Consider the following 56,296-nt stretch of genomic DNA (forward strand, 5'->3'; position numbering starts at 1 on the left):
TCTTCCAGTTATGTTTGTCAATAATAGTTATATTGCTAAAATATCATTGTTCGTTATTTTGTTATACAAAATAGTTTTAACCATCCTATTGGAAATAGACGGCTTGTAAGTATATAATAAAAAGGGTAAACGTAAAAAACCAAAGGATGTGATGTCATGCAGTCGCGCAAATCATTGCAAGATAAAGCTTATGAATATTTAAAAAACCAGATTATGGACGGAGCCTTTGAAAAGGGGAAAATCTATTCTCTGGCAGCCATCACAGCCTCATTGAATATGTCGCGAACTCCGGTCCGCGACGCACTTTTGAGCCTCAGCCAGGAAAACCTCGTCGATGTCCTTCCCAGCCGGGGATTCCAACTCCACGAAGTGACCCGCCGGGAAATCATCGAACTCTACCAGCTGCGCTGCGCCATCGAGGGGTATTGTGCAGCCTTCCTGGCATCCTGCTATGCCTCGGATCCATCCCGCAGTGAAATGGCCATGCTCGAGAAAAATCTGAAACTCCAGGAAAAAGCCGTGTACGGTCATCAGTCAGCTGATGAATATTGTATCCTTGATATAGAGTTTCATAACATCATCATTTCTTCGACAAAAAACAAACATTTTTATCATATCATCAAAAACAACCGCGTCCGCAGTAATGATTTTTCTCTCGTCTCCCTGCGCAAGGAAGGCGTCATAGAGCGGACCCTGAAAGAACACAAGGCCATCTATGAAGCCTTGTGTACCGGTGATCCCGTCCAAAGTCAGGAAAAAATGATACTTCATCTGGATACGCCTCTTCAAAACAACCTGTCCAGCAAGTTGCTATCTGATTGAAATCAAAAAAGCGCTGTCTTCATGCGACAGCGCTTTTTTGTTCCTATCTTCCCAGACGATACCGGAAATCATCATATCCGAAGTGGCACAGTTCTTCTATAATGCCCGTTTCATGGCGGACGTAGAGGTCCGGCAACGGCATTCCATTGAATGTATTGGTTTTACAGGTCGTATAAATAGCCATATCACCAAAGAGAAGCAGATCACCTGCTTCGAGAGGCCGGTCAAAACTATACTCCCCGATGACATCGCCGGACAGGCAGGTCGGCCCTCCCAGACGGTACGTATAGGGCAGTTCCCCTGCCTCTTTACTGCCATACAGGGGTGGCCGGTATGGCATTTCCAGTACATCCGGCATATGGCAGGCCGCACTGGTATCGACAATAGCAATCTTTGTATTGCCATTGGTCAGCACATCGAGAACACGCGTCGCCAGGTATCCTGCGTGGAGAGCACAGGCTTCACCCGGTTCAAGGTAGACCTGGACGCCCCATTTCTGCTGTGCTGTCCCGATGCAGTCTTCCAATATATCCATGTGGTATCCCGGGCGGGTGATATGATGGCCGCCACCCATATTCAGCCATTTCATCTGCGGCAGGATATCGCCGAATGTCGTTTCTACGGCCTGAAGCGTCGTAGCCAGATCATCAGCATCCTGTTCACACAAGGTATGGAAATGGAGACCATCGATGAGCGACTTCCACTCCTCTGTCATCAGGGCATTCCACTGCTCCCGTGTCGTTCCCAGGCGGCTGCCGGGAGCACAGGGATCATAGATGTCGTGCCCATCCTGCGTAGACCACTCAGGATTGATCCGAAGTCCGATGCTCCGGCCAGCTACTTTTGCCTGCCGACCGAACCGCATGAGCTGTCCCGGCGAATTAAACACGATGTGGTCAGCATAGTGCAGCAGTTCGACAAACTGGTCATCCCGGTAGGCCGCCGAAAACACATGCACTTCCTTTCCGGGCATCTTCTCTGCTCCCAGCCGCGCTTCATACAGCCCGCTCGCCTCTGTCCCGGCCAGATAGGGCTCTAAGACCGGGTACAGGTCGTAATTGGAAAATGCCTTCTGGGCCAGCAGGATCCGGCACCCCGTACGTTTTGCCAGTCCTGCCAATATTTCCCCATTATGCCGCAGAGCCTTTTCCTCCAGGATATAGCACGGCGTCGGCAGCCGGCCAAACAATTCTTCCGGCGTACTTTCAGATAGGAAGCGGAACGGCGGCGTATATACCATGTCTTCCATCACGGTACCAGTACCGGTTTTTCATCAATGCTGCGGGGAAGGCCATATTTGTCCAATGCATCGAGGAACGGATCCGGATCCAGTTCATCGACCGTATATACACCGGGCTTCTGCCATTTACCCGTAAGCATCATGAGCGCACCGCACATGGCCGGAACCCCCGTCGTATAGCTGACGCCCTGGCTGCCTACTTCGCGGTAGCATTCCTGATGATCGCAGACGTTATAGATATACCAGGTCTTATCTTTGCCGTCTTTCATTCCTGTAAAGATACAGCCAATATTGGTCTTGCCCTTGGTCCTCGGTCCCAGGCTGGCCGGATCCGGGAGCAGCGCTTTCAGGAACTTGATTGGCACAATCTGATGTCCTTCAAATTCAACCGGCGTAGTAGATAACATCCCTACATCTTCGAGACATCTCATATGGTCGAGATAGCTCTGCCCAAAGGTCATAAAGAACCGGATCCGCTTCGCTTCGGGAATGGTCTGTGCCAGACTTTCGATTTCTTCATGATGCAGGAGATACATGTCCTTTTCTCCCACCTGGTCAAAATGGTATTCCCGTTTGATGCTCATAGCCGGGATTTCAATCCAGCGGCCATCTTCCCAGTAACTGCCCGGTGCCGATACTTCCCGCAAGTTGACTTCGGGATTAAAGTTCGTGGCAAAGGCATAGCCATGGTCACCGCCGTTGCAGTCGAGAATGTCAATCGTATCAATGCGGTCGAATTCATTTTTTTTCGCATAGGCACAATATGCCTGGGTCACGCCCGGGTCGAATCCACAGCCAAGAAGTGCCATGAGGCCGGCGTCTTCAAATTTTTTACGGTATGCCCACTGCCAGCTATAGTCAAAATAAGCAGAGAATCCCGCTTCCTTACAGCGCTTTTCATAGATAGCCCGCCACTCAGGGTCATCGGTATTTTCCGGTTCGTAATTGGCTGTGTCCATGTAATTGACGCCGCAGGCCAGACAGGCATCCATGATGGTCAGATCCTGATAGGGCAGAGCCACATTCATGACCAGATCTGGTTTTTCTTTCTCGATGAGGGCGATAAGCTGGTTTACGTCATCGGCATCTACCTGGGCCGTCGTAATCTTTGTATCCGTATGCCCTTTCAGTTTGGCAGCCAGTGCATCGCATTTGGATTTCGTACGGCTGGCAAGGCATAATTCCGTAAACACAGTACTTACCTGGCAGCATTTCTGAATCGCGACAGAGGCAACACCGCCACAACCAATGACAAGAACTTTACTCATAGTAGTCTCCTTTCAGTATACACAAAGAAATCTATCCTATGCTCTGCAAGAGCAGGTTACACATTCATATCAAGCCTGATACAATGCCAGCAGCAGTTCCCGCACGACTTTGCAGGCCAGTGCTGTAGATGCCCCGCTGGCATCCAGCATGGGCGCCAGTTCGGTCACATCGGCACCTATGACATGGGTCCGGGAAACGAGCTGCATGGCCCGGAGTAAGGCCGGGAACCAGACGCCACCTGCTTCCGGTGTCCCCGTTCCGGGAAACGCCGCCGGGTCCAGGCAGTCGAGGTCAATCGTCACATAGACCGGCAGATTTTGTTCACACAGTTCGTTTACCACCGCATCCAGACCTTCGAAGCCGAAGGGATGCATATCCGTATGCTCCCGGGCAAAGCGGAATTCACTCCGTTCCCCGCTGCGGATACAGAACTGATGGATCCGGCCATCGCCCAGCAGGTCATGACAGCGCCGCAATACGCAGGCATGGCTGAGTGTTGCTCCCAGGTAATCATCGCGCAGATCCGCATGGGCATCGAAATGGATGATGTGCAGATCCGGCCATTTCTTCACAGCAGCCCGAACGGCACCGAGGGTTACCAGATGCTCCCCGCCGAGGAGGAACGGCAGTTTCCCATCGCCGATAATGACCGATGCCCTTTTTTCTATATCAGACAGGGCCATTTCAGAGCTGCCGAAACATAATTCCATATCGCCACTGTCAAAAATCCGGCAGTCTTCCAGGTCTTTGTCCTGATAAGGGCTGTACGTCTCCAGTCCGAAACTTTCATGGCGTATAGCTGCCGGGCCGAAACGGGCTCCCGGCCGGAAACTCGTCGTCGAGTCAAAGGGAGCTCCGTATAGGACGATACGGGCTTCTTCGTAGGGAGCATCACAGGCCAGAAATGTCTCCACATTGGGTCCCAGCATCACCGTTCCACCTCCTGGAGCATGTCTTCCAGAAACGCCGGCAGCCAGAATGATCCCACATGGAGCCGCGTCGTGTAGTACCGCGTATGGAGATGAAGCTTTTCCCATGCCGCTGCGTCAAGGTCATTGACGGGATGGTATTTTTTGCTGGCAAAGCCGAACAGCCAGTATCCTGCCGCATACGTCGGGATATGCGCCTGATAGACCTTACTGATAGGGAAGGTACTGACGATGCGCTGGTGACTGCGCTGCATAGCCAGGGCGTCTTCTTTATAAAAAGGGCTCCCCTGCTGATTGACCATGATGCCGTCATCGCGCAGGGCATGATAACAGCTGCCATAAAACTCTTTCGTAAACAATCCTTCCGATGGTCCGAACGGATCTGTCGAATCGACGATGATCAAATCGTATTCGGCTTCACAACTGCGGATGAATTTCAGGGCATTTTCAAAATGGATATGGACACGGCTGTCATCGAGGCGGCAGGCATTACCCGGCAGATAATTGCGGCAGGCCTCGACAACGGCCGGATCCATTTCTACCAGATCAACAGACCTCACCCGGTCGTAGCGCGTCAATTCCCGCACGACGCCGCCATCTCCGGCGCCGATGACCAGTATGTCCTGGCACTGCTGATGGACCGCCATGGGCACATGGGTAATCATTTCGTCATAAATGAACTCATCCCGTTCGGTGAGCATGACGTTGCCATCGAGGGTCAGGACACGGCCAAATTCCGGTGTTTCAAAAATATCGATGCGCTGGTATTCGCTCTGCCGGGAATACAGATGGCGGTTGACCCGGATGCTGTGTTTGACATCCGGCGTGTGAAATTCACTAAACCAAAACTCCATGCTATTTCTCCTTTCATGCCAGGACGTTGATATACTGCAATTCCGGATCCTCCGACCCGGTCATGCTGCATCCTTTTTCCTTCGCATAACAGATATGTTCCAGAATCTCTGCTGTAATCCGTTCTCCCGGTGCCAGTATGGGAATCCCCGGCGGATAGCACATGACGAACTCACTGCATACGCGGCCTTCGCTCTGCCCGAGAGGCAGGCTGACCTTATCCGCATAAAACGCGTCCTGGGGACTCATGACAACTTCCGGTTCTACATATTCCTGGGTCAGCATCCCCGCCGGATCTTTCTGGTAATGGCGGCGGATTTCTGAAAGGGCGCTGACCAGCCGTTCCAGTTCCTGCAGGCGGTCGCCCATGGACAAATAGGCCAGAATATTGCCGATGTCGCCAAACTCGATCTGAATATCGTATTCATCGCGCAGGATATCGTACACTTCAATTCCTGCCAGCCCGATATCCCGGGTATGGACGCTCAGTTTCGTACTGTCAAAATCAAACACGGAATCGCCATTCATCAATTCCCTGCCAAAAGCATAATATCCGCCGACAGCATTGATTTCCTGCCGTGCATAGTCGGCCATATCGACAACCTTGTGAAAAATTTCCTGTCCATGAAGTGCCAGGTGCCGGCGGCTGATGTCGAGACTGGACATGAGGAGATAACTGCCCGACGTCGTCTGCGTCAGGTTGATGATCTGCCGCACGTAGCCTGCATGCACGCCGGGGCCGGTCAAAAGGAAACTGGACTGGGTCAGGCTGCCACCGCTCTTATGCATTGATACGGCTGCCATATCAGCACCAGCTGCCATGGCCGATACAGGAAGACCGTTGCCAAAATAAAAATGAGTCCCGTGGGCTTCATCGGCCAGACATCGCATCCCCGCATCATGAGCCATGCGCACAATGGCCCGCAGGTCACTGCAGATGCCATAGTAGGTCGGATTATTTACCAGTACAGCGACGGCATCGGGATGTTCCGCAATAGCCCGTGCCACCTGCTGGCGCTGCATGCCCAGAGAAATCCCCAGCCGCGCATCGACTTCCGGATTGACATAAACAGGAATGGCACCGCAGAGTACCAGGGCATTGATGACACTTTTATGGACATTGCGTGGCAGGATAATCTTATCCCCCCGTTTGCAGACGGTCAGTACCATGCTCTGCACGGCACTGGTCGTACCGCCGACCATGAGGAACGCATGATTGGCACCAAATGCTTCGGCTGCCAGTTCTTCCGCCTCGCGGATGACAGAAACAGGATGGCAGAGATTATCCAGCGGCTTCATGCTGTTGACATCGACGCCGACGCACTGTTTTCCTAGAAACGCTGTCAATTCCGGATTTCCCCTTCCCCTCTTATGACCCGGTACATCAAAAGGGACAACGCGCATATCACGGAAGCGCTGCAATGCATCATAAATCGGTGCCCTCTGTTGTGATATGACCGTTTGTTTTGACTTCACTATATTCCACCCCCATTGCCTGCATAAAAAAAGCGCAAGCTGCGCTGCTGCACAACTTGCGTTCTTATCATTCCAATGCCCGTATGAGACGGCGGAAACTATCCCGGCCGTCTGGTCTGGATGGAAATTGCGTGATCAGAGTCTATATAGCAATTCTACTTTTACTACTCCTATTGATCGGTTCACAAGTGTGCCTGCGCACGTTTCGGTTATGAAGTAACCAACTCTTGAAAACTGAGCATACCGCTCAATCAATAAGGCAGCAACCATGCCGCCAATCGGCAGTGGACCCGGCTGTCCGTATGGCCTGAACTTAAAAAAAAAGTGGTCCCGTACAATTGCTTTGAAAAGACTCTGTGTATCATCTTTTCAAAATCATTCAAATAATATCATAAAGAAAAACACCTGTCAACTGTATATGATCATTCTTCCGTTCTACAGTTCCAGGAGGTCTCTGGCCAGTTTCTGATAGATGGCACTGACCGGAAGATCCGGATTTCCTTCTACGACAGTCATCCCCTGATTTTCATAATACTGTATTTCTTTGCTGCGGGGAATATCTGCCAGTATGGGAAGCCCATGCTCCCGGGCAAAATCCTGTACAATCTCATACTCATTCTCTACATTGCGCCGGTTCAGGATGATACCCCGGACCTGTGCATAGCCCCGGTCTTTGAAATTTTCTACGGCTTTGATGATGTTGCCTGCCGCATAAAGTGACATCTTTTCACCGGATGTGACGATACATATTTCATCGGCATACCCGTCCCGTATAGGCGCCGAAAAACCACCGCACACGACATCGCCCAGCACGTCGTACAACACGACATCAGGCTGCAGCTTGTCAAATACTTCCAGTTCGTCAATGAGGTCAAAGGTAGCGATGATGCCCCGTCCGGCACAGCCCAGTCCCGGCGTGGGGCCGCCCGTTTCGATGCAGAAGACGCCACCATACCCGGTTTTTCCGATATGCTCAAAATCCGGTTCTTCCGTATACGTCCGGTAATAATCCATGACCGGCATGACAGGCTCTCCATGAAGGAGATTCCACGTCGAATCGGCTTTGGGATCACAGCCTATCTGTATGACCTTCTTCCCCATCCGGGCCAGAGAAGCCGAAACGTTGGCAGCTGTCGTCGATTTGCCGATGCCGCCTTTTCCATAAATCGCAAATTTTCTCATCGTATTTCCTTTCTTATTCCAAACGATTCCGCAGCCAGTCCGCTATATCCGGCCCGGCAATCACAGGCATTTCATCGTGATAATGACGCCCCGAATAGGCTTCGTGGGGCAAAGAAATAAATTTCTCCGGTTCGTCCGGAAGCAGCCGGGCATAAATGGGGTCTGCCAGGACACGCCGTGCCTTGCGGCATTCTTCGCGGATGACCGGTTCGACACTGGCCGTTTCTACGTGGCGCAGGAGCAGCTGCGGAGCATCGGCCAGCGGACATAACAGCCGAACGGAAGACATCCCCAGTTCATGACGCAGCAGACTTCCCATGGAAAGGAGATAGACCGGTTCGCCAATGACCAGAACATCACAAGGGCGGTCGTCATAAACCGGTTCTGTTTTCCAGGCATTGAGGTCTGCCAGGGCATACTGTGGCTTTTCCCGCATTTCCGTTCCCGTAAGGCCTGTCAGATAAGACGTATCCCCGTCGCGCAGTGCCTGCAGCCAGTCCGCCGTTCCCTGTTTCCCCATGGGGATGCCGGCTACATAGGGAATTCCGTACTGTTCCTGCATATATTGGGCCAGATAGAATCCCGTTGAAGATACGACAGCATTGACATCGGCATCAGCCGCTTCAGCCAGATGGTCCAGTGTATCCCCCATAGACCAGGAACTCTGGAGGATAAAACCCGCATCGGTAATAAGGCGTTTCAGCGTCGTCGCATTGCCGACGACGGAAAAGTCCAGCGGTGTCAGTCCCAGAATATTGACTCTCCTGGCCGGGCGCTGCGGCTGTTTGACCGGACGTTTCAAAATATGCTGTGCCAGGCGTACGTAAGCGTTCCCCGCTCCCGGCAGATAACTATGGATACCATCCGTCCGGAATCCCATAGTGAAGATGCCTGTCCGTTCTTGTACCATTTTTTCAATGGCGCGGAAATCCGTCCCGATCGCGTTGGGCATGGGACTGCCACCAATGGCGATAAAAGCCGGCCTGACTGCCTCTGTCACCTCGGCGATATCATCGACCAGCCGCTGATCATTTCCCTGAATGGTATCGATTTCGTTGAGACCCGATATATATACCATAGATGGTGTGTCATACCAGCGTGGCTCATCATGGGTATCATAGGTCGAATTGCAGCCCGATGCATCGTGCATGACGACCAGCCCGCCCAGTTCAAACAGGGCTGACGCTATGCCAAACATATCTACGGCATAGGTAGATAAGACTCGTTGTGCTTGTTTCATCCATGACACCCCCAGGCTTTGACTTGAATGATTTCTCTCATACGGGGATTTTCTTTTCTGGCCGAACCGCCAATCCAGTCCAGCAACTTCATCAGGCCCACATACCCGTAAAGGCCGCTGTTTTCGATGACATTGACAAAGAAATTCGTATCGGTAAAATAGGCTGCCATCTGTCCGATAGCCAGGACTTTTCCATATTTACGGCTGTCATCCCGTGGCAGCAGGCGCCGTTTAAAATGCATCGTCGAGCGCAGGGACAGGGACGGATAGTGTTCTTTCAGGAAAAAGAAACTATCCTTTTCGTCTGGCGAAACGGCATCGAGATATACGGCATATACGTTGAACCCATGAGTCAGGAGGAAACGGGCCAGTCCCAGCGGCCGCGGCGTCGCGGTAAAATCGATGGCAACCGGCGTCTGACCGAGTATATCATGCAATTTCGTCGCTTTCTCTTCAATCTGCTGTTCAAAGGCATCGCAATCGGGCATGGCAAGGTGCAATGTTTCCGCCGCCTTCTGCAGGTTCTGCCGCAGCATCCCGTAATCGTACGCATAGGGCAGATAGAGCGCTTTCTGTCCCAGGCGCCGCTTCATATCCTGCGCTGCCGGTGCCGCATTTTCCAGAAAATAAATATTGGCTTCCGATTCCCCCATCTGTTTATATTCATCGTAAGTCCGGCAATCGGCAAAATCATGAATGGCATATCCGCCGGCACGGAGCATGGCCGTCAGTTCATTATCCGGATCGACAGGATAATAGTTGACGATATAATTCACAGCCCGGCAGCGTGGCTGTTTCGTCACAGCCCGCATAAGCTGACGCCGTCCCAGAATATCCGGCGTATACCGCCGCTGCAATGTCGGTGTCATGTAGCCATCGATGAAATCGATATCAGGGAACCGCTGCCGCAGCGTGTCATAGACGACGCGGACGTCGATATGGAGGAAATGCTGCATACAGCTCGTGAAGCCTTCGACGCAGCGCGGCCGTTCGGGCAGTTCCTCGATGATACGGATTATGCCGTCGATCATCATCTCTTCCAGATTGCCTTTGATCAGATTTTCATTCGTCAGCGTCACCATGGAGAACCGTCCGGCACCATCGGGGATTTCATCGGCCGATAAGACGACGCCATGAAGACAGCAGGCACAGCAGACATAGATCTCATGGCACTGGGGAATGAGCATCGGGGAATGGGCAATAGTCCAGTGACCCCGGGCCGGAGAAGCATACTGCAGACCGATATGAAAGGGCTGGGGAAACTCCGCCTTTCCTATGGGGATCTCAGCGCCTTCCGGCGTCACCGTATAGTGTGGCACCTGAGGCGGGTGAATTTCATTTTCATAAATCATGGTTTCCCTCCTCGGTCAGCAGATGCGGGGCAGCAATTCTCCCCCCGGCGGTGGGAGCATCGTTTCTGCACCGATTTCCGTGCGCAGCACGACCCGGCCCGGCTGCTCTGCCGTCACCTGTCCGATGACAGCGGCATCCTGGGAATAGGGCTGCTGATGCAGCACATCCAGAATCGCCGGTGCTTCACATTCCGGTGCGACGATGACCAGCCGGCCTTCACAGGCCAGATAGAGCGGTTCCAGTCCCAGCATGCCGCAGACGCCGCGTACAGAAGGATGCACCGGCACAGATGTACTTTCCAGATGAATGCCTACCTGGCTCTGGCTGGCAATTTCATACAGGACAGTTCCCACGCCTCCCCGGGTGGCGTCGCGGATGACATGAATGTCTTTCGTCCGTTCCAGCATGGCTTCCACCGTTCCCCATAAGGGAGCACAATCGCTGGTCACATCGGCGTCGATGCCGAACTGGTTCCGCGCCAGCAGAATCGTACAGCCATGGCGTCCCACATCGCCGCTGACAATGACGACATCGCCAGGCCGTGCCAGCGTGCCTGACGTATGGACACCGGCCAGACGCTGCCCGATTCCCGTAGTCGTAATGAACAGGTGGTCTACCTGCCCCCTGCCCGCTACTTTTGTATCACCGGCTACGATGCGTACACCGGCCTCTGCAGCCGTCCGCGCCATAGAAGCAGCGTACTCTTCTACCTTTGCCAGGGGAAAGCCTTCTTCGATGACAAAGGCACAGGACAGGTACAATGGCCGTGCTCCCATACAGGACAAGTCATTGACGGTACCACAAATACTGAGTTTGCCTATATTGCCACCGGGAAAATCCGGTGGGGACACAATGAATCCATCCGTCGTAAACGCAAGATCCGCGCCGCCTATGGAAAGGACGGCGGCATCATCGCCGGTAAACTGAGGATTGGAAAAATGGGCTTTAAATACGCGGTCGATCAGCTCGGCCGTCTGTCTGCCGCCGGCCCCGTGAGCCAGCGTAATCACATCATTCATCGTATATTTCCTCCGTACGTATAGTATGCAGAGCAGGCACCTTCATGAGATACCATACAGGCGCCGACAGGCTGTTCCGGCGTACATACCGTACCAAACAACGGGCACTGGGGCGGCTTACATTTTCCCTGCAGGATATCGCCGCAGCGGCAGGCTGGATTGGCCCTGCCTTCTATAAGCGGTATGCCATACTTTTTACGGGCATCCCATGCGGCATAGGCCGGCCGCAGCTGCAGCCCCGATTGGGGAATACAGCCCAGACCACGCCATTCGGCATCACAGGGTTCCATGACGTCTGCCATGAGTTCTTTTGCTGTCCGGCTTCCTTCTCTTGTTACGACGCGGGGATAGCAGTTTTTAAAGAACGGTTCCCCCTTCTGTATTTTCTTCAGGATGACGGCAAAGGCTGTCATCAGTTCCTTTGCCGTAAAGCCGGCGACGACGCCGGAAACGCCCTGCTGCACCATGGCTTCACAATCACCGGTTCCCATGACAGCACAGACATGGCCGGGATATAGAAAGGCATCGGCACTGTCTTTCATCGCTTCATAGGCACGGGGCATGGTCTTATTGGCCGTAAGCAGGGAAAAATTCGTCACACTATCCCGTCTGGCGTTCCGGACGGCCAGGCAGGATGGTGGTGTCGTCGTTTCAAATCCTACGGATAAAAACACGATTTCTTCATCCCGGTGCTGACGGGCATAATCATAGGCATCCAGCGGAGAATAGACGATTTCCACATGAGCTCCCCGGCTCCGCGCTCCCGCCAGACTCAGGGTACTTCCCGGCACACGGACCAGATCGCCGAAGGTGCAAATAGTGACTCCCTTTTCCAGAGCCAGCCAGACCGCCTCATCTATATAGCCCACAGGCGTCACACAGACCGGGCAGCCCGGCCCGGAAATGACGTCTACCTGGCTGGGCAGAATCTGTCTGATTCCCAGGCGGAATATTTCATGAGTATGTGTCCCGCAGACTTCCATGATCCGTACAGGCGGTCCATCATAGGAACGTATTATTTGCAGAGCTGTCTGTGTATATTCTGTTCTCATCAGTCCAGATCCTCCAGAATATCGTCCATTTCTTCTTCATCATCGCCGTTAATCCGGGCAATAGCCATTCCGGCATGGACCATCACATAATCGCCGGGATCCAGTTCATCCAGCAGCTCTGCCGATACTTCCCTCTTAGCTCCGGATGCATCGACCAGGGCCATCCCCTGATGCACTTTTACAACCCGTGCAGGTAATCCGACACACATGTAGTATTCCTCCTTATATATAGTAAACGCATGCGTAATGTATTAATAATCTATGTGTATTGTATAAACATAGATACTAAATCCGTAATTGAACCGGCGTCTGGCTGTTCCCGCCTGATCACCGGTTCTGGTTCGCCATGGCATACACCGCCTGTCCCAGGGCGATACCGCCATCATTGGGCGGCACGAGGTGATGGCGGAGAACCATCAGTCCGGCCTGCTTCAAAGACTGTTCACACAAAGACAGGAGCAGCGTATTCTGGAACACGCCACCGCTCAGAGCGACGGTCTTCACACCTGTTTCCTGCGAGAGCTGCAGGCAGGCTCCGGAAATCTGTCTGGCCAGCTGCTCATGAAAGGCATAGGCCAGGAAATCCTGATTTCTGCCGGCCAGCTTTTCTTCTGCCATATACCGCACCAGTTTCCCTGTTGGCAGTATCCACCGGCCGTTTTCCTTCTGCGGCGGTACCGGGTCTTTCCCAACGGGCTCATGGCGTTTCATCCATCGCCGGGCTGCAAATTGCAGCTGCATGGCCGCCTCTCCTTCAAAGGACGACTGCCGTGCCAGCCCCAGAATAGCACTGACACCGTCAAACAGCCGGCCGGCGCTGGTAGATACGACACTGTTCAGTCCCTGCTGGGCCATAAAGAACTGCATCTGCCGTTCTTCCCTGCTGCAGAGATGCAGGGCATCAATCACAGCAGCCGCCTCATCTGTCTGCCGATACAGACTGGCAATGAGGCTGACGGCAATGCGCCATCCTTCCCGGGCTGCCGCATCACCGCCCCGCTGCCAGAATGGCGCAATGGACGCGCTGCGGCAAAATTCATGGCCGTCACAGAGAAGTATCTCCCCTCCCCATACGGTGCCATCGGTTCCGTATCCGGTTCCGTCAAAGGCTACACCGAGAACAGGCGACTCCCAGTCATTTTCAGCCATACAGGACAGGATATGGGCAAAATGATGCTGGACGGGAATGACGGGCAGCCCCATTTCCTGAGCTACTGCTGTCGTATTATACCGGGGATGAAGATCACAGGCCACACAGGACGGCTCTATCCCGAGGAGCGTTTTCATCCGGGAAATTCCATCGCGCAGGGCCTGTACGGTCCGGACATCGGCCATATCCCCGACATAAGGGGACAAATAATAGAGCCGGTCCCTGGCAAGACAGAAACAGTTTTTCAGTTCTCCTCCCAGTGCCAGGACAGTCCCCTTTTCCCTTCCATAGAAAAAAGGCAGCGGGGCATAGCCGCGGGAACGGCGTATCATATAGGGACTGCCACCGTACCAGTCCACAACAGAATCATCAGCCCGCAGACGGATCCGCCTGTTGTGACTGAGAATGGCATCACACATGCACTTCAGTTCCTGCCGTGCCTCTTCCTCGTCGTGGCATATGGGAGCTCCCGATGTATTGGCACTGGTCATGACCAGCGCTTCCGGCATCTCCAGTCCGTCGTCGTAGGTAAAGAGGAGCAGATGAAGCGGCGTATACGGGAGCATAATGCCCAAAAAGGGATTTTGCGGGGCCAGTGAAGGCGCCAGCGTACTACCAGGCCGTTTTTCCAGCAGGACGATGGGCTTTTCGTGTCCGTCCAGCACCGGTTCTGCTCCCTTTGGCACGTGGCAGTGACGCCGCACGGCAGCCATGTCTTTCATCATGACAGCAAAAGGCTTGGCCGGCCGGTGTTTCAGACGGCGCAGGCGCTGAACCGTATCGTCCTGGAAGGCATCGCAGCAGAGATGATAGCCTCCGATGCCTTTGACTGCCACGATACGCCCTGATGAAAGAGCCCGCCGGGCCGCCACAATAGCTTCCCGGCCCCGTTTTGTACCATCCAGTATATAGACTTTGGGGCCGCAATCAGGACAGCATACGGGCTGCGCATCATAGCGCCGTGTTTCCCGATGGGTATATTCATATTCACAGCGGGAGCACATGGGAAATTCTGCCATACTCGTCCGTTCCCGGTCATAGGGCATGGCATCGAGGATGGTCATGCGGGGACCGCAGGCCGTGCAGTTGATGAACGGATGGAGATAGCGGCGGTTCTGCGAATCAAACAACTCTTTTTTGCAATCATCACAGATGGCGATATCAGGAGATACAAAGACGTCTCCTTCCTCAGCCGCACTTTCAATAATAGAAAAATCAGGAAAAGGAGGCAAATCGGTCTGCTCGGTCATAATCTTGAGAATAGCCGATCGTGCCGGTGCTTTCCTGGGCAGATAATTCACGAACTGCTCCTTCGCGCTCTTTGATCCCTGTATGATTATTTCCACGTAGGACCCTTTATTGCAGACCGTGCCACGAATATGACAGGAATGGGCCAGACGGCTGACAAATGGCCGGAATCCGACTCCCTGCACGATGCCGATTACGCAAATTCTCTCTGTTTCCATCAATACCTCCCCGATACGGCAAAATGAGGCATATCTATGTACAGGCCCGTAAAATGAGGCAGGGCCCGTTTGAAATAGATGTCACCGAGTATGACATCGAAGGCATCATTGTCCGCCAGCTGACACCAGTCGTCTTCTTCCTTCAGCCTGATGTGACCCGGCCGTATGCAGGACGGATCTGCCAGAAACCACCCTGCCGTCTGCACAAAGGACGCACCGGCCCGCAGTACTTCTTCTGCTATGGCATCAGCCGCAATCTGCTGGTGGATGACCAGTACCCGCTGCCCTTTCACGGCATTCCGGACATCTCCCGGCAGAGGCCGTCCCAGATAGCGTATTTCATAAGGCGTACCAAACCGTTCGTACAGATAGTGTGCCCCTTTCAGAGCCGCCGGTGATACGACAAAATTCCGTTCATTCCTGCCAGCCTGTTCATAGTCTTCCCGGCAGTCAAAAAAGGTTGTCTTCTTCCAGCCTTCCCGTTGCAGCGTCTCAGCAATAACCTGCTGTTCATCCGGGTCAGCCAGTTCCAGCGGCACGGCTCCCAGGACACCGGCCCTGCCTTGTTCCACGACGGACTCTTCCTGTGTCAGGGCCGGCAGCAGTGCCTCATAGGCTGCTTTCATCCCGGCATCATAATAGCCAATCCCCGTCGTCGGAACAGATAGTGCCGGTACGTTCAGTTTACGGGATATCATGCGGCACAGGGCTTTGAAATCCGTACCGATGACAGCCGGCACGGGAGTACCGACGAGGGCCACAAAGGCGGCTCCCACCGTTTCTGCCGCTGCACACACTTTGCGTACCAGCAGATCATCCCTGCCGAGGATGGCATCCATATCGCGCAGCCCGGCACTGAAAACAGCACTTTTCCTGCCACTGAACCAGCGCGGTTCATCAAATCCGCAGATGTTCCCGGCACAACCGCCGGCATCACAGATAACGACAATGCCTCCCAGTCCATAGAGCACGGCTGCTGCTCCGGACTGATCCGGGGCAAAGGGTGATATATATTTCCACAATCCTTTCATCGTGTGCTGTGTCCCCTTTCTTCCAGAGCCGATCCGATACGCCGCAGCAGGGATAAGACGCCGGCATAACCAAAAGGCTGGATATCGTCATCCCAGTTCACATGGGCAGCTGTTCCGTGATACCAGGCCGCATCCTTGCCGATAGTCAGATTGACAGGATGGGATGCTCCCTCATAGTAGAGCATGGTAGGCGATAAATTGGAATAGACTTCCGTGTCGGGACTCCATTGTGCCAGATGACGCAGATAAACAAAATCATCGGGGCTGAGACTGGCATAAATTTCCCGTACGATAAAGCCGTACCGGGTCAGGGCCAGCGCCATTTCATAGGCATTGCCATTCTGCATGCCCCCGATAGCCATGGTCACGCCGCTAAAGCGGGTGCGGATGGCATCTACAGCCTGGCGGGCCTGTTCCAGCCATGGCTCATCATCGATGGGAGAGCCGAGCGCGCGGGAAAGGGCCATATACTGCCGGTGAATCTGCGATACCTGATACAATCTCGTCAGAGTAATGGATGGAATGCCCAGTCTTTTTTCCATATCCTGTGCCGCCAGCCAGGACTCGGGATGAAGGATGAGGTTGAAATTGGCCTGGGACATAGCCAGGTATTCATCAAAGTTCCGGCAACGGGATAATTCCTGTATGCGCACCAGTCCCATCTGGCGCAGGATAGGATATAATTCACAATCTTCCTGCAAAGGAGAGAAAAATCCCAGCAGATTGACCGTACGACGGTGGCGCGGCTGCTTTTCCAGCAGAGAACACAGTGCACGGCGCACATCGACCATGGGCGGTTTGCGTCCTTCCCGTGTCAGGGCATACATGTAGCACGGTACGACAGGGACGCCACAGACAGATGCCGCTTTCCGGCTGACCCGTTCCATGTCCGTTCCCAGCAGGGCATCGACACAGGTCATACAGAGCATGACCACCGATGGCTTTTCCCTGCGGGACTCCACGATTTCCGCAACGGCCTGCGGTATCTTCTGCAAATGCCGGCCTGTGACGATATCGGTCTCATCGAGGATGTAGAAGTAAAACCGGTCCTGATAACCACCCTGTTCCCCCAGGATAGTCGTATTGCGGCCGCAGCAGCCGGGACCGATGAGGAGCATGATGGATCCCGGTATAGACAACCCGGCCCGTTTCACGCCAAAGCCTTGTGCTCCCGGAGAATTGAAAGCCAGTGCTGCCGGTGAATTATAAATCAGATGCTCCGAAGACAAGAGTTCTTCCGGTATACGGTCTTTCCCTCTCCGGACCAGGTCCTGTACCGTAATGGCATAAGGTTGTGAATGTTTATGTTCCATCATCGGACCACCCTACTGCGGCAGCGGCGGATAAATCGTCTTCGTGCTCACCTCAGGAAGCATACCCAGTTTTCCTGACAGGGCACTGATGACATCCTGTGGCGCATCGACGATGATGCTGATGACATTAACATGTTTATCCTTATAAGGGACCCCCATACGACCGACAATGTATTCGCCGTACTCATGGAGGATTTCATTCAGTTTTCCCGACTCATTCCGGTCTGCAACGATAATACCAATCAATGCAATTCTCGTTTCCATATGTACCTCCTCATAAAAAAAGTCCCATGCCAAAAGCACAGGACAACAAACACGCAGTGTGTAAAATGTGCTTTTCGCCTCGTCTGTGCAGGATACCTTTACAGAAAAGTACGACAGCTTTTGCATGACGTTCTCCCGCAGGAAATCCGTTGGGATGACGTATTTAGTTCATTATACCAAATATCACCGTTTGTGGCTATTATTTTCTACATATGTCATCGATTTTTTCAATTCCTCTTGTATATTTTCAGAATGCCCCGTATACTATAAAAAAATGTAAATATATTCTTCGTATCCCTTGTGAAAGAGAGGTCCCGTCTATGATACAACAACCATTTCCCGTCATCTTCTCCGGCCATGGCAGTCCCATGCTGGCCCTTCAGCACAACGATATCACCCGCAATCTGAGCCGCATCGGCGGCCAGATTTGCTCCCGCCACGGCACGCCCCGCGCCATCCTGGCTATTTCCGCCCATTGGTATGTGTCCGGTACGTTTATCCAGAGCGCGCCCCAGCCGCGTCAGGTCTACGACATGTATGGATTTCCTGAAGAATTATACCAGGTCACCTATCCCGTACCAGGCGATGCCACTCTGACCCGGTCGGTACAAAACCTTCTGGGGCCGGCTGTTTCCGTCAATGACCAGTGGGGCATCGACCACGGCACATGGACCATATTGGTCCACATGTTCCCCGACGCCGATATTCCCGTCGTCCAGCTCTCCGTAAATCGTGATCTATCGCCACAGGAACTGTATGACCTCGGCCAGAAACTGGCGCCACTGCGTACTCAGGGATATCTGATTTTTGCCAGTGGCAACGTCGTTCACAACCTGGGACGCGTCGAATGGAATAACCCCGGTGGCACGCCTCAGACACTGCGTTTCAACGACTACATTATCCAGGCCGTGCGGAATCATAATGATGACGCCGTCATCCACTACACCTCTCATCCCGATGCCGCCTATGCTGTCCCCACACCAGATCACTTTCTTCCCCTTGTGATGACTTTGGGCGTAGCACAGGGTGAAACAGTTGCCGTATTTAACAATACATGTAATCTTGGATCCATGGCCATGACCGGCTTTATCTTTGGTTTTTAATTGAGAATTCATAAAAAGTCTTCTGTCTGCATGCCCAAAAGGCATCCGGCAGAAGACTTTTTCTTTGTTCCGTCTGGTTATTTCATATAGCAATAATTTATTACTATATTGTTATAATTCATTATTAATTTATCCTGTTCTGCAATCACATAGTGTTATGATTACAAAACAGCTGGATATTAGCTTTAGTATGACAAATAGATAACGAGGACGCTGAAATTAAACAGACATGGCCTGTTCATCGAACCGCTCCAGCCACTACGGCAGCACCTGGTACGAAACCGGCTTCGGCGGTACATATCGCGCCAATGACAGCACCTATCTCTATGCCGACGCCGAACGCTCCTTTGGAAGCAACTGGCACAAGAAATGGCAAATCAACATTGGCATCAACTGGCAGTTCTGATTCATTTTCGGATAGATAAATAGCAAACTCCCTCACACCGTGCCTGTCCGGGCAATGATATGAGGGAGTTTTGTATATGTCTGTATCATCAGGCATGGAAATCCGGTTGCAGACGCAGGACCAGAATCTGTTCCCGGTCATCGTCTTCCGGAAACAGGTCACGGCAGTCCATACGTTCTTCAACGAGAAGTCCGTTATGATGTGTCAGGAACGCTTCTGTTTTCTCGTACGGATAATAAAAAAAGAGGCGCATCGTCCGCGGCGCACGATAATAAGAATCAAAAATCTGTTTTAGAACCAGCTTCAGCGTATGCAGTCCAAAGGGATTGAAGAAAAAGAAACAATCCGCTTCTGGCGGAACCTCGTATGCTGCTGCATCCGTCAGGACGAAAGTCACGCGGCGCCCCGATACAGCCGTACAGCGATTGGACATCGCCTTTTCCCACAAACGGCGGTCATACTCTACCCCGATGGCATGACACCGTGTCTGATATGCCAGAAAGAAACCGACCCGCCCTTTGCCGCTGCCATAATCGATGAGCATATTCTTTTTTCCCATATAGCCACTGTTGGCCAGACGCTCAAGCACGCAATAATCCGTTGGTTCATAGGGATGATGCTCCCCGTCAGACCGGCTGTCATCGCGGCCAGCCGTCCGGATGCCCAGTATATGCTCCCATTCCTGCTCGTCCATTTCAGTCATCATCTTCCCTGTTTCTCAATGTATCCAACAGCCCCCGGCAGCCTTCATCGACATCATTCCAGGTCCGCTGGAAATCCCGCGTATACCACGGGTCGGCCACGGGACGGGGATTTTCCGTATAATCCATGAGAAGCGAGCATTTATGATCCGGATCGCCGTGAAAAATCCGCTCCATATCCCGCAGGTTCTCATCATCCATGCCAATGAAATAATCATAAAAATTATAATCCTCAGCCGTCAGCAGAACAGCCCGCTTCCCATCGGGATTCATACCGTGCTCCCGGAGCAGCCGTTCCACCGGCGGATAGACCGGATTGCCACAGCCATTCCAGATTTCCTCATCCGTCGTAGCCGCCGAAGCCACGTCAAACCGGTCCGCCATTTCCTCTTGTTCTGCCATCTGCCGGAACACAAACTCCGCCATGGGCGATCGGCAGATATTGCCATGGCAAATGAAAAGTATCCTGATCACTTTATTTTCACTCCTTCTTATGCCGAGATATGCCGTTAAATGCCGTTATATAGCGTTTTCCCACTCCAGGCAATTTACCTCATATATTCCATAAAGTAGTATAAACCGGCATAACTCGGCCACCATTCGTAGTAAAATCAGTAGTAAAAGGCGACTACCGTACTACCGTGAAAATTTTCTGCGTAAAATGCATGGTTCCATTGTAGCAGAAAATATACCGGCTTTCATCTAAAAAAGCTATATAAAAGAAAAGGACCCACAGCTCTTGAAACCGTAAGTCCTTCTTCGCATATTCTTTTTCCTACGCTTCATTCTTGAAAGGTATGATTTTAGGCCGAATGGCGCCTACCTGCTCTAATTCCTTGCGTACATTTTCCATTTCTTTCTGCTGCCGCTGCTGGACAAGTTCCACTTCTTTCTGGGCATTATCGAATTTGATATGCGTATACACATTAAGTGTGATAGAAATATCGCTGTGTCCCATCAAATATTGCAGTGTCTTGGCGCTTATCCCTGAAAGAGCCATGTTGGTACAGTACGTATGCCTACAAACATGAGGAGTGATTGTCGGCAGTTGGTAGCGATAAATCCGGTTATATTTATTAACGGCCCGGCCAAAATAATGTTCCCAATGCATCGCTACCAAGGGATTGGCAGCATCCTAGCCCCAGCCTTTGTTTTAGTAGAGACAATATAGCGTCTCCCTGTTGTATCCCGCTGAAGCTGTTTATCTACATTGATAGTACGGTTCTCCATAGGGAATAGCAAAAGGCGCTGTCCCATGAAGACAGCGCCTTTTTGAGAAAAGCGAATCAGAAATTTTTGCGCCATATGTCAGTTCCCTGTAGAAAACAAGCAGGATACGTAGAATTATATTATATATAATTCTACGTCAAATCATGGCAGATGTAAATTATGAGGCGTTATTCCTCATCTTTCTCACTGCTCCTTGGGCGCATTCTGCATCCATACCTGTTTTTTATTGTCAGCTCCCCTGGTATTTTGGGCCATAACTCCCACCAATGGATGAGGGACGTACAGTTCTTCCAGATAAACAATATCTTCGTCTGATAACTTCAGATCAACCGCTTTCGCTGCCCCCTCTACATGATGTAGTTTCGTTGCCCCGGCCACGGGAGCAGTTACCTTGGTTAAGAGCCAAGCCAAAGAAATTTCCGTCATGCTCACCGCATATTTATCGGCCAGCTCCGCGACACGCATGATGATTTTCTCGTCCTCTGTCGCCATACCGTCATATTTCAGTTTGGCATAACTATCCTCTGTCAGTCTTTTAGTGGTTTCTCCCGGTTTTCTCGAAAGGCGACCGCTGGCCAAGGCACTGTATGGCGTCATGGCGATGTTATCCTCCTCGCACAAGCCGGCCATTTCTCGCTCTTCCTCACGGAACAGGAGATTGTAATGGTTCTGCACGGAGACGAATTGGGCGAATCCTTCTTTTTCCGCCAAGGCGTTGGCTTTGGCCAGTTGCCATGCGTAGCAGTTGGCGATACCGATATAGCGCACCTTTCCGGCTTTGACGGCTTTTGTCAGTCCGCCCAACACGTCATATATCGGGGTTTGGTAATCCCACATATGATAAATGTAGAGATCGACATAATCCATGCCCAGATGCTTTAGGCTCAGGTCAAGGGATTTTTCGATATGTTGTTGCCCCGTCACGCCGTCCGCTATCTCTTGCGGCGTGCGCGGCAGGAACTTCGTCGCCACGACCACATCTTCCCGTTTGGCAAAATTCTTTAAGGCTCGCCCCACATATTCCTCGCTTGTGCCATTCTGATAAACGATGGCGGTATCGAAGAAATTGATGCCCAAATCCAAAGCCCGCTTGATGATACTACGGCTCGTTTCCTCGTCCACCGTCCAACTGTGCTGTCCCGTTTTGGCATCGCCGAAACCCATGCAACCAAGACAAATGCGGGACACATTCAAATCAGAATTTCCCAGTTTCCTGTATTCCATGTCAACCCTTCCTTTCCCGATTTTATTGCAAATATTTCTTCACACTATCTATCCAAGCATCTATTTCCGCTTGGTCGGTAAGCATATCGGCTCCGCCTTGGGAGTCAAACTGTATTTCCATGTCGGGAGCAAACTTTGCCCCGGCGCAGATTGTCTTGATGTCCGCTATCACATGACCCGGCCAGCCGCCGTGGGTCATAAAGGGAATAACGGTCTTCCCCGTCCAATCCTGCGAGTGCAGAAATGTGAGCATGGGCGGTGCCATCCGAAACCACCAAGTGGGAGTTCCCACCGCAATCACATCGTAATCTGCCACATTGACCGTCAGCGGCTTAATCTCCGGTTGATAGCCGGCTTCTACTTCCCATTGCCCTTGGCGGGTCACTTCGCTATCCCAACCGCCATACGGAGGGTATGGGGTAACGGGTTCTATCTCTGCGTAATCGGCATTTAAGGCCACTTGCAGTTGTTTGGCAATCTTTCGGGTATTGCCGCAGGAAAACGAGTAACAGACCACCAGTATTTTTTTCTCTTTGGTCACGACAGATTCCTCCTTGTTTGCCGCTGTGGACAGCCTTTTTGGCGTGGGGCTTGCCGTGAAGGTAATGCCAAAGACGACAAGCACCCCCACCACAACAAATGCAGCGACAAATTTGGCTCTACGCAAATTCATTGACAGCTCCTTCTCTTCAATACAGTCGGATGTTTTGCCAAAAATCAAAGTGATGGCGTTCTCTATAGTCTTTCATGTCCATCATCTGCGGCTTGCCTTGACCAAGTTTCAGATACTGGGCGCGGTCGCTGTCAAAACGCTCCCAAATGCCCCGCCTGTCCACCTCGGACATACCCGTCCACAACTTGACCATTTCCTTGGCAACCTTCTGTTGCTTTTTATTGAGGTCGGTGCTGAGGTCGGAAGAGCCGTGGAAACCGGGAAACAGATAGGGCAGTTCGTAGGTGTGCGCCGTACCCTGCGCAAAGTCCGTTGTCACATACTTGGGGCAAGTCGGGTCGCTGAACTCGTAGTAATAGACTTTGATTTGGTTATCAAGGGAGTCGGCAATCCGATAAATCGGCGCGGCGAACCAACTGTCCGTGATGACTTGGGCATAAGCCTCGGCCGGACTGCCGTAATCGGAAGCGGGGTATTCCTGCATCACCTTGTCTGCAAATCCCGGCAGAGCATACTGTTTCTCCAAGGCTTCCAAATTGTCGCGATAAGCGACCTCGTCCATCGGTTTTCCGGCGGCACTCTCCGTCAAGGCGGCAAAGAAAGAGCCTTCATTTTGCACATTGCCAATCCCCAGCCGCTCACCGTTGACACGTCCCGCTTGGAAGGCTTCGGCGATACTGGTAGGGACATACTCGCCATCTCTGGTGATGATGCCGTCCAGCAAATAGTTATTCTCCAAGGCTAAAATCTCTTCCGTGGACAGTGCACGAAGCTGTTCGGCAGTGGCATTGTTCAGCCCTGCTGCCTTGGCCAAACCTATACCGCGTTCCTCGGCCTGTTCCGGCGAAACGGAATGGCCGTTGGCGTACATGACCGGGGCGGACATGGCGATGATATTTTTGAACAAGCCTTTGGCCTTCGGGCTGGCCATCAGGATTTGCGAACTCTGCCCGCCGGAGGATTCTCCCGAAATGGTTACATTGTCCGGGTCGCCGCCAAAGTTTTCAATATTTCTCTGCACCCATTCCAACGCCGCAATCTGATCCATCACGCCGTAATTGATTTTGGCATGGTCTTCCGCGTCAATGGCCGGATGGGCAAAGTAGCCGAATACGCCGAGGCGATAGTTTATCGTCACCACTACGGCGCGTCCCTCTTTTGCCAAAAGCGTCGGGTCGTAATCACTGCCCGCGCCTACCACCAATGCGCCGCCGTGAATCCAGACAAATACCGGCAGTTTCTCCGGGTCGCCCGGTTTTTTATTCGGCACGGCTACATTGAGATACAAGCAATCCTCCGAGCCGCCTGCCGTGGCAAAAACACCCAAATAATCGGTCTGTGCGGCTTCGCTCTTGTATTGGGTTGCGTCCAACACACCCTGCCAGTTATCGGCCTTGACCGGCGGTCGCCAACGCAGTTCTCCCACCGGCGGTTTGGCATAGGGAATGCCGCGATAGTAACTGATGCCGTTTGCCATAAAGCCGCGAACCTGTCCGTTTTCCGTATTCGCTAATACGCTTTGGCTAACCGCCGCTTGAGTTTCGGCGGCATACACCACATGATTTTGTTCGGTCATCACTGCCGGGGAGAAAAGCCAAATCGCCGCCACTGCGACCGCTAAAGTTTTCTTTAGGTGGGTCAAAAATTTCTTATTCATTTCGTATCTCCGCTTTCCTCGACATACGCCTTTTTCATGGAGTTGAAGGCCGCCCACACATTCGGCCAACCGGCATAAAATGCCTGATGTGTGAAGATTTCTGCCATTTCTTCTGCCGTAATGCCGTTTTTCTTGGCTTCCTTCATCTGGTACTGGCAAGCAAAGGTATCGCCCATCCCCTTGGCCACCAACGTGGCTACCGTAACCATCGAACGGTCACGCAGGGACAGCTTATCGTTTCGCGACCAAACTTCGCCAAACAAAACGTCGTCATTGAGCCGAGCAAACTCCGGCGCAATATCTCCCAACATATCGCGTCCCGCCGTCTGCACGACCTTCACCGCTTTCCGCTTGTTGTTATTGTTCTGTTCCATTTCTGTAACCTCCATAAAAATTTTTATCTTACTTTCAACTGGTTCAGCTTTTTGATAAGTTCCACATCCGTCAAATCGGCAATGTGGTCATTTCTGTCCAGTTGGTCAATCGCCGTAATTTCCTCTGTCGTCAAATGAAAATCAAATACATCAAAATTTTCCTCAATGCGCTCCTTGCGGACTGATTTGGGAATTGTGGCTATACCTCGCTCTATATCCCAGCGCAAAATGATTTGCGCCGGAGTCTTTCCGTATCGTTTGCCAATGGAAACCAACACGTCATTTTCGAGGATTCCCTTGCCGCCGTGTCCCAACGGACTCCATGCCTCCATCTGCACATCGTATTCCCGCATTATTTCCTCTGCTTTCTTCTGTTGAAAGTAGGGATGAAATTCCACTTGGTTGATGGCGGGAGGGAGTTCATTGTTCATGACGAAGTCCACGAGGCGGTCGCTGTTGAAATTGCATACGCCAATCGCTCGTATACGCCCTTCCTGATACAGTTCCGTCATGGCGCGCCAAGAGCCGTAACAATCCCCGCATGGCTGATGGATAAGGTATAAGTCAAGATAATCCAAGCCAAGTTTTTGGAGCGATGTCTCAAATCCGGCCTTGGCGTTCTCGTATCCTGCGTCCTGAATCCACAGCTTGGTAGTGACAAACAACTCCTCGCGCGGGATGCCGCTTTTTTTGATGGCTCTCCCCACAGCCTCTTCGTTAAAATAGGCCGAGGATGTGTCCAACAGTCGATAGCCCGTTTCAATGGCATGGAGAACACTTTTTTCGCATTCCTCAAGGTCGGTCATCATGTAGACACCAAAACCCAAAAGCGGCATCTTGACGCCATTGTTCAGCATGGTATATTCCATTTTCTTGCCCCCTATTGTCGATGGCTGTCAAAAGCATACCGTGGCATCCTCGAATGCTCTTTGTTGCCATGTCTTTTCCGATTTTGCCGCAACTTCCTGCTTGCAAGGCCATTTTAAGACAAAATCCCTTGCAACGGAAGTCGCAATTTGCTAACATGGTATTAACCCAAAGGTTCATGCAGGAGGCAGCAATGTATAACAAGCATCTGGACGCATTCCTGATGGCAGCAGACTGCGGCAGCTTCACCAAGGCGGCGGAAAAGCTGTTCATCTCGCCCAATGCCCTCATCAAGCAAATCAACTTGTTGGAGGCAAAACTGGAACTGACACTCTTTTCGCGCACCAATCACGGCATTGCGCTGACCGAAGCGGGCAAGAGCATCTACCGAGATGCCCGCCGCATCATACAGATTTCCGAACAGGCTGTGGCAACCGCCCACACCCTTGGGGCAGGAAAACAGCACGCGATACGGCTCGGCAGCTCGCTCATGTGTCCTGCCCGCCCCATCGTCAATCTATGGCTGGCCGTCAGCGCGGCGCATCCGCTCATCAGGCTGCAAATTGTGCCAATGGACGACAGCAAAAATAACCGACCTGAATTGCTTGGCAACAAAGACAACGATGTTGACATCATCGCAGGGATATTCCCTTCCACACTTTGGAAAAATCGTTGCAATGCCTTGACTTTGCGGCAGATACCATTGGCGGTCGCCGTGCCGGTCAACCATCCCTTGGCCGGTCGTAAGCATATAACGCTTACGGATTTATATGGCGAAACCATCCTCATGGTGGAGCGCGGCGATACATCCTATATCGACAACTTGCGCGATGAGATTGAGGAAAATCATCCGCAAATCCATATCCATGATGTCCCACCATATGATTTCAATGTGTTTAACTATGCGGAAAACACCGGGCGACCAATGATTTCCGTTGACCTTTGGGACGGAATCCATCCGGCCTTGGTCACGCTCACTTGCGATTGGGGCAAGGAATATGCCGTCCCCTATGGAATCCTGTACGCCAAAGATCCGACGGAGCACGTTATGGAATTTATCCACATCATGGAGCGAGTGATGGGTAGGTAAAAACAGTATGATGAAAAAGCAGGAACTTGCTATACTGCAAGATTCCTGCTTTGTGGCGAGACAACAAATGCCGCATATACAATTTATATGCTATTTTATACTTTCATCCCCGTCCCATCCCTAAATATCACGGTCATGCCGCCATCCACGCCCACTGTCACATAATCCACCATGCAGCCCCACAGCCGCTCGTCGAATTCTGCCACAGGCTAGGTCTGTTACTATCGCGACACATCCTCGTAGATTCCACCAACTAACCACTTATTGGTATGCTCAATAATCCACATAATCTTTTCGTCAAAAATCGCATCTCGCAGAAATGAAATGCAACACAACAACAGGAAAGGCATCGCCAACCTTCCCCACAGTTGTGTTTACTGCTTAGCTATTTATTTGGCATTATATCCGCCATCAATACTTAGGATAGCTCCCGTAATAAATTTGTTCTCATCGGATGCAAGGAAGAAAATTCCATTTGCAATATCTTCCGGTCTTCCTAATCTGTTCATAGGATGAATCGCTTCTATGCCTGATACATCGTAAGTCCCAGCATCAATAGCATTTTGCAGGATATCCGTTTTGATGGCTCCCGGTGCTACTGCATTGATACGTATTCCCTGCTGTGCATAATCAATGGCTGCCCCTTTCGTCAGACCGACCACCGCATGTTTGGTCGCGTTATATTGCGCCGTTGCGTATAACCCATTAAGTCCCGCGATGGAGGCTAGGTTTACAATAGAGCCGCCATTTGTTTTTAGCATTTCTTTTATCGCATATTTCATTCCATAGTAGACACCCATTACATTCGTATCAAGCATTTGTTTCAAATCATCCGATTCGGTTTCTGCCAATACAGCATTTCCTAAAGAGATTCCGGAGTTATTGACCATAACATCTAATTTCCCATATTTGGCAACCGTTTCTTTTATCAGGGCCTCTACTTGTCCTTCGTTTCTGACATCCAATACCTGGAAATCTACTTCCAGTCCTTTCGCCTTGAATTCATTTTTTACAACCGTTTCTTTTCTTGCATCACGGCTCGTAATGACAACATTATAGTTGTTTTCGGCAAATTTTATCGCAGTTGCCTTACCGATTCCTGTTGTCCCTCCAGTGATAATTACTGTTTTCCTTGACTTAGCTTCCATTTTTGTTCCCCCTTTATTAAACAATCATTCACTTATTATACTAAAGAATAACCGCATTTTTCAGCGGTTATTCAATATGGAATCTACACTAACCCAAATCAATGGCTTAAAATCATCAGCCGAATATGGCTTCTTTTGCAAATCATACTCTTTCATAAGCCAGAGTATGGGGGCAAACAGGAATGCGTTAATCTCGCTGACGTTCTGTGCTTTCAAAAGCCTTTGGCTCAGTGCCTCCTCATACAGAACCAGCATAGGCTTGGTGTAATACTCGGCGACTTTTGTAGCTTCCTCTGACAGATACTCAGGATTGTCCTGCAAGGCTAGGACAAAATTGGCCTCACGAGGATGCTCGCAGAATCTCCGGACAAAATGAAAGACACAATGGAACAGGCGTTCACGCATAGTTGTGCCTTGCTCAATACTTTCTTTCAGCCCCTCATCAAAAAGCTGCTTGACATCAATATATATCTTTGAAATCATGTCCTCCTTGTTTTCAAAGTAGACATAAGCCGTTGCGGTACTGACCTTGACCCTTTTGGCAATCTTGGAAAAGGTCAGTCCTGCTAACCCTTCCTCCGTTACAATATCAAAGACAGCCTGAACGATTTTGTTGCGTTTCTCTTCATCGATTGTTCTCATGGTGTTAATAATAAATGTTCATTCAGTAATTGTCAAGTGTTCTCTATAAATATTGGGAAATGTATTTTACATTTTTACCCCCGCATCCCCGTCCCATCCCAGAACACCACCGTCATGCCGCCATCCGCGCCCGCCGTCACATAATCCACCATGCAGCCCCACAGCCGCTCGTCGAACTCTTCCAGCAGCTCCTTCTGCGCTCGGAGCGTCTTGATGAATCCCGCCAGCCTCTCGCTCTTGGCTGACCGCTCTGCGATGGCCTCCGTCACCTCATCGAACCGTGACTTGGCCGTCTCGTACCGCTCCACCAAGCCGTTGTAGCGTTTCTGATACTCCCCTTGGTCTTGGGCAATTCTTGCGTTCTCGGCAATGCAGTTCTGCGTCATCTCCACCAACACCGCCAGTTCCTGCCCCAAGGCGGCTTTCTCGCGCTCCAACTCCGTGGTGTCGCAGAGCGTCTGCCGGACGAGAGTTGCGTTGGTAACAATCTCCTCGCCCTTGGAATCCAGCGTGAAGATGTTTTCTTTCTCGAAGTACACGCCGATTCCTTTTTCTTTCAGTTTGCGGATAACGAACTATGCCTGACACATCGTTATTGCATCCTTTTGGGTTACACAATAGGGTATGCATCGTTTAACGGTTAGGAGAGATTTTCAGCTTTGAACCCCACCGCTTGAACTGTATGCCGTGCTGGAAACAGCATCGAAATTTCCGCCAAGACATAAAAAAACTCCTGCACACCGTGAAATGTACAGGAACACTTTGATTACGCTGTTTTTGAGATTATGTAACGAAAGAACCGTCTGAGGGAATCAGGCGGCTCGTATCATTTCGATGACGGCTTCATCCAGGATAGTGATGACTTTTCCGTCATCAAAGATATCTTCACAGCCTTCGGCCAAAAGGATATTGACCATCAGTTTAATAATGTCCCGGCCGGTATAATGGTCCCCGGCTTCGGCATTTTCAGAAAAACGGCGAATCAGGTCTTCGAAGATATACCCCATCTTCATCCAATTCATCATAGGAAAGCCACTTAGCAGCTTCGTGTTCCAATAAAGTCAAATTGCCCCGTTCTACTTTGCAAAGAAAGCACTGCATGGAAAGATGGAAGGTGGGGTAGTCGTATTCAACAGTGGTGAGAGGCTGTTCCACCTGGATCTCTGTGGCCAGTTCTTCCTGGATTTCCCGTTTGAGGGCCTCTTCCGGCGTTTCTCCAGGCTCGATCTTTCCCCCAGGGAATTCCCAGCCATCTTTAAATTCCCCATAGCCCCGTTGGGTGGCGAAGACTTTATTCTGGTTGATGATCAGCGCTGTCACAACTTGCACCGTTTTCAAATCCATCTTCTCTTCCCCCCCCATGGTTATATTATGTTTTATTATACCATGAACGCTGTGTAATTTTCAGGACAACAAGGAGGGGAAATCCATAATGGAAGTCCCCTTCAAACCCAGCTTCCCATCCCCTACTTCAATCATGGATGGAAAAACGTTTCCCACACCGGGTGCAGATCCAGGTATGCTGCCAGCCAGCATAGACTTTCGGCCATACCTTGTCATTCCAAGTTTCATCCTTCCCTGCCAGAAAACAGCCGTACACAAAGCCAATTCCCAACATTGCCCAGAAAAGGCCGGCCGCCAGGTCTTTGTGTCCGTTCCAGAGAACAGCCAGCCCGAACAGCACTCCCAGGAAGAAGCCCAGGAAAATTCCGCCCAAAATATCGGTATTCGTATTTCTTTTTCTTGGCGGGGCTGCTTCCCTGGCCATTTTGGAGATCTGGGTCCCTTTGGATTTAAAATACCCTACATTGACTCCCCCGGTCCCATAGGTGGTCCCGACGGAGTCCATATTGATATCCCCGGTTTCAGAACGGATGACCATTGGTTTTATCTTGACGATTTTTCCAATTAGATTTTCCAGACCCTCTCAAAGCCGTAAAAGGCTATGATTCCTACACCGTAATTTTTGTAGGTGAAATTTCCCCTATAATTATAACAGAAAAGGGAGCTTATGATTATGTGAAGCTTATAGGGTTGATAGCCGGGATTTACCGGATGGTCTCGATGATTTCTCCGATATACATCGTGTGCGGCACACGGCCTTTGGTATAGAATCCCTCGATGACATCCGCTGGCATTTGCCCCAGCTGAAGCTCATGGCGGTAGATTTTCCGGACGACAAAAGTAATCTCTGCTTCTTCGTAGGTCACGCCATGCTCCAGATATTTTGGGGTGAGACCACTGGCCTTTGCTTTATCCATATCCCGGCCGGATTTGCTTCCCATGATACCGAGAGCTTTCTGATACTTCTTGTTGTCAAAGAAAGAGACAGTGTAGTAGTCGCTCTTTTCCATGAAACCATACGTATAACGCGCCGGATTGACAAATACTGCGCAGACATTCTTCCCCTTGTGAGGCATACACCAGAGTGTTCCCAGCATACCCCAGCTAATCGTCATCGAATTGAAGGCGTCTTTATCGCCGGCGGTCAGGATGCCCCACTGGTCATCAAAGAGTTTGAAAATCTCTGGCTGAAAATCTTTCGTATTCATAAAAGTTTATCCTTTCACAACAAAACAGTTACTGCTGGCTGGCCAGTCTCTTTCCAAGATCAAAGGCCGCCTGCAGGTCTTTCGGGAATTGCCCGGCGTGATGCGCTTTCTTTTTCGTTTCATCCCACGATGCCATACGGTATCGGCTGTAATCCGGTACCTGCAGCGTATCGCAGGAAGCCAGTATTTCCGTTTTCCCGTTCAGGAAATGGAACGGCCAGAAGTATTCTTCCATGCACGGTTTGTAGTGCTCATCGTAGTAGTTCTGGTCTGCATTCATCGTAAGGATAATGCCGACATCGATCTTTCCCGTAAACGTGCTCTTATAATCATCATAGGATAGTGCCGGAAAGGTCGAGCGGACCATAAAGGAACGGACCTCGCCCGTTGGTTCCCCGAAGTAAATTGGCGAGCCGATGATAATTGCATCTGCCTCATAGACTTTCTCCAGCGTTTCCGTCAAGCCGTCCTTCCAATAGCATTTCCAAGGCACGGCAATCTTTTTATTCTTACATGCCAGGCAGCTGCGACAGTCGGTAAAGTTCAGATTATATAAGTCAATTGTCTCGACGCTGGCTCCGGCAGAAACAGCACCTTCCCTGGCAGATGCCAGGAGTTTTGCAGTGTTGTTGTTCTTCCGGGGGCCACCATTCAGTATCAGTATCTTTTTCATAGGAATCTCTCCTCCTCTATGATTTTTTATTGATATCGCCAATGTACTCATAACCGCAGGCCGCGCAAAAATAGATTATGCTTCGCCGTCACACGGATCGTCGACGTAATCGACTTCCGCATAGCCAGCGCAAAGTGTGATTTGATGTTTCTTATTGCCTGGGATGACGTATGTATCGCCCTGCTGATACGTCCTGGTTGCGCCATCCATTGTCAACAGGCATTTACCGCTGACAACAATTGTCCACTGTTCCGCATGGGCATGCTCTGGGAAATGGACTTCTTTTTCCGCACTGACGAAGTAGACCGTGCCTGTAGACGTATGGTCCACGCGAACCGTCAGCCCTTCTATACCATAGTCACGTTGTGGAACATGGCGGATGATTTCTGGAAAAACAGACATATGGATAATCCTCCTGAGTAGGTTTCTTGTTTTTTTCAACTGAATTATTATAGCACGAAAGGAAGGCGGAATCCCGTTAGAAAATCGTGTGTTTCTAAACGAACTTGTCATTTTGTGCAGAATGCCAACCTGCCATTAAAGCAGACGCTTCTTTAATGGTTCTGGCATGGCGAGGACAAGTAGTTCGATAAAATTATCGAGAGGAATTTTTTGCCCACCAATAAACCAGTCCTGAATCATCTCAGAGATAGAACGCATATAGTACTTAGCCAAAAAATCGATTTCTATAGGAAGTGCATCTTCTTTACCTAAAATACGCAGGCGTTCACGCAGTAAATCGATGGCGTAGTCATTAGTCGCATAGCGGAAGGAGGTCTGCCCTGATGTGTTTTTCAACGCATTTAGAAAAAATGACTGTTTATCCGAAAGGGTAGTGCAGAATATGCGCAACGCATCACGCCAGATGATTTTGCTGCCGAGTTGGCTGAAAGCCGGCTCAATTTCTTTGTTATAGATAGAAGCCAGTAGTACATATTTATCCGCAAAATGATTATAAAAGGTTGTCGTTGTCATGCCGCAGTTGGTGACAATTTCTTTGACCGAAATCTTGTCAACGGATTTCTTCCCAGCAAGTTCAATGAGGGAAGCAGCCAATAACTGCTTCGTGGTAGGCCGTTCAATCATAAAAGTCTCCCCTTCATTCATGGATGAAATATGATTACAATCAAATATAATTTAACCTGATTCTGCAAGAAGTCTCCCGCCTCTTTAGGCGGTGAGATGAATTGCAGGTTTTTCTGAGGGCTCGATGCCATCAGAAAAGCAATGGTTTCACAAGTTGATTTGCAATATAATCAATAGTAAGAGTGAAAGGATTTGGAAAGTCAAGGCAGGTGATGATAGTGAATAAGGCATACCGATACAGAATCTATCCGACAACGGAACAGAAAATTATGTTTGCCAAGACCTTTGGGTGTGTCCGATTCATCTACAACAAGATGCTGAGTGACCGCATTGACTATTATAAAGAAACCGGCCAAAAGCTGAATAACACGCCTGCGCAGTACAAGGAAGAATTCCCTTGGCTAAAGGAAGTAGATAGTTTAGCCCTTTCCAATGCCCAAATGAACCTCAATAAGGCTTACGGCCACTTTTGGAATGACAGCCAGCATTTCGGCAAGCCGCGCTTCAAGTCCAAGAAGAATCGTCGTGCTTCGTATTCCACGAACAACCAGAAGGGCTCTGTCCGAATCGAGGGCCATAAGGTGAAACTGCCGAAAGTCGGCTGGGTGAAACTATGCCAGCATCGTCCCTTGCCGGAGAACAGTATCATAAAGACCGTAACCATCAGCCAGACGCCATCAGGAAAGTACTATATCAGTATGCTGGTGGAGTATGAAAACCAAATACTCCCGGTCATACCGAAGACCTTCCTTGGCTTGGATTTTGCGATGCACGGCTTGTATGTGGCTTCCGATGAGGAGGATGCTAAGTATCCCGATTTCCTGCGAAAGGCAGAGAAGAGATTGGCTAAGGCACAGCGGAAGCTATCCCAAAAGCAGAAAGGAAGTCACAATAGAGAAAAACAAAGGCTTCGCGTAGCTATTCTCCATGAGAGAGTGCCCAATCAACGGCGGGATTTCCTGCATAAGAAGGCCCGCTACCTTGCAGACCGCTATGATGCCATTGGCATTGAGGATATCAGCGTCAAAGCGATGGCCAAGGGGAAAAAGGGTGGCAAGTTCAGTTTTGGCAAATCCGTAGCTGATAATGGCTGGAATATGTTCACGAACATGCTGGAATATAAGCTGGCTTGGCAAGGCAAACAGCTTATCAAGATAGACAAGTGGTATCCAAGCAGCCAGCTGTGCCATGTTTGCGGATATCAGAACCACGAAACCAAGGACTTGTCTGTAAGGGAATGGGATTGCCCTCAATGTGGCAGTCACCATAACCGCGATAAGAACGCTGCCATAAATATTCGAGAAGAAGCCAGGCGGATATCTGCCTGACGTAATCCATAACATACCGTGGGGCGCACGGGAATCTACGCCTGTGGAGAGAGTGTAAGCCGCCGCAACTCTTTGGAGTCCGTGGCGCTGTTCTCGTTGAAGCAGGAAGCTCCCGCCTCTATAGGCGGGAGTACGTTCACAACAGTGGTTCTTTTCCTATACTCAAACTTCCCACATCTCAAATGCTAGTCAACTATGATTTATAAAAGATTTTTGAAGCAAAAAAAAGCGTAAAGCCTATCCTTGTCGAAAATAGATATAGGCAACACTACTCGAAAGGAGCTTTACACTATGTCTATTTTATCATCAAATCGCCTCAATGAAAACCAGATTTCTTATTCTATTTCTAACTTTCTTTTAAATTTTCAGGTAATCCGCTTATTTCGTGCCTGTGGTGGCGATAAAGCCAAAGGAATTTCCGTTGAATGTCTTTTTGCCTACATTCTCAGCAATGTCTTTTGTGCTTCCAGTTTCTATATGCAGCAACGAGATTCCAAATGGCAGAAACGTTTCTCCAAGAATACGTATCAAGAAACCTTCCTTCGACCATCGGACACTCTCGCACAAGCGACAGGAGATGGCCAAGGAAAAAGGGACTACGGTCATGATTCGCCTACTTAAGGAAGCACTTGGTGAAGGGATTTCTGCCAAGTATGTCCTCTTCGACATCTGGTTCTCTAACCCGAGGCGGCTACTCGATATCCTGGTTCTTAAACTCCATGCCATTGCTATGATCAAGCGGAGTGCTAAGTGTTATTACGAATTTGAGGGAAAGCGCATGACGGTCAAGCAGCTTTTTGCAGCCTGCAAGAAGCGCCGCGGCCGTTCCAAATACCTGCTGTCCGTCCCCGTGAAACTTCATGTGAAGCAAGAAGACGTCAGCGAAGAAACAGCGATGGCCAAAATTGTTTGTGTGCGTAACCGGCCTAACCGCAAGGACTGGATTGCCCTCATCAGCACCGATGTGAACCTTAGCGAAGAAGAAATCATTCGTCTTTATAGGCGACGGTGGGATATTGAAGTGTTTTTCAAGACTTGCAAGAGTTACCTGCACCTGCGCAGTTACCATGGCCTCTCTTATGACGTGCTGACTGCGCATGTGGCTTTTGTTTTCACACGCTGCATGCTGCTTTCAGTGGCGAAAAGGAACGACGAAGATATGCGCACTCTGGGTGAGCTTTTCTATATGATGGTTGAAGAGATGACTGATGTGATCTTCCATAAATCGATGCTGATTTTACAGGAAGCCATGCGAGCCAACGTCAAAACTATCTTTCATGCTACAGAGAAACAAATCCAAGCCGTTCTTGCAGACTTCGTGAACCGGCTCCCGCAATATATGCGTGATGCCCTGCAAGTGTCTGCGGTGTGAATATATTTTCTACCAAATGGCTTGCAAACAAGGGCAATGACTGTGTTTTTCATGTGGGAAGTTTGAGTTATTTACTAGCAGAAAAATAGATTACCAGGATAAATATAATTTTAATGTTTATATTTATCGGGATTTCCGTCTTTCAATAATCCGGAGGGATTAAGATGATTACATTTATAAGTGATGCCTTATTTATCTTATATATTTTTGCTTTTTTTGTGGTGGCAATTTCCTTTTATAAATACGTCCGGACAAAGAAAGGAAGAAGAAAAAATATAGCAATTATACTAATAGGAGTTGTATATTTAATGTTCTATTCTTATGACTCCATACTAGTAGAACCGATTCAATGTAATCGTATAGCAGTATCAGATGCAGAAGGATTATCAGAAAAAGAAATTGTCAATAAAATATTAATTCACGAATTTGACCATTATAAATCCGAAAGATTGTTCACTAAAAATAAAATTTTTGATTATACAATTAATAGAATTGACGGACCAATAAAAATCAGGGACAGTGATGGAATGGATAAGAATTATTATGATATATCATATTCAGTGAAAACCATAGATCCAGCATGGATTGCCGGTAATGGAAAAAATGAAGGCTTATGGGTAAATAACAAATCGGGATTTTTCGTTTTAATTAAAAATGATAATCAGTACATTTTAAAACATGTTGGAGGCTTATAATTATATACGTGCACAAATTATTGGATTGTTTTTTCGCCCAGAAATGCAATAATACTTCTATCTTTAGTAGCTTTATTTTAAATCGAGTAGGAGTCGGGCAGTGGCCCGCCGACCTCTCACACCACCGTGCGTACCGTTCGGTACACGGCGGTTCTCTAGTTTTCACAGATTTGCTCATAATAGCTCGTCAAGGTGATATATCCTTGCCGGGCTATTTCTTTGTTTGGCAGGATGGAGTTCAGCATGAGTGCCGCTCTCCATGGTCCTTTCCGGCAGTTGGCTAGTTCGTGTACCTTCCAGTCCGGCACGTTGTATTGCCGTATCATCCGGTATCGCGTCTTTACCTTCTTCCACTGTTTCTTCCGTGTAGCTATAGGACTTCATCCTGTTTGGCGGCCTTATCCCCATGACTAGCCTTATGTGATTTCTGTTCGTCAGACCAGAGATTTGCCTCGACCTTCCTCCAGATTCCATCTCACGATGGACACCCTTGGTTCTGGCTATGGCCTTCCCGCTACCGGGCGGCCTAGGGGCTTTCACCCATTAGAGTGCGCCCATGCCGGGCGCACCAAAAAAGAAAAAGGTCCACAATCGCTTTGACTGTGAACCTCCTTTTTATGCAATGAGCTATGACTAAATCTCACAACGATTCCCTTCAGAGACGTCCCCTGCTCTGACTACGGCAACTTTCTTTTTATAAAACGCAATACCATATTTCCATACATTATGGATTCCCCTCGTTTGAAACTCTGTGATGTATTCCTGGGTTTCAATTTGTCGTAAGGCTTCATTGGCTTTTTCCTGTAATTCAACTTCATTAACAGCTACTTTGAATTCCATAATAACGCCAACATCGTCCTTATCTTTAGGGAAAATTGCCAAATCAAAACGTCCGTAACCGCTTTCCCGATTTGATACTACGTTATAATCCTTCTCTAGAAATAGAGCGGTCATCCCCAACATGAAGCCATGATAAAAACTTTCTTTATTAGCCGTATCATAGACACTGACAATGGCTTTCAACAGCTGTTGCAACTGAAGGGCAAAGTTTTCAGCCTCCCCTTCGATGAGATAATCAAATAGATCATCAAATGTGTTCTTCGTCACATTTTCCCCTAAGGAATTCAGGATTTCTGTGCTGTATAGTTTGCGGATTTCTTCATTAGGTATCCTTAATGCATAACGGTCATCGCTAAGGGACAAAACTTTTTCGACAGTCAGATATCCTGTCGTCAATAAGAGATTGAAAAGAGCTCCCGGATCCCGGTCTATTTCAGAATAGATGAGGCTATCATCTAAGGTGACGCGAACAGCTTTGCCATGCAACAGATTTTGTATCATCTGAACCCGTAACTCATCCGTATGAGAAAGGAGATGTCGTAAAATGCTGTTCCCCGATGTCCGGCCCCAATAAGGTCTGGCTTGGCAATCATTGGCCACATAATTGATGACTGACCAAGGATTGTAAATTTCTGCGTGGCCGATGTGATAGCCATCATACCATTTTTTTAGTTCTGAAATCTTTTCCCCATGATGTGCGGTTTCTAAGAGTTCTTGTATTTCTGCCTCCGTAAATCCGAAGACCCCGGCATACTGATTGCGCAAAACAGAACAGACATCCAAATTATTCAGACCACTGAAAATGCTTTCTTTAGAGATGCGGGTAATGTCCGTCAGGACAGCAAATTCCAAGGTATCGTTTGTTTTCAAGGCGCTGCTTAAAAACTGACGCATGAAACCGATACAGCCGGTATAATATCCACTTTCCCAAGCCTGTTGAATCGGCGCATCGTATTCATCGATAAGGAGAATAACTTTTCGGCCATAGTAAGTCTGCATCATAGCCATCAAATTAGTCAAAGATAAGGCCAATTCATCTTCTGTCGCTTGTCCTTGGACGACGTGATCAAAAAGACGGGCCTGGACATCATTGATATCTGCCCTCTCACGGATGTAGCGATATCTATCATAGACTTGCGCTAAAAACAGCCGTATAAAGGAAAGCATTCGTTCCCAGGTCAGCCAAGACGGATTCTGGATATCTTTGAGTGTAAGGAAAATGACAGGATACTGACCACGCTGAGCCATATATTCAGGCCCGGCTTGTTCAATAGCCAGATGATCGAATAAATGACGGCTCTGGCTTTCTTTTTCAATAGAAAAGAAATATTCCAGCATACTCATTGTCAACGTCTTGCCAAAGCGGCGCGGCCGCGTAATCAAAGTGACTTCCCGGGGGCTATCGATGAGTTGGCGAATAAACGCCGTTTTATCGACAAAATAGAACTCCTTATTGCGGATTTTCCCAAAGTCATCTATTCCTATAGGCATTTTGCAATTCATTTTTATCACCTATTTTCTTGTAAAAAGCCTGTCATTATACATACACAGGCCGTGTTTTTGCGGTCCTCAGGACTGCGGTAAACGGCGGCCTGCCACTTGCGGTCTGCGTTCAATTTCATCGTCCCTTATTTTTCCAAGATGTTTTTCATATTTTTGTAGAAGCGGTCGATGAGGCGGTTATAGACGGACGACGGTTTGTAGAAGCTGTGGAGCTTACCCGTTTTCGTATCGAACCATTAGCCACTAAAATTAGCGTAACAGGTTTACCAAAAAAAGGCAAGCAAAAAGGACTTGTCGCAATGGCAAGCCCTTTTTGTGGTGAACCCATGCCAGGTGGCGCACCTCATGATAGTTCAGCAAGGTGATGTATCCTTGCCGGGCTATTTTTTTATTTGTCAGAATGAAGTTCAGCATGAGTGCGGCTTATTATCGAATTATGTTATAAAACCAACATACTTGTCTCACCTGCTATGCTATACTCATTCCAGAAAGACGAAGAAAACAATAAAAAACGCCTGTAATGACTGTATCATGAACAGGCAGCAGAAAGGGGCAGACAATATGAAAAATCTGGAATGGAAAGATAAAGTAGCAAGTTTCAAAAAAGTTGACGTACGGGGCATTGCTGGTAATTTCCTTGACGGGCTGAAAAAACAGGCCGCCAAACTTCCCGTCGGCGAAGGGATGGAAGTCATCCAAAGCTTTGAACCAATCCCTCTCTATGAAATCATGGAAATGCTGGGATATGTTCATTATACAGAAAAAACAGCGGAACATGAATATCACGCTTATTTCTACCGGACCGAGGAAAAAGGGAACGTGGAAGATGCGCCAGAACGGCCGGCAGTCATCACGAACTATCCCATGATTGATGAAAAGCTGGGCGAGCTGGCTGTAGAATTTTGGGATATGACCTGGAAAAGCGAAAAACGATATCTCGATTATAACATCCGGCTTCTTCTTTCTCTGGCCAATGCCGTCGGTGCCGGGAGAATGCGGCAGGCTATGCGGGAACTGTTGAAAGCCTATGCCAACGGGCTGGACTCCAGAGCCCTGGACGACGTATTTGAACAACTGGCCTGGAATATGGGCATCGGCTTCTTCAGCTCTGAAATCGCTCCGTCCCCGTTGTTTCATGCGTATAAGCTGATCAAGCAAATGGAAAAACAGGGAAAAGAAAGAGACGAAATCAACCAGATGTTAAGAGAAAAATTTTCAGATAAAAAAGGCGTATGCAAGTAAAACAGGTACCCTCTTTACCGGACATCCCGTAAGGAGGGTATTTTCATGGGCTATACCTATGAATCGGGAATACAGTCTCCCATATCCGGCATCATAAAGAAAGAGTTCCCTATTTCGCAGTATGATTCTTTGACTTCATTGAGCGTCCCTCTTGTTTTTATTACCAATTTTGTTATTTTCTTCTTTTATCTGCAATCTTGTACTGACTAAGATTGAAGAAGATATGAAGCTGGATGAAGACCGGATTCTTCGGGCTCGTGCATTAATGGAAAACGGACTCAAAATAGAACTCTGGATAATAATAAGGCCCCTTCCACCTCGCGGGGACGGCTTCCTACGTCGCAAACCGACTTTTTCTACAAATATCAAACGTCAAACTATCTTTTCCCTGCTAACCACTAGCCACTGACCAACAGCCTTTCCTGCGAACCGCGGCCCTTCCCTTTCTTCAAATTGTCTCTTTCTGCAAACTATCTTTTCCCGCGCGGGCCAGTTCCCGGGACCGGGCTTGAGCGGGGGAGTCTCCAAACTCCCCGCTCTTCCCGTCTGGGACTGGCTGCCAATTTTGAGGGTGATACTGTCCATATCTATATATATACCAATGTGGACAGGTGTTTTGGGCAGGTGTTTATTACATTTAGATTTATCATTTTCCTAACTATAGCTTCAACGTAGCCAGCTATCTCTTCGATTAACGACCAAAGGGCCCGGACTACGGATTTTCATCATCTGAGTCCGAGGATGTAGCACGTCGAACCGGCCTGCGAACTGGTATCTGCTTACTGCTTGCGACTATTCTTCCCAGCCTGCTGCCTTTCCTCTTTCGACGAACGACCATCGGCCTTTTCAATACGTACAACGGCGTACAGAAATCTGCCTCTACGGTAAACGAGCGCAGCCACGGGCAACCTCATGCTGCATATCCGATCGAGCTGCTGCTGTAACGTCTGGTCATCTGATTCCACCGTGTAAACATATTCATTTCAGTCGGTTCAAAGCACCGTGTAGCATGGTCATCCTTACGAAGAATACCGGTTTGAAGAACCGTGTAGCATGGCGTCCCTGTGAAGGGAAGCTGTCAGCTCTGCTGACTGAAGGGTCCTTACATCGTCTGAGTTCCAGTATCTGAGTCCGAGGATGTAGCACATCAAACCGGCTTCGTCAAACATCAAACTTCAAACTCCAAACTACAAACTATCCCTTCTCGCGCGGGCCAGTTCCCGGGACCGGGCTTGAGCGGGGGAGTCTCCAAACTCCCCGCTCTTCCCGTCTGGGACTGGCTGCCAATTTTGAGGGTGTCAGTGTCAATACTATATATATACCAATGTTGACACCCTTTTTGACACCCTGTTCTTGCTTCCTATTAGAATCGCATTTTTCTTCCTGTTTATATTGTAAAAATAGTTCTACGAAACGTTTATACGACAAAATATATCATTATGTATTATTTAATCCAACTAATCCACTAAAGAAATTTATCATGTTATTATAGCAAGGCACCACCACTCTGCCCCATGTCTCGAAAAAGTCAGCCCTGCTGCATCATCACTCCGCCTATGATAATACAGCATAATTTCTCTCTTCCCGGTATTTTTTATTTATGTAATTACATTAACATAATTATAACATGTAAAACGGAATATGTCAAAACATACAGTTAGTAATTGATGTATTCCCGAGTTTGCCACTTAAAAAGAAAAGAAAGAGTTCCTGAAGCGCATGGATGAGCGGTTTCAAGAACTCGTTCTTTTTAATTTTTTGAAGGTACCTAACCCTCGTATTCGTATTGTTTTAACAATCCAGGCAAAGAATGTGCATGAAAATCTCCTGAAAAAAACGCCAACTCCTATGCTTATTTCATTCATACTATAAGCATAAAAGTTGGCGGTTTTATCGTTTTGTCTCTTCTCTTCAGTCCAGCCCCTTTTCATTTGTCGGGGCTGGCACTTCCTGATGGCTCGGTTCGTTTTAGTTGGCGGCCTGTTCTGCGTATTCCGGGAAGACGATGGAATTTTCCTTGAAGATATGGACAAACACATCGTTTATAAATTCTTCCAACAACTGATAGGTCCGCTTAAAAGTGGCACAGGCATCAGCCGGCACGGTAAAATGATCGGTCAATTCTTCGATTTCCTTGATGATATTCCCGGCTGCCGTATGATCGTCTTCCAGGTTCTGAACCAAAGTCAGGATGTCCTGACCGGGCTGGGGATATTTCCGCATCAGCGGAAACACCAATTTTTCTTCCCGGGCAAAATGTTCTTCCAAATCCGTTTTCAACGTCCCGTACAGATGATGGAGCCGGGTGAGCAGTTCTCCGTGGTGGGTATAATGGACCAGAAGAATCTTGTTCAGGTCCCCTTCGATTTCTGCCATGTAATTCCGTTCACTGACATGGTGCGTCGCTTCCAGGTCCTGGAGCATGTCCGGAATGGAAAGACTTTTAAACCGTTCCAGCGATTCCTGCTGGCTGCCGGTCTTAGTACGGTGTTTGGCAAGGTAATCATTCAGACCGGCTACCACTTTTTCTGCATCCAGATTGGTTCCCTTTACCGCTTCTTCCAGGGGAATTCCCCCGCCACAGCAGTAATCCAGGTGCAGTTCATTGAAAAAGGGAATAGACTGGGGATAATCCCGTACCACTTCGGCCAACGTATTTTTTATTGTAATCATAAGACATTCCTCCTAGTTCGTTTGATGGCCTAAGTGTACTGAATTTTCCGGAATAAATCCGTTGTAATAGCAACGTCAATGCAAATAAAGCGAAAAATCAAATAAATTCCATAAAAGAATCAGAAAATATCCAGCTGTAAAGCACATGGAGCTGTAACAAAATGACTAAAAACTCATCTTGCTACAGCCCCTAAAAAAATGGGCTCAGATAACTGAGTCCATTTTTTCGATGAGGCTATTATGTTACAGCCTCTTTTGTATGCTTATCATTTCTTTACAGGTTCCTTATCAGCCGACGGCACGGATGAGGTTGAAGACCTGCTGGGCCGTATTAGTCATGTTGCGCAGGGCCGTTTCTTTATTCATAGCTTCTTCCAGCGGCATGGCTTTATCGACGATAGAAAAGAAGGCATCGATACCCTGCCGGTTACATTCGACTGCATCCGCCGTCGTGCATCCTGCCAGGGCAATGACTTTGGCACCGTACTGTTTGGCCAGTTTCGCCACGCCAATGGGGGCCTTGCCCATGGCCGTCTGAGCATCGAGGCGTCCTTCGCCGGTGATGACATAATCAGCATCTTTAACGGCATCGGCCAGGCGGATCGAATCGAGGACAATCTGGATTCCTGAGCGCAGGCGCCCGTGCAGATAGACCAGGAAGGCAAAGCCCATGCCACCAGCCGCACCAGCCCCAGCTGTCTGGCTGTAGTCATAGCCGGTATACTGCCGGGTGACAGCGGCAAAGGATCGGCTGGCATCATCCAGGACTTTGACATCCTGTAGCGATGCCCCTTTCTGGGGCCCGAAGATATGAGCAGCGCCCCAATTCCCAAACAGAGGATTAGTCACGTCACAGGCGACATCGAAGGTACAATCTTTCAGTGCCGGCAGTACCTGGGTATCATCGACAGATGCGATACGCCCTACTTCCTGTCCGCCTGTGCCGACTGGCCGTCCTTTATCATCGCGGAAAATGTAACCGAGGGCCTGAAGCATACCGACGCCGCAGTCACTGGTCGAGCTGCCACCCAGCCCGATGATGAAATGGCGGATGCCCGCTTTTATAGCCTGTGCCATGACCTGCCCGACACCGTACGTTGTCGTATGCAGGGGATTGCGCTGTTCAGACGGTACCAGGCCCAATCCGGCAGCCCCGGCCATTTCAATGACAGCCGCTCCCATGTCTGGCAGATATCCATAAGGACAGGATACGGTTCCCCCCAAAGGACCCCGGACATCAACATAGCGGAGTTGTCCGCCCAGTCCATCGACGAGGGCCTCAACGGTTCCTTCCCCACCGTCAGCCAGGGGCTTGACGATGACCTGGACGGGATGACCGCCATAAGCTTTGCGGATACCGGCTTCAATGGCCCGGCCGGCTTCAACAGAAGTCAGACTATTTTTCAAGGAATCAATGGCTACGACGACTTTCATGATACTCTCTCCTCTATGTGCGAACTCGTAAGACTTATTTCTCTGTGCTTATAGTTTGGCAAATTTCCACGGCTGCAGTGTTCTTCTTCGCCAGACGGCAATGGCCTCGACCGGATTGACAATCTGCCGGGTTAATTCATCGATAATGCGTACTTTCACCTAACGTCACCTCATTCTCCTCATGAAAATTGCCTCACGACAAAGCCACGTCCAAAGCCATCATCAACGTAAAGCCCAAAGCAAAGGACAAGACGCCGATGTCGGAGTGTTCACCGGCTGACATTTCCGGAATGAGCTCTTCAACGACGACGTAGCACATAGCCCCGGCTGCCAGACTGAGGAGATACGGCAGGACGGGCACGATGAAAGCCGTCAGGGCGATGGTCAGGGCAGCCCCGACAGGCTCGACGATTCCCGACAAGACTCCTCCGAGAAAGGCCTTATGCCGGCCCACACCGGCGGCCTTGAGAGGCAGGGAAATGATGGCCCCTTCGGGCAGGTTCTGCAAGGCGATCCCCAGGGACAAGGCCAGTGCCCCGGCAGCGCTGATGCCTGTCTGACCGGTCAGGAGACCGGCATAGACGACGCCGATGGCCATGCCTTCAGGGATATTATGCAGCGTCACGGCCAGGACGAGCATGGTTGTACGCTGTAAATGGCTGTGCGGCCCTTCGGCCTTCTCGCTGTACATATGCAGGTGCGGCACCAGCCGGTCCAGAGCCAGGAGCAGGAAGATACCCAGCCAGAACCCGGTCACAGCCGGTACGAAGGCGAATTTCCCTAACGGTGCCGATTCTTCCATTGCCGGAATCAGGAGACTCCAAACCGAAGCGGCAATCATGACCCCTGACGCAAAACCCGTCAGCCCCCGCTGAACCTGACGGTCCAGTTCCTGTTTCATGGCATAGACACAGGCCGCTCCTAAAGACGTACCTGCGAAGGGAATCAGGATTCCCAGTATAAACTGTTCCATAGAAACATCTCCCTTCTCATATATTTCGGTTTGATATTTTCTATCGTAATAAGTCTATTATATACAAAAAAGAGCTGCCCCTGCAAGACAGCTGATAGTTTAACACCTGTAATTGGAAACTTTTCTATTCCCTTCTTTTTGAACCTGTCGGAATTTCCAGGATGCTTCTTTAACTTCATTGAGCGTCCCTCTTGTTTTTTTTACTAATTTTGTTATACTTATAATATAGGTATTACATGTATTACAAAAAAAAGGGGGGGCATCCTTATGAGTACGATTTCTCTTAGAGTCAGTGATGAGGAAAACAAACTAATCCAGAACTATGTGTCGGCTAACAATCTGAATCTTTCTTCTTTTATCCGCAATCTTGTACTGGATAAGATTGAAGAAGACATGAAACTGGATGAAGACCGGATTCTTCGGGCCCGTGCATTAATGGAAAAAGAAAAAATCTATGATCACACGGAGGTCTGGAAGGAGCTTGGGATTTAGATGTATCAGGTAAAATTCTCCGAACATGCCGTAAAGGAACTAAAGAAGCTGGATAAGCCAACGGCCCGGGTTATCAAGAACTGGATCATAAAAAACTTAGTGGATACTACGGATCCACGTCAGCACGGTAAGCCCCTTACAGGGAATCTGAAAGGAATATGGCGGTACCGGGTCGGGGATTACCGACTTTTTGCGGAAATCCAGGAGGATGTGCTGATTGTGTTTCTTTTTGAAATTGACCACCGGCGAGAAATTTACAGGTGATGGAAGCAGAATCCCAAAATAAAATTGTTTTTCCTTATTCTACTCGGATTAATCAGTAATAACAAATGCTTATAGCATATGACTTTTCATTTATTTGATGAATCACAAAAAGAGCTGCCCCTGCAAGACAGCTCTTTTTGTAGTTCATCAGATATAGTTTTACCGGATGATGGTAATCCGGTCCGTTGTCCGCTGGGGTGTCCGCTGGTAGGAAATATCCGGGATTCCCAGCGCCATCAGGAAACTCAGTTTGCATCCCTGGGGAATCTGGAACTGCGCTTCGATTTCAGGAAATTCCCGGGCCAGTGCTACGGCAATACCGTCCCAGACCGTACCCAGTCCCAGACTGGCGGCATAGAGCTCCAAGTACGATAAGGCAATGACGGGGTCTACGGTCTGGCAGACCGACGCAGCCGTTTTAGTATCAACCGAAGCAGCCACTAAGGCCGGCGCTCCCCGGTACACCAGGTCTTTTCCCACTTTACTGCTTGCTTCTGCCATTTCTTTTATGATAAAAAGGGGCGAATCGGCACGGACAGTCTTCAGGCAATCGTATGTAATCTGCCGGATTTCATCCATTTTCCTGCGCGTCGCTACCAGCGAAAGATGAACCGACGGTGCATTGACCCCTGTCGGCGCATACGCCAGCATTTCCGTAAGTTTATCCAGCTGTTCCTGTGACAGATCCGCTTCTTTGTAATCCCGGATACTGCGCCGTGATTTTATCAGCTTTAACAGTTCTTCACTATTCCCATAGGATACGGCGCCGCATTTTTCCGGCTTCAGCCCGCCAAAAGACAGGGCACCTTTTGGACAGACGAGCATACAATGCTGACAGGCCAGACACCGCTGTTCGCCTTCAGGCAGATATCGGGGAATCTTTTCTTCGTCAAATTCCAGACAAGCGGCTACGCAGTCCCGGATACACAAACCACAATGAATGCATTTTTCTTTTTCTACGGTAATCGTACGCTGAAGCATATATATTCTACTCCTCTCTCATTAGCAGCAACAGCCACTTTCTCCATCATCGCCTGCCACAGGGGTCATGCCGAAGGGGCCGAAATGGACAGACCGGTCACCATAGACCGTAAAGGCCGGGGCGTACCTCGTTTCCGAAAGCATGGATGCCAGATTGCCACTGACCAGCATGGGCTTTCCTGTCACAAAGTGGTTGTTCATATCGAAATCAAAAGCATGGGGATGTCCGGGGACGGTGCCACGGTATACGGCTACCTGTCCATAATCTTCGCAGGCATCTTCCAGATCGGCCAGTTTAAATACCCGGACTGTCCGTTCTGAAAAATGGGCAAAGCCGACTTTTTCTTCGATTGCTTCATTTCCCAGGTCAAAATTGCGGATAGACATGTAAACGAAATCCATAAATCCCGCTTTATTCAGCATGCGGCGGAAATCTTCAAAATACATGGCACCGCTGATGCATTCACCGTGCAGCACCGGATCGGCGTAAAGTTCATCGGGAATGCGGCGGTCTGTAAAGACGTCGGAAAAGTACAGTTCACCACCCGGTTTGAGGACACGCCAGATTTCATTGAATACATTCTGCTTATAAGGTGACAAATTAATGACGCAGTTGGAAATAACCACATCGATAGAATTATCGGCAATTCCCAGGGATTGTAAATCTTCAATGTATCCCTTTTTGAAGGTTACATTTGATGCCTTGTAACCAAAGCGCTTGTACTGTTCTTCTTCATGGCGCAGGGCAATATCGAGCTGTTCCTGAGTCATATCGACGCCGATAACATGGCCCTTTTCACCAACCAGCTTACTGGCCACGTAGACATCACGACCCGTACCGCACCCCAGATCCAGCACAGTCATGCCATCCAGCAGAGGGGGAATCGGCGAGCCGCATCCATAATAATGGGTTACAATTTCATCATCGATAAGGCTCAGCGCTTCCCGCACTTCTTTAGGCAGTCCTGCGGAAGAACAGCAGCAGGCCTTTGTCTTGAGGTCTTTCGTTCCATCCAGCACTTTGCCATAATATTCTTTGACTTGTTCTACGATTTCATTCATAATATATTCCTCCTGTCAGCATCCATCACAAGGTGTCTGCCCTGCCCGCTTTTCCCGTTGGACGAGTTCCTGGAAAAACGAAGCCAGACAGCGGATGTAGTCTTCATTGAGAGCATAATAATGCCACCGGCCTTCTTTGCGGTCCCGGACCAGATGACAGTCACAGAGGACATGCATATGATGGGACAGCGTCGGCTGGGTAATCTCAAAACGTTCCAGAATATGGCAGGCACACTGTTCCCCATCAGCCAGCATGGCAATGATCTGCAGCCGGACAGGGCTGCTGAGAGCTTTATTGATGTTTGCAATCTCCATCATATTCATAGAAACGCCTCCATTACATAGATACTCGTCTATGTAATGGATTGTACCACTTATATAGACAGTCGTCAATGTTTTATGATATCGTATTAGTCAGAGCGAAACAGGGGTATAAGTCTCTATCCCTCATACCCCTTCATGTCATCCGATTCAAATCCAGTTAATCAGTATCTGACCTATGCTTTTTCCTGAAAAGCATTCTTAGGCTGACCGCAAAGCGGACACACATAGTCATCCCCTTCAGCATTGATATCCCCTTCGTATTCAAACCCGCATACCGGGCAGACGTACACCTTCCTGGCCTTGACAGGCTGATTTTCCTGAGGATATCTGGCGAGGATTTCTGCCATCATGACACCGTGGTGGCCTTCCTGTCTGGCAAAAACTTCCATTTCATCAGCTGCTTCATTAAATCCGGCGGCCCGGACCTGGTCCGCTATGGCTCTGACCTGTCCTTCCCCATTCGTTTCTGCCTTCTGCAAAGTCCGCACGAGCCCCCAGAAATCTTGTGGATATTTACCATTTAATGTTGCATAAAACCCAGCATGAACAGCTTCCTGATTGGCTGCTTCTATAAAAATATCCACCAAATCATCGTACCCCTGTTCCTTTGCCATCCGTGCCAAAGCGTAGTACATCATCGTCCCATTGGCTTCAGCCTGCATGATATTCTTTACTACTTTTTCCAGTTCCGTGCCTTTTGTCTGTCCATAAATGCTCATTGTCGTGTCCTCCTGTTTTAACTGCCACTCATGATAGTTGTCTACTTATATATTTATTTAACTTAATTATATTTTGTAAAATTAAATAAGCTATAAAAAGAAATCAGAGCCCCAGCAGCTCATCTAATTTAGCCTTATCAAACCCCATCACATAGGTTTTATCATCGGCGGTAACAACGGGTACCACTAAATCGCCTGACAACGCATAGCAGGCATCGCGGTCTGCATCATTTAGTTCAATATTGTGTTCTTCAAACTCAACATTCCGGCTTTTCAGATAATTTTTTGCTTTTTCACACCATGGGCATTCACTGATTGAATATACTTTTACCATGTTGGTTCCTCCTGACTCATTTCTGTAATTGTACCTGTCTCACTTACATGTTTTATTATACTCGAAAATTATATTTTGTCAAATTTAATTTTTCAAAATTTATATATATTTTTATTGAGATTCTTTCAGGCAGGCAATAATCCGCCCTTCCAAAAGATTCATGGAAGCCGTCGGTTCAAAGCGATCGACGACAGAACCTTTCCGATCAATCAGGAATTTCGTAAAATTCCATTTAATATCCGGATTGTCTTTATAATTCCAATCTCTCTGCCGCAGCAGAACGCTCATCCCCATTGCCTTGAGTCCGTTTCCAAACCCTTGGAATCCCTGCTGGGATTTCAGATAGGTGTATAGAGGCAGTTCATGTTCCCCATTGACATCGGCCTTTTTCATGCACAAAAGGTCGTATGGTATTTCAGAGTGCAAAACTGCTGGATACCCTGATCGTCTTCAGGGGCCTGGCTGAGAAATTGGTTACAGGGAATGTCAATGATTTCCAGCCCGCATTCCTTATATTGTGTGTACAGTCGTTCCAACGCTTTGTACTGGGGTGTAAATCCACAACGCGTAGCCGTATTGACGATCAGTAGCACTTTACCGCGAAAATCTTTCAGCGCAACCGTATTTCCCCTATTATCCTCCAGTGTATAATCATAAATTGTCATAATATGGCCCCCTTTTACGATATCTTATAGTAATGCTTCTATAGCTGCAACCATGTGAGAAGGTTCTGTCGTCGGTTCAAAACGATTGACAACCTGCCCGTCCCGGCTGATAAGGAATTTTGTGAAATTCCATTTAATAGAATCTCCTTCCAGATATTCGGGAAAATGTTCTTTCAGCGCATTGGTCAGCAATTCTGCATAGGGATGCGCCGGATCAAATCCCTTAAAGCCCTGTTCTTTTGTCAGATACTGGAAAAGAGGCTGCGCCTGATCACCACGTACATCGCCTTTTGCAAATATAGGGAAGGTGACGCCGTAATTAAAACGGCAGAATTCCTGGACTTCTTCATTACTCCCCGGTTCCTGGCCCGCAAACTGATTGCAGGGAAAACCGAGAATCTCAAGGCCCTTATCTTTATATGTATTGTACAAATCCTGCAGTTCTTTATATTGTGGCGTAAACCCACATTTGCTGGCTGTATTGACAATAATCAGTACCTTTCCTTTGTAGTCTGCCAGCGATTTTTCTTCCCCTTTGTTTGTCTTTACAATAAAATCATAGATGTTCATATGTTTCTCCTTTGCTTTTCAAATAGTTTATTTTGTAGAATCAAGCTGTGCCATTGCTTCCTATAATTGATATGTGACTGGTTCTTCCGTAAAAGAATAAACGGTGGCTGTCCCACTGACGAAGCGGAACACGGTCATCAGGCCATCATCTGCGGAATACCTGTCACCAAGAATCGCTTTGTTTTCATCCAACATGGCCTGGCGCGCTTCACGACGGGAATCTTCTTCCACCCGCCCATTAATCCGGATCCACTTATCTCCCCACATGCCACTGATAGCTGCATCGGGATACTCTTTCATCTGACGATATACATTCTTTTTATTTTCAGTAAGAATATAGAGCTGGTCTTCATACTCGCAAACAGCCCCAAAAGGACGTACCTGTGGTTTCGCACCATCTATCGTTGCCAGATAAAAAGGGGGACAGTGTTTTAAAAATTCTATCGCTTCTTTCATGTCATTCCATCCTTTCGTAATACCGTTATGATAATTTAATGACAAATGTTTCGTTACCGGTTTACAACGGCCTGATAATCACCATTTTCCGAATAAAAACACCGGGAATACGATGCCCCTGTCATAGCCGGCATATTCGCTTTAACGGCTCTATAATCGCCATTTTCCGAATAAACGGCACACCCCTGAGCAGGACCTTCACTCTGCATTGCCATAGGTATTACGACGGCATTATAATCTCTATTTTCCGACAATTCATATGCCTGCGGTCCTGCTGCAAAAGCAGATACCCCCGCCATCATCATAGCCGCTGCAATCATACCAAATAATTTCTTTTTCATCATCATCTTCTCCTTTTACCAGTAATTAAATTTTGTAAGTTTAAATTTTGTTAAATTTATTTAGGTAAAATATTCTATAGCGTTACCATTCTGCATGTCCATGTCGGATCTTTTCTATGTACTTCCCGGCTAATAATGCCGCCGTCGTACCATCCGCTGCAGCCGTCGTAAGTTGACGGATTTCTTTCTCCCGGACATCACCGGCTGCAAATACGCCGGGAATATCGGTCCGGCAATCTTCTCCGGCAGGAATCCGTCCATCATGTAATTCCAGTTCGTCTGCAAATAAAACAGTGTTAGGATCCACCCCGATATTGATGAACATGCCCTCAACAGCGAGATTTTTCATCGTCCCCGATGTTTTGTCAAGGATGTCGATGGACTCGAGTCTTCCTTGTCCATGGAGAGCCTTTATTTCGGTTTCCAGCATAATTTCTACATCGGGATGTTCCCGGAGCTGCTGAACGGAGCCGTCATCAGCCCGCAATTGCGACCGGTGAATCAGATATAACTTCTTCGCATATTTCGTTAGAAACTTCGCCGCGTCTACTGCCGCGTTTCCACCACCCATAACGGCAATGACTTTGTCCTGATACAGATGCCCATCGCATAATTCACAGTAATGAACACCTTTATTGGCGTATATCGCTTCTTCCGGCAGCGGCAGTTTGCGCCGGTTCATTCCAGACGCGATAATAACGACATCCGTTTCATAGATATACTCTGAAGTTTCAACAACCTTCGGCGTCGTTCCCAGCCTGACTCGTTCAATCGTATCAAATTCATCAAGGACAGCACCGAAATGCCCGGCCTGACTCTGAACGGCAGAAATCAGCTCCCGCCCGGACACTTCCATAAAACCGGGATAATTCTCAATGCCCGTCGCATTTGCAATTTGTCCGCCCACAATGCCATTTTCCAGGACAAGTACCGACAAATTCAAACGGCCGGCATAAAGTGCCGCTGTAAGACCAGCCATACCAGCACCGATGATAACGACATCTTTGTGGATTATTTTTTTCTCCATGTCCAAACTCCTTTCCTGTATTTGTACTTACCTCGCTGACAAGTCTTATTATACACGAAAATTATATTTTGTCAAATCTAATTTTTCAAAATATAATTTGTTTTCATATAATTTATTTGTTATAATAGATATAAACGAATATATAATACGGAGGAATTTCTTATGACAGAATCTATAAAATGTAATCCCTTATTACTGAGCAATCAGCTTTGCTTTCCTTTATATGCCAGCGCCCGCAAAATCGTAGCGGCCTACCATCCATTTCTAAAAGAAATCGGCCTGACGTACGCCCAATATGTCACCATGATGGTTCTCTGGGAAGAAAAATCTATTACCATGCACGATCTGGGCAAACGTCTCTACCTGGATTCAGGCACCCTGACACCGGTCCTGAAGAAATTAGAAGGCATGGGCTATCTGACGCGATCCCGCAAACCGGAAGATGAACGCGTCGTCACCGTAGAAATCACGAAAGAAGGCATGGAGCTGCGCAAAAAAGCAGAAAAAGTCCCCTATGACATGAAATGTCTCATAAACCGAAAAGGGGAGCTCTTTACACCGGAAGAAGCCGCTGCATTGAAAAAACAACTCTACCGGATTCTCCATGCCCTGGAATAACAGATGGGGCGCATTTGTCCTTTGCCAATATACAACATAAGGAAAAAGAAATAATTTTGAAATATATCCTTGACAAGTACTGTCAAATTCAGTAAAATTAAAAGGTCAGCGGGACGTGGCGCAGCTTGGTAGCGCGCTTCCTTGGGGTGGAAGAGGTCGCGAGTTCAAATCTCGCCGTTCCGACCACTGATTTATGGGAATCTCCAGACTTTTGGGTCTGGAGATTTTTTTACCTGTTTTTTTACTTTTTGTACCTCCTGAAGTACGAAGAGAAATATGTATTTTCTTACAGAAATATTAGTTTTTATGCACATCTAATCGCCAACTTTTTGTCTGCCTTCGATAAAAAAAAGATTCTCGTTCGCAAGGAAGTAGACACATTACAGATCATCAAGAAAGGCCTGCTACAGCAGATGTTTGTTTAGGAAAACTAGACATTCTCTGCGTTACATGGTACACTAAATATATAAAAAAGAGGTACTGCCGATAGACGGCTAGCCCCATATAGTTGGTCAAAAATAGCCGCCTAAGATTGGGACCTTGGGGCGGTTATTTTTGTGTTTTCGAATTCTGACCTATCATGTATCCCAGACTGAATGCGCCAACACAAAGTGCCAGGACTGCAATCAATCCTTCGATAGTGAGAGGCATACTATCGCCCTCCTTTCTGTCAGATTCCCTTACGGGTTTCTATAGAATCGGAGGGTCACAGTCCCTCCGCAGAAGGACTAACCGCTTACCGTTATGGCAGTACCATATGGATAGTATATAACAAAATATATGTTTTGTTCAAATACAGGTGGAATATGAATGGGTATCTCCAGACTTTCGGGTCTGGAGATTTTTTTATTTTTTACAAAAATATGCCCCGTCATTCCGGACTAACCTGACAGATACAGTCCAAAGGGATTTTCTGCCCGTCCTGTGTGATCAGATACCGTCTGTCACGGTCTATTTTCCGGCACTGTATGATTTCCGTGCGCCATGTACCGCCGCGTTTTCGCAGATCTTCTTGAAAATACGTAATGCGCAGACGGGAATGCTCCAATCCCCGTCTGCATACATCCTGCCAGATTCTGTCCAGTTCCTGCCGCTGTTCTTCAGAGAATTCCGGCTTTTCCTCTATATATCGTGACGCCTCCGCTACGGCCTCTTCATACCCTTCCAGTGCGGCAAAGGGAGCAAACTGGGCCGCCCGTGCCTGTCGGGACATGCGGCGGTGACAACACACTCCCTCATACGGATAGTTCCGTAATTCGTCTTTTTTACTCACGCGCGATGCCCTCCTATCTGTTCATTTCGTTCCCTTGTCGTCGCCCCTTCTTCCAGATTCCGTCCTTTGACGATGGCATTTTTCCCGAATCGTTTCTGGATGTGCAGAATCGCATGCTGCTGCCGCCGCTCCCGATCCGATTGCTCTTTTGTCATCCCCGTCGGACTGTCAAACAGCGTATCCATCTCATACCGCATCTTCTTTTCGTCGTCAACCCGTTCCGCTGTCAGGCAGACGCGGCGGACCCATAATCCCGGCCCGATGATCCGGTCATACAACCGCACGGCTCCTTCGGTAATCAGTCTTGTCGAAGCTGTTTTGACCCCCAGATGTATCGTACCATGGGCATGCCGGGGTACAGCTCTCCCATAGGAATCATGGACAATTTCCCCCGTATAGGCCCTATCCTGTTTCAAGCTGGTCCGGTCATAGCCGATAGTCAGGACCAGCATCTCCGTCACCAGCCCTTTGTCCACCAGTTCCAGCGACAGGGCTTCGGCCATTTCCCAGACGATAAGTCGGGCTTTCTCCGTGTCATAGGGATGATGCAGTACCTGCCCTGAACCCACACTATGTTTCTGAGGATGCCATCTTTTAATGTCCTCTATCGTACAAGGCTCGTATCCCCAGCTATGATCGATGAGAAGCTCCGCCTGGATGCCAAACAGTTTATAAAGAAACGATTCTTCTTTCTTGGAAAGCAAGGCGATATCCTTCATCGTATACAGTCCGTTTTCTTCCAGCTTCTGCGCAATGCCCCGGCCGATACGCCAGAAATCAGTCAGTGGACGGTGCTGCCATAAAATCTGCCGGTACGAAAATTCGTTGAGACTGGCAATGCGCATTCCATGGGAATCACCGGGTAGATGCTTGGCTACAATATCCATCGCTACCTTGGCCAGATAGAGATTGGTCCCGATTCCTACCGTTGCCGTAATGCCCGTCTCCTGCAGCACATCCCGTACCATGCGTTCTGCCAGCTCCCGGGCCGTCATGCCATACAACCCCAGATACGCCGTCACATCCATCAATACTTCGTCAATGGAATACACATGGATATCTTCCGGCGCCACATAGCGCAGATATATACCATAAATTTTCGTACTGTACTGCAAATACAACGCCATCCGCGGCCGGGCAATCTGATATACCAGTCCCACATCGGGATGGGCCCGCACATCCCGGTCATCATACGATACCGTCGTAAACTCCCGTCCCAGCCTTACCTTTCGCCGGGCATTGATATCCTGCACAGCCCGTATAACCTCAAAGAGCCGCGGCCGCCCGGGAATCCCCCAGCTCTTCAGCGCCGGCGATACGGCAAGGCAGATGGTCTTATCGGTACGACTCTGATCCGCTACCACCAGATACGTCGTCAGGGGATCCAGCCCTCTCTCCCGGCACTCCACAGAAGCATAAAACGATTTCAAGTCTATGGCAACATAGGTCCGTTCCATTATTCCCCCCCTTTCTTTGTAAAAAAAAGAACATTTGTTCTGTTTTATTATATCATATGCGAACAAACGTTTCAATGCACATAGAGAGTTACGAAAAAACTGCCACCCATTCAGATGACAGTTATATATACCTTCATATATTTTTCTATTATTTACACCTCATCTACCAGCAGCTGTACGATGAGATTGGCTTCGTGGGCTGCACAAATGGCGACACGGGGAGCCATGAGGCCCCGGCCGGGACGGGCATTCCGGGTCTGGTCGCCACAGATATAGAAGTGACTGGTGATTTTTTTCGTCTGTATATCATTGCTGTCTCCATATCCAGCCATCCCCGATGCAGAAACGATGTATTTGTCCGGGCATTGTTCCAGTATGGTGTGGACCAGCATGGTTTTGGCGTCGGGATTGTCAAAGGCTTCGCAGATGATCCAGTCGTCTCTAAGAAGTTGAGGAACGTTTTCTTCGTTGAGACGGACGCAGTCCGTCCGGACATCGATGAACGGGTTGATATCCCGTATCTGCCGTGCCAGGGCATCGGTCTTATAGGCTCCCAGATCACGAATCAT

63 protein-coding genes and 1 tRNA gene (1 of these 64 cut by a window edge) are annotated in these 56,296 nt (G+C 49.0%); 13 read left to right on the plus strand and 51 right to left on the minus strand.

Going from position 1 to position 56,296, the window contains the following annotated elements; all coding sequences use genetic code 11:
* The first annotated feature begins 156 nt into the window (after positions 1-156).
* The gene (locus tag DW949_RS09525; protein WP_118022994.1) at positions 157-822 is read left to right on the plus strand and encodes a GntR family transcriptional regulator; all 666 of its coding nucleotides are present in this window, start codon (positions 157-159) and stop codon (positions 820-822) included.
* Between the two features lie 43 nt (positions 823-865).
* On the opposite strand, the gene DW949_RS09530 is transcribed toward DW949_RS09525, so the two are convergent.
* From DW949_RS09530 to DW949_RS09600, 15 genes are all read right to left on the minus strand, one after another.
* Complete coding sequence (locus DW949_RS09530; protein WP_233539567.1) at positions 866-2,071, minus strand: carboxynorspermidine decarboxylase; 1,206 nt, start codon at positions 2,069-2,071, stop codon at positions 866-868.
* A complete protein-coding gene (locus DW949_RS09535) occupies positions 2,071-3,330 on the minus strand; it encodes a saccharopine dehydrogenase family protein (protein WP_118022995.1) in 1,260 nt (419 codons plus the stop codon). Before DW949_RS09535 ends, DW949_RS09530 begins: the two co-directional genes overlap by 1 nt.
* A 69-nt stretch (positions 3,331-3,399) precedes the next feature.
* On the minus strand, positions 3,400-4,260 hold the full coding sequence (gene speB, locus DW949_RS09540) for an agmatinase (protein ID WP_118022996.1): 861 nt from the start codon (positions 4,258-4,260) through the stop codon (positions 3,400-3,402).
* The gene (gene speE, locus DW949_RS09545; protein ID WP_118022997.1) at positions 4,260-5,114 is read right to left on the minus strand and encodes a polyamine aminopropyltransferase; all 855 of its coding nucleotides are present in this window, start codon (positions 5,112-5,114) and stop codon (positions 4,260-4,262) included. The genes speB and speE overlap by 1 nt, the downstream gene beginning before the upstream one ends.
* Before the next feature lie 13 nt (positions 5,115-5,127).
* Positions 5,128-6,588 (minus strand): aminotransferase class I/II-fold pyridoxal phosphate-dependent enzyme, encoded by a 1,461-nt coding sequence (locus DW949_RS09550; protein ID WP_199595840.1) that lies wholly within the window; start codon positions 6,586-6,588, stop codon positions 5,128-5,130.
* Positions 6,589-7,023: 435 nt separating this feature from the next.
* A complete protein-coding gene (locus DW949_RS09555) occupies positions 7,024-7,770 on the minus strand; it encodes an AAA family ATPase (protein WP_118022999.1) in 747 nt (248 codons plus the stop codon).
* A gap of 13 nt (positions 7,771-7,783) precedes the next feature.
* A complete protein-coding gene (locus tag DW949_RS09560; protein ID WP_118023000.1) occupies positions 7,784-9,010 on the minus strand; it encodes a nitrogenase component 1 in 1,227 nt (408 codons plus the stop codon).
* Positions 9,007-10,362 carry a nitrogenase component 1 gene (locus tag DW949_RS09565; protein ID WP_118023001.1) on the minus strand — a complete coding sequence of 452 codons (1,356 nt, stop codon included), beginning with the start codon at positions 10,360-10,362 and terminating at the stop codon, positions 9,007-9,009. The genes DW949_RS09560 and DW949_RS09565 overlap by 4 nt, the downstream gene beginning before the upstream one ends.
* A gap of 15 nt (positions 10,363-10,377) precedes the next feature.
* Positions 10,378-11,382: a hydrogenase expression/formation protein HypE gene (hypE, locus tag DW949_RS09570; protein ID WP_118023002.1), complete on the minus strand. Its 1,005-nt coding sequence runs from the start codon at positions 11,380-11,382 to the stop codon at positions 10,378-10,380.
* Positions 11,379-12,434: a hydrogenase formation protein HypD gene (gene hypD, locus DW949_RS09575; protein ID WP_118023003.1), complete on the minus strand. Its 1,056-nt coding sequence runs from the start codon at positions 12,432-12,434 to the stop codon at positions 11,379-11,381. The genes hypE and hypD overlap by 4 nt, the downstream gene beginning before the upstream one ends.
* Positions 12,434-12,643 (minus strand): HypC/HybG/HupF family hydrogenase formation chaperone, encoded by a 210-nt coding sequence (locus DW949_RS09580; RefSeq protein ID WP_118023004.1) that lies wholly within the window; start codon positions 12,641-12,643, stop codon positions 12,434-12,436. Before DW949_RS09580 ends, hypD begins: the two co-directional genes overlap by 1 nt.
* A 118-nt stretch (positions 12,644-12,761) precedes the next feature.
* Positions 12,762-15,050 carry a carbamoyltransferase HypF gene (gene hypF / locus DW949_RS09585; protein WP_118023005.1) on the minus strand — a complete coding sequence of 763 codons (2,289 nt, stop codon included), beginning with the start codon at positions 15,048-15,050 and terminating at the stop codon, positions 12,762-12,764.
* Complete coding sequence (locus DW949_RS09590; RefSeq protein WP_118023006.1) at positions 15,050-16,081, minus strand: nitrogenase component 1; 1,032 nt, start codon at positions 16,079-16,081, stop codon at positions 15,050-15,052. The genes hypF and DW949_RS09590 overlap by 1 nt, the downstream gene beginning before the upstream one ends.
* On the minus strand, positions 16,078-17,394 hold the full coding sequence (locus DW949_RS09595) for a nitrogenase component 1 (RefSeq protein WP_118023007.1): 1,317 nt from the start codon (positions 17,392-17,394) through the stop codon (positions 16,078-16,080). The genes DW949_RS09590 and DW949_RS09595 overlap by 4 nt, the downstream gene beginning before the upstream one ends.
* A 12-nt stretch (positions 17,395-17,406) precedes the next feature.
* The gene (locus DW949_RS09600; protein WP_118023008.1) at positions 17,407-17,658 is read right to left on the minus strand and encodes a TM1266 family iron-only hydrogenase system putative regulator; all 252 of its coding nucleotides are present in this window, start codon (positions 17,656-17,658) and stop codon (positions 17,407-17,409) included.
* 320 nt (positions 17,659-17,978) lie between these two features.
* Here DW949_RS09600 and DW949_RS09605 point away from each other — a divergent pair, with 320 nt between their 5' ends.
* Positions 17,979-18,761 carry a dioxygenase gene (locus DW949_RS09605; RefSeq protein WP_118023009.1) on the plus strand — a complete coding sequence of 261 codons (783 nt, stop codon included), beginning with the start codon at positions 17,979-17,981 and terminating at the stop codon, positions 18,759-18,761.
* A 229-nt stretch (positions 18,762-18,990) separates the two neighbouring features.
* Complete coding sequence (locus tag DW949_RS09610) at positions 18,991-19,167, plus strand: autotransporter outer membrane beta-barrel domain-containing protein (RefSeq protein WP_118023010.1); 177 nt, start codon at positions 18,991-18,993, stop codon at positions 19,165-19,167.
* Positions 19,168-19,255: 88 nt separating this feature from the next.
* Here the strand turns inward: DW949_RS09610 and DW949_RS09615 are convergent, their stop codons facing one another.
* From DW949_RS09615 to DW949_RS09650, 8 genes are all read right to left on the minus strand, one after another.
* Complete coding sequence (locus tag DW949_RS09615) at positions 19,256-19,873, minus strand: class I SAM-dependent methyltransferase (RefSeq protein ID WP_233539568.1); 618 nt, start codon at positions 19,871-19,873, stop codon at positions 19,256-19,258.
* Entirely contained in the window at positions 19,863-20,342 is a 480-nt protein-coding gene (locus DW949_RS09620; protein ID WP_118023011.1) for a low molecular weight protein-tyrosine-phosphatase, read from the minus strand. Before DW949_RS09620 ends, DW949_RS09615 begins: the two co-directional genes overlap by 11 nt.
* Positions 20,343-20,643: 301 nt before the next feature.
* Positions 20,644-20,979 (minus strand): tyrosine-type recombinase/integrase, encoded by a 336-nt coding sequence (locus tag DW949_RS09625; protein ID WP_233539571.1) that lies wholly within the window; start codon positions 20,977-20,979, stop codon positions 20,644-20,646.
* Positions 20,980-21,281: 302 nt separating this feature from the next.
* Positions 21,282-22,322 carry an aldo/keto reductase gene (locus tag DW949_RS09630; RefSeq protein ID WP_118023012.1) on the minus strand — a complete coding sequence of 347 codons (1,041 nt, stop codon included), beginning with the start codon at positions 22,320-22,322 and terminating at the stop codon, positions 21,282-21,284.
* Between the two features lie 22 nt (positions 22,323-22,344).
* A complete protein-coding gene (locus DW949_RS09635; protein ID WP_118023013.1) occupies positions 22,345-22,995 on the minus strand; it encodes a flavodoxin in 651 nt (216 codons plus the stop codon).
* Positions 22,996-23,011: 16 nt separating this feature from the next.
* Positions 23,012-24,652, minus strand: a complete 1,641-nt coding sequence (locus DW949_RS09640; RefSeq protein ID WP_118023014.1) for a carboxylesterase/lipase family protein — start codon at positions 24,650-24,652, stop codon at positions 23,012-23,014.
* Positions 24,649-25,026, minus strand: coding sequence for a carboxymuconolactone decarboxylase family protein (locus tag DW949_RS09645; RefSeq protein ID WP_118023015.1), 378 nt, complete (start codon positions 25,024-25,026; stop codon positions 24,649-24,651). Before DW949_RS09645 ends, DW949_RS09640 begins: the two co-directional genes overlap by 4 nt.
* A gap of 23 nt (positions 25,027-25,049) precedes the next feature.
* A complete protein-coding gene (locus DW949_RS09650) occupies positions 25,050-25,895 on the minus strand; it encodes an aldo/keto reductase (protein ID WP_118023016.1) in 846 nt (281 codons plus the stop codon).
* 191 nt (positions 25,896-26,086) lie between these two features.
* Here DW949_RS09650 and DW949_RS09655 point away from each other — a divergent pair, with 191 nt between their 5' ends.
* A complete protein-coding gene (locus tag DW949_RS09655; protein WP_199595841.1) occupies positions 26,087-26,983 on the plus strand; it encodes a LysR family transcriptional regulator in 897 nt (298 codons plus the stop codon).
* Between the two features lie 389 nt (positions 26,984-27,372).
* Here the strand turns inward: DW949_RS09655 and DW949_RS09665 are convergent, their stop codons facing one another.
* The 10 genes from DW949_RS09665 to DW949_RS09710 form a co-directional block, all read right to left on the minus strand.
* On the minus strand, positions 27,373-28,131 hold the full coding sequence (locus DW949_RS09665) for an SDR family NAD(P)-dependent oxidoreductase (RefSeq protein WP_118023018.1): 759 nt from the start codon (positions 28,129-28,131) through the stop codon (positions 27,373-27,375).
* A gap of 60 nt (positions 28,132-28,191) precedes the next feature.
* A complete protein-coding gene (locus DW949_RS09670) occupies positions 28,192-28,773 on the minus strand; it encodes a TetR/AcrR family transcriptional regulator (protein ID WP_118023019.1) in 582 nt (193 codons plus the stop codon).
* Between the two features lie 74 nt (positions 28,774-28,847).
* Positions 28,848-29,312 carry a recombinase gene (locus tag DW949_RS09675; protein ID WP_199595842.1) on the minus strand — a complete coding sequence of 155 codons (465 nt, stop codon included), beginning with the start codon at positions 29,310-29,312 and terminating at the stop codon, positions 28,848-28,850.
* Positions 29,313-29,585: 273 nt separating this feature from the next.
* The gene (locus tag DW949_RS09680; RefSeq protein ID WP_199595843.1) at positions 29,586-29,798 is read right to left on the minus strand and encodes an N-6 DNA methylase; all 213 of its coding nucleotides are present in this window, start codon (positions 29,796-29,798) and stop codon (positions 29,586-29,588) included.
* Positions 29,740-30,102 (minus strand): (deoxy)nucleoside triphosphate pyrophosphohydrolase, encoded by a 363-nt coding sequence (locus DW949_RS09685; protein ID WP_233539572.1) that lies wholly within the window; start codon positions 30,100-30,102, stop codon positions 29,740-29,742. Before DW949_RS09685 ends, DW949_RS09680 begins: the two co-directional genes overlap by 59 nt.
* A gap of 142 nt (positions 30,103-30,244) precedes the next feature.
* A complete protein-coding gene (locus tag DW949_RS09690) occupies positions 30,245-30,655 on the minus strand; it encodes a hypothetical protein (protein ID WP_118023020.1) in 411 nt (136 codons plus the stop codon).
* 166 nt (positions 30,656-30,821) lie between these two features.
* On the minus strand, positions 30,822-31,325 hold the full coding sequence (locus DW949_RS09695) for a flavin reductase (RefSeq protein ID WP_118023021.1): 504 nt from the start codon (positions 31,323-31,325) through the stop codon (positions 30,822-30,824).
* Positions 31,326-31,353: 28 nt separating this feature from the next.
* The gene (locus DW949_RS09700) at positions 31,354-31,998 is read right to left on the minus strand and encodes a flavodoxin family protein (RefSeq protein ID WP_118023022.1); all 645 of its coding nucleotides are present in this window, start codon (positions 31,996-31,998) and stop codon (positions 31,354-31,356) included.
* A 75-nt stretch (positions 31,999-32,073) separates the two neighbouring features.
* On the minus strand, positions 32,074-32,400 hold the full coding sequence (locus DW949_RS09705; protein WP_022487520.1) for a cupin domain-containing protein: 327 nt from the start codon (positions 32,398-32,400) through the stop codon (positions 32,074-32,076).
* Positions 32,401-32,535: 135 nt separating this feature from the next.
* On the minus strand, positions 32,536-33,084 hold the full coding sequence (locus DW949_RS09710) for a TetR/AcrR family transcriptional regulator C-terminal domain-containing protein (RefSeq protein WP_074739854.1): 549 nt from the start codon (positions 33,082-33,084) through the stop codon (positions 32,536-32,538).
* A gap of 212 nt (positions 33,085-33,296) precedes the next feature.
* Here DW949_RS09710 and DW949_RS09715 point away from each other — a divergent pair, with 212 nt between their 5' ends.
* From DW949_RS09715 to DW949_RS09725, 4 genes are all read left to right on the plus strand, one after another.
* Positions 33,297-34,412, plus strand: a complete 1,116-nt coding sequence (locus DW949_RS09715) for an RNA-guided endonuclease TnpB family protein (RefSeq protein ID WP_118023025.1) — start codon at positions 33,297-33,299, stop codon at positions 34,410-34,412.
* Positions 34,413-34,703: 291 nt separating this feature from the next.
* Entirely contained in the window at positions 34,704-35,033 is a 330-nt protein-coding gene (locus DW949_RS13575) for a hypothetical protein (RefSeq protein ID WP_147349054.1), read from the plus strand.
* The gene (locus tag DW949_RS09720; RefSeq protein WP_118023026.1) at positions 34,990-35,784 is read left to right on the plus strand and encodes a transposase; all 795 of its coding nucleotides are present in this window, start codon (positions 34,990-34,992) and stop codon (positions 35,782-35,784) included. The genes DW949_RS13575 and DW949_RS09720 overlap by 44 nt, the downstream gene beginning before the upstream one ends.
* Positions 35,785-35,948: 164 nt before the next feature.
* Positions 35,949-36,479, plus strand: coding sequence for a hypothetical protein (locus tag DW949_RS09725; RefSeq protein WP_118023027.1), 531 nt, complete (start codon positions 35,949-35,951; stop codon positions 36,477-36,479).
* Between the two features lie 633 nt (positions 36,480-37,112).
* Here the strand turns inward: DW949_RS09725 and DW949_RS09740 are convergent.
* Positions 37,113-38,822: an AAA family ATPase gene (locus DW949_RS09740; protein ID WP_118023029.1), complete on the minus strand. Its 1,710-nt coding sequence runs from the start codon at positions 38,820-38,822 to the stop codon at positions 37,113-37,115.
* A gap of 561 nt (positions 38,823-39,383) precedes the next feature.
* On the opposite strand from DW949_RS09740, the gene DW949_RS09745 reads away from it, so the two are divergent.
* Complete coding sequence (locus DW949_RS09745) at positions 39,384-40,064, plus strand: DUF2249 domain-containing protein (protein ID WP_118023072.1); 681 nt, start codon at positions 39,384-39,386, stop codon at positions 40,062-40,064.
* Between the two features lie 1,968 nt (positions 40,065-42,032).
* Here the strand turns inward: DW949_RS09745 and DW949_RS09750 are convergent.
* From DW949_RS09750 to DW949_RS09760, 3 genes are all read right to left on the minus strand, one after another.
* Positions 42,033-42,737, minus strand: a complete 705-nt coding sequence (locus DW949_RS09750) for a DUF542 domain-containing protein (RefSeq protein ID WP_118023030.1) — start codon at positions 42,735-42,737, stop codon at positions 42,033-42,035.
* 288 nt (positions 42,738-43,025) lie between these two features.
* Positions 43,026-44,171, minus strand: a complete 1,146-nt coding sequence (locus DW949_RS09755) for a glycerate kinase (protein ID WP_118023031.1) — start codon at positions 44,169-44,171, stop codon at positions 43,026-43,028.
* A gap of 193 nt (positions 44,172-44,364) precedes the next feature.
* Positions 44,365-45,144: a ZIP family metal transporter gene (locus DW949_RS09760; protein ID WP_118023032.1), complete on the minus strand. Its 780-nt coding sequence runs from the start codon at positions 45,142-45,144 to the stop codon at positions 44,365-44,367.
* Between the two features lie 267 nt (positions 45,145-45,411).
* Here DW949_RS09760 and relB point away from each other — a divergent pair, with 267 nt between their 5' ends.
* Both relB and DW949_RS09775 read left to right on the plus strand, forming a co-directional pair.
* Positions 45,412-45,636, plus strand: a complete 225-nt coding sequence (gene relB / locus DW949_RS09770; protein WP_118023034.1) for a type II toxin-antitoxin system RelB family antitoxin — start codon at positions 45,412-45,414, stop codon at positions 45,634-45,636.
* On the plus strand, positions 45,637-45,900 hold the full coding sequence (locus tag DW949_RS09775; protein ID WP_118023035.1) for a type II toxin-antitoxin system RelE/ParE family toxin: 264 nt from the start codon (positions 45,637-45,639) through the stop codon (positions 45,898-45,900).
* Positions 45,901-46,059: 159 nt separating this feature from the next.
* Here DW949_RS09775 and DW949_RS09780 read toward each other — a convergent pair whose 3' ends face one another.
* The 11 genes from DW949_RS09780 to DW949_RS09825 form a co-directional block, all read right to left on the minus strand.
* On the minus strand, positions 46,060-46,881 hold the full coding sequence (locus tag DW949_RS09780; RefSeq protein ID WP_118023036.1) for a nitroreductase family protein: 822 nt from the start codon (positions 46,879-46,881) through the stop codon (positions 46,060-46,062).
* A gap of 21 nt (positions 46,882-46,902) precedes the next feature.
* Complete coding sequence (locus DW949_RS09785; RefSeq protein ID WP_118023037.1) at positions 46,903-47,943, minus strand: methyltransferase domain-containing protein; 1,041 nt, start codon at positions 47,941-47,943, stop codon at positions 46,903-46,905.
* 15 nt (positions 47,944-47,958) lie between these two features.
* Positions 47,959-48,267, minus strand: a complete 309-nt coding sequence (locus tag DW949_RS09790) for a helix-turn-helix transcriptional regulator (RefSeq protein WP_118023038.1) — start codon at positions 48,265-48,267, stop codon at positions 47,959-47,961.
* A gap of 173 nt (positions 48,268-48,440) precedes the next feature.
* Positions 48,441-48,986: a ferritin family protein gene (locus DW949_RS09795; RefSeq protein ID WP_118023039.1), complete on the minus strand. Its 546-nt coding sequence runs from the start codon at positions 48,984-48,986 to the stop codon at positions 48,441-48,443.
* 103 nt (positions 48,987-49,089) lie between these two features.
* Positions 49,090-49,320: a glutaredoxin domain-containing protein gene (locus DW949_RS09800; RefSeq protein ID WP_118023040.1), complete on the minus strand. Its 231-nt coding sequence runs from the start codon at positions 49,318-49,320 to the stop codon at positions 49,090-49,092.
* A 111-nt stretch (positions 49,321-49,431) separates the two neighbouring features.
* Positions 49,432-49,713, minus strand: a complete 282-nt coding sequence (locus DW949_RS13950) for a hypothetical protein (protein WP_370448743.1) — start codon at positions 49,711-49,713, stop codon at positions 49,432-49,434.
* Entirely contained in the window at positions 49,710-49,985 is a 276-nt protein-coding gene (locus DW949_RS13955; RefSeq protein ID WP_370448744.1) for a glutathione peroxidase, read from the minus strand. Before DW949_RS13955 ends, DW949_RS13950 begins: the two co-directional genes overlap by 4 nt.
* A gap of 24 nt (positions 49,986-50,009) precedes the next feature.
* The gene (locus tag DW949_RS09810; protein ID WP_118023041.1) at positions 50,010-50,555 is read right to left on the minus strand and encodes a glutathione peroxidase; all 546 of its coding nucleotides are present in this window, start codon (positions 50,553-50,555) and stop codon (positions 50,010-50,012) included.
* Positions 50,556-50,615: 60 nt separating this feature from the next.
* Positions 50,616-51,011 (minus strand): pyridoxamine 5'-phosphate oxidase family protein, encoded by a 396-nt coding sequence (locus tag DW949_RS09815; protein ID WP_118023042.1) that lies wholly within the window; start codon positions 51,009-51,011, stop codon positions 50,616-50,618.
* A gap of 53 nt (positions 51,012-51,064) precedes the next feature.
* Entirely contained in the window at positions 51,065-51,352 is a 288-nt protein-coding gene (locus DW949_RS09820) for a hypothetical protein (protein ID WP_118023043.1), read from the minus strand.
* Between the two features lie 82 nt (positions 51,353-51,434).
* Positions 51,435-52,400 (minus strand): NAD(P)/FAD-dependent oxidoreductase, encoded by a 966-nt coding sequence (locus tag DW949_RS09825; RefSeq protein WP_255417821.1) that lies wholly within the window; start codon positions 52,398-52,400, stop codon positions 51,435-51,437.
* A 141-nt stretch (positions 52,401-52,541) separates the two neighbouring features.
* On the opposite strand from DW949_RS09825, the gene DW949_RS09830 reads away from it, so the two are divergent.
* Both DW949_RS09830 and DW949_RS09835 read left to right on the plus strand, forming a co-directional pair.
* Entirely contained in the window at positions 52,542-52,997 is a 456-nt protein-coding gene (locus DW949_RS09830; protein ID WP_118023045.1) for a MarR family winged helix-turn-helix transcriptional regulator, read from the plus strand.
* Between the two features lie 109 nt (positions 52,998-53,106).
* Positions 53,107-53,183: transfer RNA gene (locus DW949_RS09835), tRNA-Pro, on the plus strand.
* Between the two features lie 685 nt (positions 53,184-53,868).
* Here the strand turns inward: DW949_RS09835 and DW949_RS09840 are convergent.
* From DW949_RS09840 to thiF, 3 genes are all read right to left on the minus strand, one after another.
* Entirely contained in the window at positions 53,869-54,270 is a 402-nt protein-coding gene (locus DW949_RS09840) for a hypothetical protein (protein WP_118023046.1), read from the minus strand.
* Positions 54,267-55,727, minus strand: coding sequence for a DNA methylase (locus DW949_RS09845; RefSeq protein WP_118023047.1), 1,461 nt, complete (start codon positions 55,725-55,727; stop codon positions 54,267-54,269). Before DW949_RS09845 ends, DW949_RS09840 begins: the two co-directional genes overlap by 4 nt.
* A 152-nt stretch (positions 55,728-55,879) precedes the next feature.
* Positions 55,880-56,296, minus strand: partial view of a sulfur carrier protein ThiS adenylyltransferase ThiF gene (gene thiF / locus DW949_RS09850; RefSeq protein ID WP_118023048.1) — the 3' portion only. It continues 381 nt past the right edge of the window; 417 of the gene's 798 nt are visible here — the last part of the coding sequence; its start codon lies beyond the right edge, outside the window; the stop codon is at positions 55,880-55,882.

Origin of the sequence: Megasphaera sp. AM44-1BH, assembly GCF_003467125.1 — a bacterium.
Taxonomy (GTDB): domain Bacteria; phylum Bacillota; class Negativicutes; order Veillonellales; family Megasphaeraceae; genus Megasphaera.

Excerpts from the sequence above, each read along its gene's own strand:
- DW949_RS09525 (WP_118022994.1), top strand. The coding sequence starts at position 157 with ATGCAGTCGCGCAAATCATTGCAAGATAAAGCTTATGAATATTTAAAA.
- DW949_RS09530 (WP_233539567.1), bottom strand. The coding sequence starts at position 2,071 with ATGGAAGACATGGTATATACGCCGCCGTTCCGCTTCCTATCTGAAAGT.
- DW949_RS09535 (WP_118022995.1), bottom strand. The coding sequence starts at position 3,330 with ATGAGTAAAGTTCTTGTCATTGGTTGTGGCGGTGTTGCCTCTGTCGCG.
- speB (WP_118022996.1), bottom strand. The coding sequence starts at position 4,260 with ATGCTGGGACCCAATGTGGAGACATTTCTGGCCTGTGATGCTCCCTAC.
- speE (WP_118022997.1), bottom strand. The coding sequence starts at position 5,114 with ATGGAGTTTTGGTTTAGTGAATTTCACACGCCGGATGTCAAACACAGC.
- DW949_RS09555 (WP_118022999.1), bottom strand. The coding sequence starts at position 7,770 with ATGAGAAAATTTGCGATTTATGGAAAAGGCGGCATCGGCAAATCGACG.
- DW949_RS09560 (WP_118023000.1), bottom strand. The coding sequence starts at position 9,010 with ATGAAACAAGCACAACGAGTCTTATCTACCTATGCCGTAGATATGTTT.
- DW949_RS09565 (WP_118023001.1), bottom strand. The coding sequence starts at position 10,362 with ATGATTTATGAAAATGAAATTCACCCGCCTCAGGTGCCACACTATACG.
- hypE (WP_118023002.1), bottom strand. The coding sequence starts at position 11,382 with ATGAATGATGTGATTACGCTGGCTCACGGGGCCGGCGGCAGACAGACG.
- hypD (WP_118023003.1), bottom strand. The coding sequence starts at position 12,434 with ATGAGAACAGAATATACACAGACAGCTCTGCAAATAATACGTTCCTAT.
- DW949_RS09580 (WP_118023004.1), bottom strand. The coding sequence starts at position 12,643 with ATGTGTGTCGGATTACCTGCACGGGTTGTAAAAGTGCATCAGGGGATG.
- hypF (WP_118023005.1), bottom strand. The coding sequence starts at position 15,050 with ATGGAAACAGAGAGAATTTGCGTAATCGGCATCGTGCAGGGAGTCGGA.
- DW949_RS09590 (WP_118023006.1), bottom strand. The coding sequence starts at position 16,081 with ATGAAAGGATTGTGGAAATATATATCACCCTTTGCCCCGGATCAGTCC.
- DW949_RS09595 (WP_118023007.1), bottom strand. The coding sequence starts at position 17,394 with ATGGAACATAAACATTCACAACCTTATGCCATTACGGTACAGGACCTG.
- DW949_RS09600 (WP_118023008.1), bottom strand. The coding sequence starts at position 17,658 with ATGGAAACGAGAATTGCATTGATTGGTATTATCGTTGCAGACCGGAAT.
- DW949_RS09605 (WP_118023009.1), top strand. The coding sequence starts at position 17,979 with ATGATACAACAACCATTTCCCGTCATCTTCTCCGGCCATGGCAGTCCC.
- DW949_RS09610 (WP_118023010.1), top strand. The coding sequence starts at position 18,991 with ATGGCCTGTTCATCGAACCGCTCCAGCCACTACGGCAGCACCTGGTAC.
- DW949_RS09615 (WP_233539568.1), bottom strand. The coding sequence starts at position 19,873 with ATGATGACTGAAATGGACGAGCAGGAATGGGAGCATATACTGGGCATC.
- DW949_RS09625 (WP_233539571.1), bottom strand. The coding sequence starts at position 20,979 with ATGCATTGGGAACATTATTTTGGCCGGGCCGTTAATAAATATAACCGG.
- DW949_RS09630 (WP_118023012.1), bottom strand. The coding sequence starts at position 22,322 with ATGGAATACAGGAAACTGGGAAATTCTGATTTGAATGTGTCCCGCATT.
- DW949_RS09635 (WP_118023013.1), bottom strand. The coding sequence starts at position 22,995 with ATGAATTTGCGTAGAGCCAAATTTGTCGCTGCATTTGTTGTGGTGGGG.
- DW949_RS09640 (WP_118023014.1), bottom strand. The coding sequence starts at position 24,652 with ATGAATAAGAAATTTTTGACCCACCTAAAGAAAACTTTAGCGGTCGCA.
- DW949_RS09645 (WP_118023015.1), bottom strand. The coding sequence starts at position 25,026 with ATGGAACAGAACAATAACAACAAGCGGAAAGCGGTGAAGGTCGTGCAG.
- DW949_RS09650 (WP_118023016.1), bottom strand. The coding sequence starts at position 25,895 with ATGGAATATACCATGCTGAACAATGGCGTCAAGATGCCGCTTTTGGGT.
- DW949_RS09655 (WP_199595841.1), top strand. The coding sequence starts at position 26,087 with ATGTATAACAAGCATCTGGACGCATTCCTGATGGCAGCAGACTGCGGC.
- DW949_RS09665 (WP_118023018.1), bottom strand. The coding sequence starts at position 28,131 with ATGGAAGCTAAGTCAAGGAAAACAGTAATTATCACTGGAGGGACAACA.
- DW949_RS09670 (WP_118023019.1), bottom strand. The coding sequence starts at position 28,773 with ATGAGAACAATCGATGAAGAGAAACGCAACAAAATCGTTCAGGCTGTC.
- DW949_RS09680 (WP_199595843.1), bottom strand. The coding sequence starts at position 29,798 with ATGATGAATTGGATGAAGATGGGGTATATCTTCGAAGACCTGATTCGC.
- DW949_RS09690 (WP_118023020.1), bottom strand. The coding sequence starts at position 30,655 with ATGGTCATCCGTTCTGAAACCGGGGATATCAATATGGACTCCGTCGGG.
- DW949_RS09695 (WP_118023021.1), bottom strand. The coding sequence starts at position 31,325 with ATGAATACGAAAGATTTTCAGCCAGAGATTTTCAAACTCTTTGATGAC.
- DW949_RS09700 (WP_118023022.1), bottom strand. The coding sequence starts at position 31,998 with ATGAAAAAGATACTGATACTGAATGGTGGCCCCCGGAAGAACAACAAC.
- DW949_RS09705 (WP_022487520.1), bottom strand. The coding sequence starts at position 32,400 with ATGTCTGTTTTTCCAGAAATCATCCGCCATGTTCCACAACGTGACTAT.
- DW949_RS09710 (WP_074739854.1), bottom strand. The coding sequence starts at position 33,084 with ATGATTGAACGGCCTACCACGAAGCAGTTATTGGCTGCTTCCCTCATT.
- DW949_RS09715 (WP_118023025.1), top strand. The coding sequence starts at position 33,297 with ATGATAGTGAATAAGGCATACCGATACAGAATCTATCCGACAACGGAA.
- DW949_RS13575 (WP_147349054.1), top strand. The coding sequence starts at position 34,704 with ATGTCTATTTTATCATCAAATCGCCTCAATGAAAACCAGATTTCTTAT.
- DW949_RS09720 (WP_118023026.1), top strand. The coding sequence starts at position 34,990 with ATGGCCAAGGAAAAAGGGACTACGGTCATGATTCGCCTACTTAAGGAA.
- DW949_RS09725 (WP_118023027.1), top strand. The coding sequence starts at position 35,949 with ATGATTACATTTATAAGTGATGCCTTATTTATCTTATATATTTTTGCT.
- DW949_RS09740 (WP_118023029.1), bottom strand. The coding sequence starts at position 38,822 with ATGAATTGCAAAATGCCTATAGGAATAGATGACTTTGGGAAAATCCGC.
- DW949_RS09745 (WP_118023072.1), top strand. The coding sequence starts at position 39,384 with ATGAAAAATCTGGAATGGAAAGATAAAGTAGCAAGTTTCAAAAAAGTT.
- DW949_RS09750 (WP_118023030.1), bottom strand. The coding sequence starts at position 42,737 with ATGATTACAATAAAAAATACGTTGGCCGAAGTGGTACGGGATTATCCC.
- DW949_RS09755 (WP_118023031.1), bottom strand. The coding sequence starts at position 44,171 with ATGAAAGTCGTCGTAGCCATTGATTCCTTGAAAAATAGTCTGACTTCT.
- DW949_RS09760 (WP_118023032.1), bottom strand. The coding sequence starts at position 45,144 with ATGGAACAGTTTATACTGGGAATCCTGATTCCCTTCGCAGGTACGTCT.
- relB (WP_118023034.1), top strand. The coding sequence starts at position 45,412 with ATGAGTACGATTTCTCTTAGAGTCAGTGATGAGGAAAACAAACTAATC.
- DW949_RS09775 (WP_118023035.1), top strand. The coding sequence starts at position 45,637 with ATGTATCAGGTAAAATTCTCCGAACATGCCGTAAAGGAACTAAAGAAG.
- DW949_RS09780 (WP_118023036.1), bottom strand. The coding sequence starts at position 46,881 with ATGCTTCAGCGTACGATTACCGTAGAAAAAGAAAAATGCATTCATTGT.
- DW949_RS09785 (WP_118023037.1), bottom strand. The coding sequence starts at position 47,943 with ATGAATGAAATCGTAGAACAAGTCAAAGAATATTATGGCAAAGTGCTG.
- DW949_RS09790 (WP_118023038.1), bottom strand. The coding sequence starts at position 48,267 with ATGAATATGATGGAGATTGCAAACATCAATAAAGCTCTCAGCAGCCCT.
- DW949_RS09795 (WP_118023039.1), bottom strand. The coding sequence starts at position 48,986 with ATGAGCATTTATGGACAGACAAAAGGCACGGAACTGGAAAAAGTAGTA.
- DW949_RS09800 (WP_118023040.1), bottom strand. The coding sequence starts at position 49,320 with ATGGTAAAAGTATATTCAATCAGTGAATGCCCATGGTGTGAAAAAGCA.
- DW949_RS13950 (WP_370448743.1), bottom strand. The coding sequence starts at position 49,713 with ATGAAAAAGGCCGATGTCAATGGGGAACATGAACTGCCTCTATACACC.
- DW949_RS13955 (WP_370448744.1), bottom strand. The coding sequence starts at position 49,985 with ATGACAATTTATGATTATACACTGGAGGATAATAGGGGAAATACGGTT.
- DW949_RS09810 (WP_118023041.1), bottom strand. The coding sequence starts at position 50,555 with ATGAACATCTATGATTTTATTGTAAAGACAAACAAAGGGGAAGAAAAA.
- DW949_RS09815 (WP_118023042.1), bottom strand. The coding sequence starts at position 51,011 with ATGAAAGAAGCGATAGAATTTTTAAAACACTGTCCCCCTTTTTATCTG.
- DW949_RS09820 (WP_118023043.1), bottom strand. The coding sequence starts at position 51,352 with ATGAAAAAGAAATTATTTGGTATGATTGCAGCGGCTATGATGATGGCG.
- DW949_RS09830 (WP_118023045.1), top strand. The coding sequence starts at position 52,542 with ATGACAGAATCTATAAAATGTAATCCCTTATTACTGAGCAATCAGCTT.
- DW949_RS09845 (WP_118023047.1), bottom strand. The coding sequence starts at position 55,727 with ATGGAACGGACCTATGTTGCCATAGACTTGAAATCGTTTTATGCTTCT.